The organism is Stutzerimonas stutzeri (assembly GCF_018138085.1).
In the GTDB taxonomy this organism is placed as follows: Bacteria; Pseudomonadota; Gammaproteobacteria; order Pseudomonadales; family Pseudomonadaceae; genus Stutzerimonas; species Stutzerimonas stutzeri_AI.
Window position 1 is genome coordinate 2,210,536 of the sequence record NZ_CP073105.1, and the last position, 56,613, is coordinate 2,267,148.

The following is a 56,613-nucleotide window of genomic DNA, read 5'->3' on the forward strand; positions in this document are numbered from 1 at the left end:
GTGGCCTGGTCGTTCTGGATCAGCAAGGTGCGAATGGCGATAGAGCTGTCCATCTCGCCACGAACGTCCAGATAGAGCAGCGAGCCACAGTAGATGGAGCGCTGAGAAGGTTCCAGCTCATCGATCACTTGCATGGCGCGGATCTTCGGTGCACCGGTGATCGAGCCGCCAGGGAAGCTACCGGCCAACAGGTCCAGTGCATCCTTGCCAGTCGCCAAGGTGCCGCAGACGCTGCTGACCAAGTGATGCACGTTCGGATAGCTTTCCAGAGAAAAGAGCTCGGGCACCCTTACGCTGCCGATTTCGCAACTGCGGCCGAGATCATTACGCAGCAGGTCGACGATCATCAGATTTTCCGCGCGATCCTTCTCGCTGGTAAGCAGCGCCTGGCCCTCGGCCTGGTCAGCCTGTGGATCGCTCCGACGCGGACGCGTGCCCTTGATTGGCCGGGTGTTCACGACGCCATTGGCGAGTTGCAGAAAGCGTTCCGGAGAGAGGCTGACGATGGCACCGCCCTGGACGGCGATGAACCCCGAGTAAGGCGTCGGGCAGGCCGCGCGCAACGCCTGATAGGCCTGCCAGGGATCACCCGTACAAGGTGCGCGGAAACGCTGCGCGAAATTTACCTGATAGCAATCGCCGGCCTGGATGTATTGCTGGATGCGCTCTATGGCGTGCTGATACTCGGAGCGCTCGAGATCGGCGGTAAACGGTGAGTCGAGCTTGAAGGAGGTGCTCTCGGGTTGCCCCTCCGATTCGAAGAGCTGGATCAGTCGCAAGCGATCGGAGTCGGCCAGCGCCGGATGGAAAACCAGCTGTGTCGTTCGTTGCTGATGGTCGCTGATCAGGGCCCAGGCGTAGAGGCCGAGACGAGCAGGGGGCAGTGCCAGATCCTTGATCGCGACGGCGGGGAGGCGTTCGAGGCGCGAGCCGAAATCGTAGCCAAGGAAGCCCAGGATGCCACCGGCGAAAGGCAGTTCGAAACCCGCTGGCAGCGCTGCCTCGCCGAGTCTGTGCAAGGCTGCCCGAACGCGCCCGAAGAAGGCCCTGCCGGTTTCCGCCGCGCCTGGCTCCAGGGTTTCCAGTGGCCAGGCACTGAGCAGATCGTAGCGGCCACGCTCAGCGGTTGGACGCCCGGAGTCGAGCAGCACCGCGCCCGGCGAACGACAAATACGTTCGAACCGGAGGCGAGGATCGGGCTGGTACGCAAGCGGGTGAACCGTGCAGAAAGGCATTGGAGGTCTAGGTCCGGGGCGCCCCGGCCATCTTCTGGCCGGGTGTTGGCTCATGCGTGGCTCGGTATGTGGCCGAACAGTTCCTGGGCGAATCGCACCCGTTCCTCCGGCGTCTCCTGAATGCCCTGTGCCTTGAGCTCTTCGATGCGGTTTTCCACCGCTTGCGTGCGATGGGTCAGGCCGCAATCGTTCGCGATCTGAATGTTCAGCCCAGGGCGCGCGTTGAGCTCCAGAATCAGCGGACCCTTGTCCTGGTCCAGAACCATGTCGACACCGATGTAGCCCAGCCCGCACAGCTCATAGCAGCCGGCGGCAAGCTTCATGAAGCCGTCCCAGTTCGGCAGTTGCACACCGTCCACCGCATTGGTGGTATCGGGGTGTTTGGTGATCTTGTTGTTCAACCAGGTGCCCCGCAGCGTGATGCCGGTGGCCAGGTCGACGCCGACACCGATCGCGCCCTGGTGGAGGTTGGCCTTGCCGCCGGACTGCCGAGTCGGCAGGCGCAACATCGCCATAACCGGGTAGCCCATCAGCACGATGATGCGAATGTCCGGGACACCCTCATAACTGATGCTCTTGAAGATCGGATCCGGCGTGACGCGGTATTCGATCAGTGCGCGGTCGCGGTGGCCGCCGAGCGAGTAGAGGCCGGTGAGAATGTTGGAGATCTGATGCTCGATTTCATCATGAGTCATGATCTTGCCGGACACGGTCCGGTAGCGACCTTCGAAGCGATCGGCAATCACCAGGATGCCGTCACCGCCAGCACCTTGCGCAGGCTTGACGACGAAATCGACATGGTCCTTGACGATGTCCTTGAGCTTATCGATGTCTTTCTCGGTCTCGATGATGCCGTACATCTCCGGTACGTCGATGCCGGCCTCGATCGCCCGTTCCTTGGTAATGATCTTGTCATCCACGATCGGATACAGGTTGCGCTTGTTGTACTTGAGCACGTAATCGGCGTTGCGGCGATTGATGCCCATGATGCCCTTGGCTTCGAGGGCCTTCCACGTTTTGATCAGACCGAACATGGCTCAATCCTTCAGAAAGGCTTTGAAGCGGAACAGCTCGGTCAGGCGGTAGCCGCGGTAGCGACCCATCGCCAGCATGAAGCCCACCATGATCAGCAGTACGGCCGGGAAGGTGAACATGAAGTAGATCAACTCCGGGATGCTCATCAGCAGGTGGGCGAGGGTGGCGGCGATCAACGTGCCAACCGCAACCTTGAACGCATGACCGGCGCCGCGCTCTTCCCAGGTGATGGAGAGGCGCTCGATCGTCATGGTCAGAATGACCATCGGGAACAAGGCGACGGAGAGCCCTCTCTCCAGGCCGAGCTTGTGGCTGAACAGGCTGATGACCGCGATCAGTACCACAACGAAGGTCAGCACCACGGAAAGACGCGGCAGCATCTGCAGTTTCAGGTGCTCGAGATAGGAGCGTAGCGAGAGGCCGAGCGCCGTGATGATGGTGAACAGGACGATGCCGAAGCCGAGCTGGGTCTCGCGAAACGCCAGGGCGATAAGTACGGGGGTGAAAGTACCAAGCGTCTGCAGGCCGCCAAGGTTGCGCAGGATCAGGATCACCAGCACGCCGATCGGAATCATGATCATGATCTGATAGGTCTGCTGGGTCTGCAGCGGCAGGCCGTACAGCGAGTATTCCAGGAAGTCCGCGTCGGTGTTCTCGTCGGTCAGCTTGGCCAGGCGGATGGCGTTCATCTCGCTGCTGTTCAGTGTGAAGGTAACCTGTGCGTTGCGGCCGCCCTCGAGGTTGACCAGCGGTTCGTCGCCCGTCCACCAGACCAGTCGATCCGCCGGCAGTCCTTGGTCGCCATTCTCCGGGTTGAAATACAGCCACTTGTCGCCGTTGAAGCTGCGTAGCCACAGTTCAGGCGTCTGTGCAGTGTCGGCGGCCAGGCGCACTGTGTGTACCCGCTCCATCGGTACATGGGCGATCGACAACAGCAATTCGATGATGCGCGCCTTGTTGGCTGGCGAAGCATCGCCGCCGAGCAAGAGCTTGACGTTGTCGTCATTGTCGTTATTGACGCGTTTGATGGCCTCGCTGATGAAGGTCTCGACGTCCGCCGAGTGTTGGCGAATCGGCGAGAGCAGTGCTTCGGCAGCAATTTTCTCTGCGCCTTCGACCGGAATGCTGTCGCGGAAGATCGGGCCGTTTGCCTTGGTTTGCTCACCGCTATAGCGCCGGGTCAATACCAGGCGGTAGTAGAGCGTCTGATTGCCGCTGACCCGCCGTGCCGACCAGGTGACACGACGGTTGCCGTCGGCGCGGTTGATGCTCACCCCATAGTTGTTGGAGATGAAGCTCTCGTTGAGGCTGACGAACTCCTGGTTCAGCGGCGGTACGAACATCTGCAGCTTTACCGGATCGCGCGGGTTGGCCTGGAATTCGATCTTCGCATCGATGTTCCAAAGATCGTCCGTCTCATCTTCGGTAATCGGAATGCCAAGAATGAAAATCTGGTAGGCGGTGATCGCGATGCCCAGGGTGACGAGCAGAAAAATCAGAACTTTCAGATGCAGGGTAAGGGCGCGCATGGAATTACTCGTCAGCGTCGGAAACGGTAGTGCAGCCGGGCTCGCCAGCAGCGTACTTAAGGCTTGGGTCGACCAGGGCATCGAAGCGCGCGAGCGCATCGGAACCTATTAAAAGTGGGTATTGGAATGCACTTCGGTCCGTGAGGTTCACTTCAATGCTGCGTTTAGCCTTGCCCATGCACATAACAAGCTCTACGACGGGGCGCGGCGTATAGGTTTTTTCTTCTTCTGGATCGAAGTCGCCGGCACGACGCTTGATTTTGCTGATGCGCTGCAGCGGCAGCTCGATCGGGCGGTTGTGAGCTTCGTCGATGGCTAGATAGAAGCGGACCCAGCGCTCTCCGTTACGTTTGAACCGCTCGATATCGCGAGCGCTGAGCGATGCCGTCTGTGCGCCGGTATCGAGTTTGGCGGGCACTTCCAGACCGAAGTCGGGCAATCCCACGTGTTCGTTCAGGCCATAGATGGTTTTGCCGCCGGCTTGGGCTAGACAGGGAAAGACCAAAAGGCACAACAGTAGAAGACGAGGTTTGGCGAGCATAGATCCAGAATTAATCGAGTCGGGGAACGGTGGCCGGAGCGACGACCCATGGAGTGGAGCGTGGCGAGGCTGTCGCCACGCGCGGCATATAGCTCGGCATTCTAGCATGGCGGCCGAATCGCGCGGCTAGGCCTAACAGCCGTCATCGCTGTCGTTACGCGTCGACATTTTCGGGTTGCTTTAGGTAATTGTCGACAATCTACTTTTGTATCATTGACTGGCTGGCGTGGGCTGGCTTACTTTGTCCGTACTTCACGCTCAGGTGTCAACAATATGCTCGATGCTTTGGATGCGCCTCGCTCCGACCTGGTCGATACCGGAACCCTGTCTGAACATGTTTTCCGATTGATCCAGGCCGCCATCGTCAAAGGCGAGATCGCCCCGGGCAGCAAGATCTCGGAGCCTGAGCTTGCGCGTACCTACGGCATCAGCCGTGGACCGTTGCGCGAGGCGATACACCGCCTTGAAGGGCAGAAGCTGCTGGTGAGAGTGCCGCATGTGGGCGCCCGCGTGGTGTCGCTCAGTCATGCAGAGCTGATCGAGCTGTACGAGATCCGCGAATCACTTGAGGGCATGGCTTGCCGGCTCGCTGCCGAGCGCATGAGCGAGACGGAGATCGATGAACTGCGACGTGTGCTGGACACCCATGAGCGGGACGCCGCGTTTCAGGCCGGCGTTGGCTACTACCAGCAAGAGGGCGACTTCGATTTCCACTACCGGATCATCCAGGGCAGCGGCAATCGAACCCTGACCCAGATGCTCTGTGGCGAGCTTTATCAGTTGGTACGCATGTACCGCATCCAGTTTTCCGCGACGCCGAATCGGCCACGCCAGGCATTCGCCGAACATCATCGAATTCTCGACGCTATCGCTGATCGCGATGGTGAGCTCGCCGAGCTGTTGATGCGCCGACACATCGGCGCCTCCAAACGCAATATCGAGCGCCATTACCAAGCTGCAACAGACATACAACCAAGAGGTGAGGCATGACACTTCCTACCCCCGGCCAGCGTTTCCGTGATGCGGTGGCCAGCGAGCATCCCCTGCAGGTGGTCGGTGCGATCAACGCCAACCATGCGCTGCTGGCCAAGCGTGCCGGTTTCAAGGCGATTTATCTGTCTGGCGGCGGCGTGGCGGCCGGCTCGCTGGGTTTGCCTGATCTGGGCATCAGCGGTCTGGACGACGTGCTGACCGATGTTCGACGCATCACCGATGTGTGCGACCTGCCGTTGCTGGTGGATGTCGATACTGGCTTCGGTTCGTCTGCCTTCAATGTGGCGCGTACCGTCAAGTCGATGATCAAGTTCGGCGCGGCGGCCATTCACATCGAAGATCAGGTCGGGGCCAAGCGCTGCGGACATCGGCCAAACAAGGAGATCGTCTCGCAGCAGGAAATGGTCGATCGGATCAAGGCGGCCGTCGACGCCCGTACCGACGACAGTTTCGTGATCATGGCGCGTACCGATGCGCTCGCGGTCGAGGGCCTGGAGTCCGCCCTTGAGCGTGCTGCCGCATGCATCGAGGCGGGCGCCGACATGATCTTTCCCGAAGCGATCACCGAACTGGCGATGTACAAGACCTTCGCCGAGCGGGTAAAGGCGCCGATTTTGGCCAATATCACCGAGTTCGGTTCGACGCCCCTATACACCACCGAAGAGCTGGCCGGCGCCGATGTCTCCCTGGTTCTCTATCCGCTGTCCGCCTTCCGCGCCATGAACAAGGCGGCCGAGAACGTTTACACCGCGATTCGTCGCGATGGCACGCAGAAGGATGTCATCGACACGATGCAAACCCGCATGGAGCTGTACGAGCGCATCAACTATCACGCCTTCGAGCAAAGCCTCGACGCCCTGTTCGCGCAGAAGAAGGGTTGAGCTAACCGGGGCGCTCTGCGGCGCCCCGTCCCCGGGTGAGCAATTTGCGGTATCCAGAACAAATCCAATAAGGAGAGAGCAATGGCTGAAGCAAAAGTATTGAGCGGCGCCGGCCTGCGTGGCCAGGTCGCCGGGCAGACTGCCCTGTGCACGGTTGGCAAGACCGGGGCCGGGTTGACCTATCGTGGCTATGACGTGCGTGAACTGGCTGCACAGGCGGAGTTCGAGGAAGTCGCTTACCTGCTGTTCTATGGTGAATTGCCGACCGCGCAGCAACTCGACGAATACAAGGCGCGCCTCAAGACGATGCGCGATCTGCCTGCTGCCCTGAAGGAAGTGCTGGAGCGAATTCCTGCCGATGCTCATCCGATGGACGTCATGCGCACCGGTGCGTCCATGTTGGGAACGCTGGAACCCGAGCTCTCCTTCGACCAGCAGCGCGACGTGGCCGAGCGCCTGATGGCCGCGTTCCCGGCGATCATGTGTTACTGGTACCGCTTCACGCACGAGCAGCAGCGGATCGAGTGCAGCAGCGATGAAGACACCCTGGGCGGGCATTTCCTCGCGCTGCTGCATGGCAAGAAGCCAAGCGAGCTGCACGTGAAAGTGATGAACGTCTCGCTGATCCTCTATGCCGAGCACGAATTCAACGCCTCGACATTCACCGCGCGAGTCTGCGCTTCGACCTTGTCGGACATGTATTCCTGCATCACCGGCGCCATCGGCTCGCTACGCGGCCCCTTGCACGGCGGCGCCAACGAGGCAGCGATGGACATGATCGAGCGCTGGAAATCGCCCGACGAGGCGGTACAGGGCATCCTCGGCATGCTCGAGCGCAAGGACAAGATCATGGGCTTCGGTCATGCGATCTACAAAGAGTCGGATCCGCGCAATGAAGTAATCAAGGTCTGGGCCAAGAAGCTCGCCGATGAAGTGGGTGACACCGTTCTCTACCCGGTATCTGTCGCGGTCGATGAAACCATGTGGGCGCAGAAGAAGTTGTTCCCCAACGCCGATTTCTACCACGCCTCCGCATACCACTTCATGGGCATCCCGACCAAGTTGTTCACGCCGATCTTCGTCTGCTCGCGCGTAACGGGTTGGGCGTCTCACGTAATCGAACAGCGGGCCAACAACCGAATTATCCGGCCGAGTGCCGATTATGTCGGCCCGGAGCAGCGCAAGGTCGTCCCGATCGCCGAGCGCTGATTCACAGGCGGGGAGGTCGTGACTGTCTCCCCTCTGGTTTTCACCACTTACTGGATCGAGTCCTTCCGGCATGAATACAGAACACCGCAAACCGTTGCCAGGCACTCAGCTGGACTATTTCGACACCCGTGCGGCCGTCGAAGCCATCCAGCCGGGTGCGTATGACAAGCTGCCCTATACCTCTCGCGTGCTGGCCGAGCAGTTGGTCCGTCGGTGCGATCCGGCGATGCTGACCGATGCGCTGACGCAGATCGTCGAGCGTCGGCGTGACCTGGATTTCCCATGGTACCCGGCGCGAGTGGTCTGCCATGACATCCTGGGCCAGACCGCGCTGGTGGACCTGGCCGGTTTGCGCGACGCGATCGCCGAGCAGGGCGGTGACCCCTCGAAGGTCAACCCGGTGGTGCCGACCCAACTGATCGTCGACCATTCGCTGGCAGTGGAATTCGCCGGCTTCGATCCAGAGGCCTTCGAAAAGAACCGGGCGGTCGAAGAGCGCCGCAACGAGGATCGCTTCCACTTCATCGAGTGGACCAAGACCGCGTTCAAGAATGTCGATGTGATCCCGGCCGGCAACGGCATCATGCACCAGATCAACCTGGAGAAGATGTCGCCAGTGATCCAGGCGCGCGGTGGCGTGGCTTTCCCGGATACCTGCGTCGGTACCGATTCGCACACGCCGCATGTCGACGCGCTGGGCGTCATCGCCATCGGTGTCGGCGGCCTGGAAGCGGAAACGGTGATGCTTGGCCTGCCATCGATGATGCGTCTGCCCGATATCGTCGGCGTGCGCCTGACCGGCAAGCGTCAGCCGGGCATCACGGCTACCGATATCGTCCTGGCGCTGACCGAGTTCCTGCGCAAGGAGCGCGTGGTCGGAGCCTGGGTCGAGTTCTTCGGCGAAGGCGCCGACAGCCTGACCATCGGCGACCGCGCGACCATCTCCAACATGTGCCCGGAGTACGGCGCTACCGCTTCGATGTTCTACATCGACCAGCAGACCATCGATTACCTCAAGCTGACCGGTCGCGAGCCGGAGCAGGTTGCGCTGGTCGAGCAGTACGCCAAGGAAACGGGCCTGTGGGCGACGGCTCTGGAAGGCGCCGAATACGAGCGCGTGCTCGAATTCGATCTGTCCAGCGTGGTGCGCAACATGGCGGGCCCGTCCAACCCGCACAAGCGTCTGCCGACCTCGGCGCTGCACGAGCGTGGCATCGCCGACGAAGACAAGCTGGCTGCAGCGCGCGCCGAAGAGGCCGAAGGTCTGTTGCCCGATGGTGCGGTGATCATTGCCGCTATCACCAGCTGCACCAACACCTCCAACCCGCGCAACGTGGTGGCCGCCGGCCTACTGGCGAAAAAGGCCAACGAGTTGGGCCTGGTGCGCAAGCCTTGGGTGAAGACGTCCTTCGCGCCGGGTTCCAAGGTCGCCAAGCTGTACCTGGAAGAAGCTGGGCTGCTCAGCGAGCTGGAAAAACTCGGTTTCGGCATCGTCGCCTACGCCTGCACCACCTGTAACGGCATGTCCGGTGCACTGGACCCGGTGATCCAGCAGGAAATCATCGAGCGCGACCTGTACGCCACTGCAGTTCTCTCCGGTAACCGCAACTTCGATGGCCGTATTCACCCGTATGCCAAGCAGGCCTTCCTTGCCTCGCCGCCGCTGGTGGTCGCGTACGCCATCGCCGGTACCGTGCGTTTCGACATCGAGCAGGACGTGCTGGGCACCGACAAGAACGGCAATCCGATCACCCTGAAGGACCTCTGGCCGTCCGACGAGGAGATCGACGCCATCGTCGCGTCCTCGGTGAAGCCTGAGCAGTTCAAGCAGATCTACATCCCGATGTTCGATCTGGGCACCATCGAGGAAGCCAAGAGCCCGCTATACGACTGGCGTCCGATGTCCACCTACATCCGTCGTCCGCCGTACTGGGAAGGCGCGTTGGCTGGCGAGCGCACACTGAAAGGCATGCGTCCGTTGGCGATCCTGCCGGACAACATCACCACCGATCACTTGTCGCCATCCAACGCCATCCTGCTGGATTCGGCCGCCGGTGAGTACCTGGCCAAGATGGGCCTGCCGGAAGAGGACTTCAATTCCTACGCAACCCACCGCGGCGACCATCTGACCGCGCAGCGGGCGACGTTCGCCAACCCGCAGCTGGTCAACGAGATGGCGGTGGTCGACGGCAAGGTGCAAAAGGGTTCGCTGGCGCGCGTCGAGCCGGAAGGCAAGGTGATGCGCATGTGGGAAGCCATCGAAACCTACATGACTCGCAAGCAGAACCTGATCATCGTGGCCGGTGCCGACTACGGCCAGGGCAGCTCGCGTGACTGGGCGGCCAAGGGCGTGCGCCTGGCGGGTGTCGAGGTGATCGTCGCCGAAGGCTTCGAGCGTATCCACCGTACCAACCTGGTGGGCATGGGCGTGCTGCCGGTCGAGTTCAAACCGGGCACTACGCGCCTGACCCTTGGCCTCGATGGCACCGAAACCTTCGATATCGAAGGCGAGCTGTCGCCGCGCTGCGATCTGACGCTGGTCATTCATCACAAGAGCGGTGAAGAAACCCGCGCTCCGGTCACCTGCCGCCTCGATACGGCGGCGGAAGTAAGCGTCTACCAGGCCGGCGGCGTGCTGCAGCGTTTCGCCAAGGACTTCCTCGGGCAGGCGTGACCGGCCGTCTTCGTAGGGTGGATGGCGCTTTTCCATCCACCGCACCAGCCCGCGCGGTGGATCGGTCAAGCGTGATCCACCCTACAACCCATTCATCTTCCAGCCAGGACTCACTCATGGCTCATCAAACCCAGATCAGAATTCCCGCGACCTACATGCGTGGCGGCACCAGCAAGGGCGTGTTCTTCCGGTTGCAAGACCTGCCGGAAAGCTGCCAGGTGCCGGGCGCTGCGCGCGACAAGCTGTTCTTGCGCGTGATCGGTAGTCCCGACCCTTATTCGGCGCACATCGACGGCATGGGCGGCGCCACGTCCAGCACCAGCAAATGCGTCATCCTGTCCAAGAGCACTCGACCTAATCATGACGTCGAGTATCTCTATGGTCAGGTGTCGATCGACAAGCCCTTCGTCGACTGGAGCGGCAACTGCGGCAACCTTTCAACCGGCGCCGGCGCGTTCGCGCTGCATGCCGGCCTGGTGGATGCCGAGCGTATTCCGCAGAACGGCACCTGTGTGGTGCGGATCTGGCAGGCCAACATCGGCAAGACCATCATCGCCCACGTGCCGGTGGCCAACGGCCAGGTGCAGGAGACCGGCGATTTCGAGCTGGACGGCGTGACCTTTCCGGCTGCCGAGATCGTGCTGGAATTCCTCGATCCGTCCGACGACGGCGAGGAGGGCGGTTCGATGTTTCCCACCGGCAATCTGATCGATGAGCTGGAGGTCCCGGGCATCGGTACGCTCAAGGCGACCATGATCAGCGCCGGCATTCCCACTGTGTTCGTCAATGCTGAGGACATCGGCTATCAGGGCACAGAACTGCGTGAGGACATCAATGGCGATCCGGAGGCTCTGGCTCGTCTGGAGTCGATTCGTGTAGCCGGTGCTCTGCGAATGGGCTTGATCAAGACCGCGGAGGAGGCGCTGACCCGTCAGCACACGCCGAAGGTTGCGTTCGTTTCCCAGCCGAAAAGCTATCGGGCGTCTTCCGGCAAGAACATCGACGCAGGTGAGGTAGATCTGCTCGTGCGGGCGTTGTCCATGGGCAAGCTGCACCACGCCATGATGGGCACCTGTGCGGTGGCCATCGGTACGGCGGCGGCGGTGCCTGGCACGCTGGTGAATCTCGCGGCAGGTGGTGGCGAGCGTCAGGCCTTGCGCTTCGGGCATCCGTCCGGCACGCTGCGGGTCGGTGCCGAGGCGAAGCAGATCGACGGTCAGTGGACGGTTACCAAAGCGATCATGAGCCGCAGCGCGCGCGTGCTGATGGAAGGCTGGGTACGTGTGCCAGGTGACACTTTCTGATGCGCTTCAACTGCCGGAAATCGAATTCTTCCGGCTGAAAAACGCAAAAAGTCCGCACCAAGCGGACTTTTTGTTGTCTAGCGAAGCGGCACTTATTTGAGCCGACGCTCGACGCCTTTCTCCACGAGGATCTTTGCAGAGATTTCCTCGACGGAGAAATGGGTCGAGTTGATGTAGTTGATGTTCTCGCGGCGGAACAGGCTTTCCACCTCGCGGACTTCGAATTCGCACTGAGCGAAGCTGGCATAACGACTGTTGGGTTTGCGTTCGTGGCGAATGGCGGCCAGGCGATCCGGGTCGATGGTCAAGCCGAACAGTTTGTCCTTGTACTCCTTGAGGGCGCTCGGCAACTGCAGACGCTCCATGTCGTCCTCGGTCAAGGGGTAGTTGGCAGCGCGGATGCCGTACTGCATCGCCATATACAGGCAGGTCGGTGTTTTGCCGCAGCGGGAAACGCCGACGAGGATGAGGTCCGCCTTGTCGTAGTAGCGAGTGCGGGCGCCGTCATCGTTATCGAGGGCGAAGTTAACCGCCTCGATACGCTCCATGTAATTGGCGTTGTGGCTGATGGAGTGGGATTTACCAACGGAGTAGGAGGAACGTGACATCAGTTCATGTTCCAACGGCGCAAGAAAGGAAGAGAAGATGTCGATCATGAAGCCATTGGATTCGGCCAGAATGTCACGGATTTCCTGGTTCACCAGGGTGTCGAAGATGATCGGCCGGCCACCGTCCTTTTCCGCGGCATTATTGATTTGCTGTACCATGGCCCGCGCTTTTTCGGCGGTGTCTATGTATGGGCGGGTCAGCTTCGTGAAGGTAATGTTCTCGAACTGTGCCAGAAGACTCTGGCCCAGGGTTTCCGCGGTGATGCCTGTGCCGTCAGAAATGAAGAAAGCAGTTCGTTTCATGTGCCTTGGGCCTTAAGTCGAGAACGGTTCCCAGCTATAGTAGGCCCTTCGCCGAGCCCGGTTGGCGGGCATTGTTACTTATTTTGCAGGGTCGGGCCACAGTCGTGCGGCCAGGCTCCGGTTGAGTTTCCAACACTAATGTGGAGAGATCACCTTGGTAGAGTACGTAGTTTCCCTCGATAAGCTCGGCAATCATGACGTTGAGCGTGTAGGGGGCAAGAACGCCTCCCTCGGCGAGATGATCAGCAACCTCGCAGGCGCGGGTGTTTCGGTGCCTGGCGGTTTCGCCACTACGGCCCAGGCCTATCGTGATTTCATGGAGCTCAGCGGTCTCAACGAGCAGATCCATGCGCTTCTCGATGCGCTGGACGTGGATGATGTCAATGCCCTCGCCAAAGCCGGCGCGCAGATTCGCGGCTGGGTGATGGAAGCTGAATTCCCGCCTCAACTGGATGCCGACATCCGCACCGCATTTGCGGAAATGTCCGGCGGCAATGACAACATGGCGGTCGCGGTACGCTCCTCGGCCACCGCCGAAGACCTGCCGGATGCGTCTTTCGCCGGCCAGCAGGAAACCTTCCTCAACATCCGCGGCGTGGACAACGTGATCCGCGCAACCAAGGAAGTGTTCGCTTCCCTGTTCAACGACCGTGCGATTGCCTATCGCGTGCACCAGGGCTTTGACCACAAGCTGGTTGCCCTGTCCGCCGGCGTGCAGCGCATGGTGCGTTCGGAAACCGGCACTGCAGGTGTCATGTTCACTTTGGACACCGAATCCGGCTTCCGCGGTGTGGTGTTCATCACCGGCGCCTACGGCCTGGGTGAGACTGTCGTTCAGGGCGCGGTCAATCCGGATGAATTCTATGTCCACAAGCACACGCTGGAAGCCGGTCGCCCGGCAATCCTGCGCCGCAACCTGGGCAGCAAGGCAATCAAGATGGTGTACGGCGCCGAAGCCAGTGCCGGCAAGTCGGTCAAGACGGTCGACGTCGACCAGGCTGATCGCATGCGTTTCTGTTTGACCGACGAAGAAGTGACCAACCTCGCCAAGCAGGCCATGACCATCGAGAAGCACTACGGGCGTCCGATGGACATCGAGTGGGCCAAAGATGGCGACGACAACCAGTTGTATATCGTCCAGGCACGTCCGGAAACCGTTAAGAGCCGCAGCAGCGCCAATGTAATGGAGCGCTACCTGCTGAAGGAAAAAGGCACCGTGCTGGTCGAAGGTCGTGCCATCGGTCAGCGAATCGGCGCCGGCCCGGTCAAGGTCATCCACGACGTCAGCGAAATGGACAAGGTTCAGCCGGGCGACGTGCTGGTTTCCGACATGACTGACCCGGATTGGGAACCGGTGATGAAGCGCGCCAGCGCCATCGTCACCAACCGTGGTGGACGCACCTGCCACGCGGCGATCATCGCCCGCGAGCTGGGGATTCCGGCGGTCGTGGGTTGCGGTAATGCCACCGAGTTGCTGAAGGACGGTCTGCGCGTGACCGTTTCCTGCGCCGAAGGCGACACTGGTCTGATCTTCGATGGCGAGCTGGGCTTCGACATTCGTCAGAACTCCATCGACGCCATGCCGGAACTGCCGTTCAAGATCATGATGAACGTCGGCAACCCTGACCGTGCCTTCGACTTCGCGCATCTGCCGAACGAGGGCGTCGGCCTGGCCCGCCTCGAGTTCATCATCAACCGCATGATCGGCGTGCACCCCAAGGCGCTGCTGAACTTCGACGGTCTGCCTGCAGATGTGAAGAGCAGCGTGGAGAAGCGCATCGCCGGCTACGACGATCCCGTCAACTTCTACGTCGAGAAGCTGGTCGAGGGCGTAAGCACCCTGGCCGCCGCGTTCTGGCCGAAGAAGGTCATCGTGCGCCTGTCGGACTTCAAGTCGAACGAGTACGCCAATCTCATCGGCGGCAAGCTGTACGAGCCGGAAGAAGAGAACCCGATGCTCGGCTTCCGCGGTGCGTCCCGCTATATCAGCGATTCGTTCCGTGACTGCTTCGAGCTCGAGTGCCGCGCGATGCGCAAGGTGCGCGAGGAGATGGGGCTGACCAACGTCGAGCTGATGGTGCCTTTCGTTCGTACTTTGGGCGAGGCGTCGCAGGTTATCGACATCCTTGGGCAGTTCGGCCTGAAGCGTGGCGAGAACGGCCTGCGCGTCATCATGATGTGCGAGTTGCCATCCAACGCGTTGCTGGCCGATGAGTTCCTCGAATTCTTCGACGGCTTCTCAATCGGCTCCAACGATATGACTCAGCTGACGCTGGGCCTGGATCGTGACTCGGGTATCATCGCGCACCTGTTCGATGAGCGAAATCCGGCGGTCAAGAAGCTGCTGGCGAACGCAATCGAAGCGTGCAACAAGGCTGGCAAGTACATCGGTATTTGTGGCCAGGGGCCGTCCGACCATCCCGATCTGGCCAAATGGCTGATGGAGCAGGGCATCGAGAGCGTTTCGTTGAACCCTGACTCGGTTCTGGATACGTGGTTCTTCTTGGCTGACGCCGAGATCCAGTGAGCTAGTGGCGAGGCGGAGGGGACGGTTCCCGGCCCCTTCCGCTTTCCAGACGGAAAGCGCTATTCCATACTCGAGGCCCAGCCCGACGGGCCAGTGGCATCGGTATTTCAGCAAGGAGTTCCCATGCAATACGTCACCCCGGACCTGTGCGATGCGTACCCTGATCTGATTCAGGTCGTCGAGCCCATTTTCAGCAACTTCGGTGGTCGGGATTCATTCGGTGGCGAGATCGTTACCATCAAGTGCTTCGAAGACAACTCCCTGGTCAAGGAGCAGGTCGACGTTGACGGCACCGGCAAAGTGCTGGTGGTGGATGGTGGGGGATCGCTGCGCCGCGCGTTGCTGGGCGATATGCTGGCGGAAAAAGCCGCGCGCAATGGCTGGGAAGGTTTGGTTATCTACGGTTGCGTGCGTGATGTCGATGTGATCGCGCAAACCGAACTAGGCGTCCAGGCGCTAGCCAGCCATCCGATGAAAACCGACAAGCGCGGGATTGGCGATCTGAACGTACCGGTAACCTTCTGCGGGGTGACCTTCCGCCCGGGTGAGTACGTTTATGCCGATAACAATGGCATCGTGGTCTCGCCAGAGCCGTTGAAAATGCCTGCGTGATTCGCGAGCGTTGCCTACCTAAGCCCGGCCATGCCGGGCTTTTTGCAATTTGCACGAGATTACTATTTTGCTCGACCAGACCTCTCAAACGGGGCTGCTGCATGCCTTGGTACTCGACGGACAGGGCGGCGCACGGCCGATCGCGTACGCTGATGTCGCCACCCTGCAGTTAAATGAAACCGAAAGTCTGTGGCTGCATTGGGATCGGGGTCAGCCGGCCGCACGAGACTGGCTGCGAAGGCACAGCGGGCTCAGCGCTTTCGCCTGCGACGTATTGCTGGAGGAAAACACGCGGCCTCGTCTACTGACACTGCCGAACGATGAGCTGCTGCTCTTTCTACGAGGCGTCAACCTCAATCCGGACGCCGAGCCGGAAGACATGGTATCGCTGCGTGTCTTCGCCGATGCTCGCCGGGTCATTTCCCTGCGCTTGCGGCCGTTGCGTTCCACCGAGACGGTCATGCAACAACTCGAGGCCGGCGTCGGGCCGAAGACCTCGTCGGAAGTTCTCCTTGCGCTCGCTGACGCGCTCACCAACCGCGTCGATGACCTCGTCGAGGTGGTGACCGAGAAGCTCGATGCCGAGGAGGATCGTGTCGAGACCGATGAACGCTATTCGCCGCCGCAGGACGAAATGCTTTCGTTACGCCGGCAGGCCGCCAGTCTGCGTCGGTTTCTCCTGCCCCAGCGCGAGATCTATGGGCAACTGACGCGCAATCGTCTGCCCTGGTTCGTCGATGACGATACCGATTACTGGAACGAACTGAGTAATCGGCTGATTCGCTACCTTGAGGAGCTGGACCTGGTTCGCGAGCGCGTCAATCTGATTCTGGAAGCCGAAGAAAGGCGAATGCGTGAACGCATGAACAGGACCATGTACCTGCTCGGGATCATCACCGGATTCTTCCTGCCGATGAGCTTCCTGACCGGGCTGCTGGGTATCAATGTCGGCGGCATCCCCGGATCGGAGCATCCTTATGGCTTCTATGTGGCATGTGGAGTCATCGCTGTGGTCGCCGCCTTCCAGTGGTGTATCTTTCGCCGCCTCAAGTGGGTGTGAATGTGACTTTGCGGTGCCTATGTGCCGTCTAGATCACACAATTTAGCGAGGTAACCATGCGCGATCCCTTCGAAGAGTCGTTGCGGGACATGCTCAATGCTCAGTCTTCGCGTGATGACAATGCGTGCCTGAACCGGGTATTGAAAACTGCCAACCGCCAGGTCGGGGCAGGGGACCTGTTCGGTTTGATGGGGAATTGGCTGCAGGCTGTTCTGATCGCTGCGAGCGGCAGCGCCGGCCGAGCGCCCACGGTCGCGCGCCGCACGTCTTCCCGATCCACTTTTTCTTCTGATAAGGCTGATTGATCATGGAATTCGATCCTTGGAGCCAGAGCCTGTTAGGTGCAATGAACGCGCTCTGGGCACCTATTGCCGCATTCATTCCACGCTTGTTCGGGGCGCTGCTGGTCGTCGCGATAGGCTTCATCGTCGCCAAGCTGCTCGATGCGCTGCTTTCCAAGGTCCTGGCGAAGATCGGACTCGATCGGCTGGTGGCCGGGACGGGAGTTAACAAGCTGCTGGGCCGCGCTGGCATACGTGCGCCGGCTTCTGCGCTGATTGGAAAGATCGTCTATTGGTTCGTGCTGCTGGTTTTCCTCGTGTCTGCCGCCGAGTCCCTCGGTCTCGCGCGCGTATCGGCGGTACTGGATATGCTGGCGCTCTACGTGCCGAAAGTATTCGGCGCGGCGTTGATTCTGCTTGCCGGTGTGTTACTGGCTCAACTGGTCAACGGCTTGGTGCGCGGCGCTGCCGAGGGTGTGGGGCTGGATTATGCGGGAGGTCTTGGACGGATCGCGCAAGGGCTTGTGATCATCATCAGCATCTCTGTTGCCATCGGCCAACTAGAGGTGAAGACCGAGCTGCTCAACTATGTGATCGCCATCGCGCTGATCTCGGTCGGGCTTGCCGTTGCGCTCGCCCTCGGATTGGGCAGCCGCGAGTTGGTCAGCCAGATTCTGGCCGGCATCTACGTGCGCGAGCTTTATGAAGTCGGCCAGCGGATACAGCTCGACGGTTCGCAACTGGACGGTGTCATCGAAGAAATCGGCACTGCCAAGACCTTGTTGCTGACCGACGATGGCGAGCTGGTTTCGGTTGCAAATAGTGTGCTTCTGGAGCAGCGAGTGGGCAGCCGTTAGGCCCGGTAATCTGTTAAAGTGCGCCGCCTCTTTTCGCGAGTTGGCGGAAATCGCGGCCACGACTTTTGCCGGTTCGAAGCGTCTTGACTACAGCCCATCCACCCAACATGAGCTATGACCCCCGCCTGCTTTCCGATGAAGAGCTGGTGCAGCGTGCGCATGTCGAGCTGTTTCATATAACACGTGCGTACGAAGAGCTGATGCGCCGCTATCAGCGCACCTTATTCAATGTATGCGCGCGTTATTTAGGCAACGATCGGGACGCTGATGATGTCTGCCAAGAGGTGATGCTGAAGGTTTTGTACGGCTTGAAGAACTTCGAGGGTAAGTCGAAGTTCAAGACATGGCTATACAGCATTACTTACAACGAATGCATAACGCAGTATCGAAAAGAGCGGCGTAAGCGTCGGTTACTCGATGCGCTGAGCCTCGATCCGGTTGAAGAAGCCTCCGAGGATAAGGCACCGAACGTCGAGGAGAAAGCCGGGCTAGACAAGTGGCTGGTCCATGTGAACCAGATCGATCGGGAAATACTGGTGCTACGTTTTGTCGCAGAACTCGAGTTCCAGGAAATTGCCGACATTATGCATATGGGGTTAAGCGCAACGAAGATGCGCTACAAGCGAGCGTTGGATAAACTACGCGAAAAATTTTCCGGAATTGCTGAAACTTAACGGCAACAAGCTGTCTTAGTGAATAGCGAACAGCTTGGACCTAGAGACAGCCGGTTTCCTTAGATTGTTCTGATACTCACCACCAGATGGGGATTTACGGATGAAACTTAAAAACACCTTGGGCGTTGTAATTGGTTCCATGGTTGCTACTACTTCTCTTGGCGCTCTGGCCCAGGGTCAAGGTGCTGTAGAAATGGAAGCATTCGGTAAGCACTACTTTACCGACAGCTCCCGCGACGTTCAGCGTGATGGCGAGCTCTACGGAGCCGGTGCTAGCTATTTTCTGACGGACGACGTTTCTCTCGGCCTCTCCTACGGCGAGTACCACGACCTGACCTCCCGCGATCCGGTCGGTGCTGGCGGCCACAAGGACATCAAGGGTAGCTTGACCTCCCTCGACGCTACCTATCACTTCGGTCAGCCAGGCGTAGGTCTGCGTCCGTACGTGTCGGCAGGCGCTGCTCACCAGAGCATTGGCCAGGCTAACCGTGGCGGTCGTGACCATAGCACTTTCGCCAACGTCGGCACCGGTGTGAAGTACTACTTCACCGAGAACTTCTTCGCCAAAGCTGGCGTAGACGGCATGTATAACATCGATGCCAACGAAGGCGAGTGGATGGCTGGTGTAGGCGTCGGCTTGAACTTCGGCGGTGGCGCGCAGCAGCAAGTCGCTCAGGTCGAGCCGACTCCTGAGCCTGCCCCGGCACCGATCGTCGACAACGAGCCCGAGCCGGAGCCGGAATTGGTCCGCGTTGAGCTCGACGTCAAGTTCGATTTCGACAAGGCGAAGGTTCGCGAAGAAAGCTACAGCGACATCAAGAACCTGGCGGATTTCATGCAGCAGTATCCGCAGACCAGCACCACTGTCGAAGGCCACACTGACTCCGTTGGTACCGATCAGTACAACCAGCGCCTGTCCGAGCGCCGCGCTCAGGCAGTACGCGACGTTCTGGTCAATCAGTACGGCGTGTCGGGCCAGCGTGTTGACTCGGTTGGCTATGGCGAAACCCGCCCGGTTGCCGACAACAGCACCGAGGAAGGTCGTCAAATCAACCGTCGTGTAGAAGCTGAGGTCGAAGCGCAGGTTCGTTAATTCGTACCTCGCCTCGTCACTTGGTCGCGCCGGTGTAGGCTGGAGCGATCAATAGCTTTACCAAAAAAATCCGATGCCAGCTTCTGGCGTCGGATTTTTTGCATTTCCTGGTCCTCGTTTTCGGAGCGGGGACTGAAAGCCATGGGAGCGGCAGCCTGTTGGCGTTCCGTTCGCATGCTCCGAGCGGCTGCAGCGAGCCTCCTCGAGTAGTCTTGGACATGAACTGGGTAATACGTCTTGCGGGCCGCGCCAACTCGCTCGATTCGTTCGTGGTGTAGATAACTACCCGCATCTGATGCTTTGAGAGTGGAATGACGCTGCTGGCGGCGTGGTCATCGACCTGAATAGCCGGCGCCGATCTGTTCTAAAGACGCTGACTACGACGGTTCCAGTGGCCGATACGACTTTCGCCGCGAACTCCAATGCATTGGTCGAGCGTAAGCGCGGGGCGATGCTCCCTTCCACAGCACCTCGCTTTTGGCGCGTATGACTGCCTTCATCTGCAATCGAGCTCAGCTGGATTTGGGGTTGAGGCAGTAGATACAGAAGTGCTACCGAAATCAGCCGGTCTGGATGTTGCCACATGAAGCGCTGCAGTTTCGTTGGGCCATCGAGGGCGCAACGCGCGCGAGGGTGCGTCCTATGCCGTCAGGCGGGAAATGTGATCGGGTATCAGGGCAAGCCAGACGGCATGTAGGTATCGCAGCCGCCCGCTAAAACGAAAAAAAAGCTGCTCCCGGTGAGGGAGCAGCTTTCTTCGGTAGATGCCAGAAGCATCTGGTCACCACTGACCCGAGCGATGCTCGGGTCGTGCCAGCTCTTAGTGGAATTGGTTCATGGTGTTGTCTTTACCGCTTGCCTTCAGAGCTGCTTCGCCAGCGAAGTACTCCTTGTGGTTGTCGCCGATGTCAGAGCCAGCCATGTTCTGGTGCTTGACGCAGGCGATGCCCTGGCGCAGTTCTTCACGCTGAACACCTTTGACGTAGGCCAGCATGCCCTGGTCAGCGAAGTACCCTTTGGCCAGGTTGTCGGTCGACAGCGCGGCGGTGTGGTAGGTCGGCAGAGTGATCAGGTGGTGGAAGATACCGGCGTGGGCCGAACCGTCGCGCTGGAAGGTGCGGATCTTCTCGTCGGCAACTTTGGCCAGTTCGGTCTCGTCGTACTCGACGCTCATCAGCTTGGCGCGATCGTAGGCGGAAACGTCCTTGCCTTCGGCGACGAACGCATCGAATACCTGCTGGCGGAAGTTCAGGGTCCAGTTGAACGACGGGCTGTTGTTGTAGACCAGCTTGGCGTTCGGGATGACTTTGCGGATCTCGTCAACCATGGCAGCGATCTGACCAACGTGCGGCTTCTCGGTCTCGATCCACAGCAGGTCGGCACCGTTCTGCAGCGAAGTGATGCAGTCCAGGACGCAGCGCGCTTCACCAGTGCCAGCACGGAACTGGAACAGGTTGGACGGCAGGCGCTTGGGACGCAGCAGCTTGCCTTCGCGCTTGATCACGACATCGCCGTTGCCCAGTGCGGCCTCGGAAACTTCTTCGCAATCGAGGAAGGAGTTGTACAGGTCACCCAGGTCGCCCGGCTCTTTGGTTACGGCGATCTGCTTGGTCAGGCCGGCACCCAGGGAGTCGGTACGCGCAACGATCACACCGTTGTCGATGCCCAGCTCGAGGAAGGCGTAGCGTACGGCAGCGATCTTGGCGAGGAAGTCGGCATGCGGAACGGTCACTTTGCCGTCCTGGTGGCCGCACTGCTTCTCGTCGGAAACCTGGTTCTCGATCTGGATGCAGCAAGCGCCTGCTTCGATCATGCGCTTGGCCAGCAGGTAGGTGGCTTCCGGGTTACCGAAGCCAGCGTCGATGTCGGCGATGATCGGTACGATATGGGTTTCGTAGTTATCGATCTGGTTCTGGATTTCGTTCGCCTTGGCGGTGTCGCCAGCTTCACGAGCGGCATCCAGCGCGGTGAACAACAGGTCCAGTTCGCGGCTGTCTGCCTGGCGCAGGAAGGTGTACAGCTCTTCGATCAGGTCGGAAACAGCTGTCTTCTCGTGCATCGACTGGTCCGGCAGCGGTCCGAACTCGGAGCGCAGCGCGGCAACCATCCAGCCCGACAGGTAGAGGTAACGCTTGTTGGTAGTCTTCAGGTGCTTCTTGATGGAAATCAGCTTCTGCTGACCGATGAAGCCATGCCAGCAGCCCAGCGATTGGGTATAGACGGACGAGTCAGCGTCATACTCGGCCATGTCTTTGCGCATGATGTCGGCGGTGTACTGAGCGATTTCCAGACCGGTCTTGAAACGGTTCTGAGCGCGCATGCGAGCGACGGATTCAGGGTTGATAGCGCTCCAGCTGCTTCCAGCTGCTTCTTTCAGAGCGGCAACGGCCTTGATGTCGTTTTGATAAGCGGACATGGTCAATCCTTCAAAAAATACGTGGTTGGTTAAGCACGACTTTCCCACTTGAACCTGCATGCTTCCGCTGATGATGCGGGCAACACGCGGCAGAGCGTCGAAATACCGACCGAGACGAGGATTGAACCGAGGAGAGGAGGGTGTGCAGTTACGACCGACAAGAAGGCCTAGGCGAGCTGCGGAATGTGCGTGGCATTCCTGTATCTTCGGCGTGGTGCCGTCGATGACTCAGCGTACTGACATCTTCAAGCTGGTACGTCAATCGCTTCCCCGTCCCTCAGGACGACTCGTTCCAGTCGCAACCTCGTCAGTCCGCCTTGTGGGCAGTAAAGTCACGGAACGCCTCGCTGGTTGGCTGAGTGCGATCCGGAGGCCCTTCTCAGAGCCTCTGGTTAGCGGGAGCGGGGCCATAATGCGCCGAGCGATATGGTTCGTCAAATGTTTTGTAGTGCTTTTTTGTTGTCACTACATTTGTCCGAATCGGGCGTATGTTGCCCACCAACCTAATCCAGGGTCTCTACCTTGAGTCGTAGGGAAACGTCCTGACTGCCTTGAGTGGAGTATCGACGGAAGGTCCCGCTTTGATCGCTGCTAGCGCTCTCGTCGATACCACCCAGCGAAATCCACTCGCCAAGCCGCCCGCTGACGCGTGTGTCGGTTTCCTGAATGTCGATGGCATTCGGACGGACGCTGTTCAGGCGATCCTGATGACTGCTGATACTCACCTGCACGCGGTCGCCATGTACCGTAGCGGTGGCATAGAACCCACGGGTGACGTCGCGGTATTGCGTCTGTTGGTAGACCTGGCCATAACCATCCGTACCGCTGGTGGTAATGGGCACGCTCTGGCCTACCTGGATCAGGGCCGGATATCCCTCGGTGGCCTGGACCTGCTGAATGCCGCTGCCCTGGCTGCTGGTGCTGCGGCGAATGATGCGAACCTGATCGCGACCATTCTTCTCGCCGCGTCCCGCCTGTATTTCCACGTTGCCGCTGCCAATGGATCCGTCGATGCGATAGCCGTTTTCACGGCCTGTCGCCGTATTTTGCGTATCGATGCTGATGAGCAGCCTTCGCGGCTCGCTATCCAGCTGGGACAGCACGTTGCGCAGCTCACTGATAACCGCATCCGGTGCATTGACGATAAGCTGATTGCCATAGGCGTTGACCTTGCCTTGATCGCCGACGACGGATTGCGCGATGGGTAGAACATCTTCGGCCATGCGGTAATTCAGTGGGATCACTTCGGTTGCGGCCTGCAGCGAAAGGCTGGTGAATAGCGCGAGGGCAGCGAGCAGATGGCGAGTCATATCAAAAAGCTCCGCAGGTCGGGGTCGGACAGGCTATGGTCCCAGGCGGTATCGAATTGTCGTTGCAGCTGGCGGGCACGCCCTGGATCACTGTAAAGCGCATAGCCGCCGTTCTGGTCGGGCTCGGGACGAACCAGCGCGCCACAGTCGTCTGCCACGAGGAAAGCGCCCGATTGCACAGGATATTCGGGGTGACGCTTGCGAATCTGCATATTGCTGCTCAATCGGCGTGCCAGGCCGAGCAGGCGGTGTCCCTGTTTGACGGCACGCGAAGCGTCATCGAGCAGTACCCGCAGACGATTGCGCGGATGCGCCAGAAGAAATCGCACACAGGCCTGTTGAATGCTGCTGTGGTTGTATAGCAGCGGCTCGAAGTCAGGGCTGTACAGGCTCAAGCTGCGGTGCGCCTGGCCGAGCAGGGCGAGGGCATGCTGGCGCGCACTGTCGGAGGACTCGAACCGTTGTATTCCCAACGTCTGCCCCAGAACGAAAGGCGCGGCTTGCCACGGCTCGGGCGGGGTCTGCACGGCGGGCGGATTGTCGATCGCGAAGCGACCCGGCGACAGGAACTCGATGGCGGCCAGTTCAAGTACCGCGTCCGAGTGGTCCGGGCCGTCAATGCTCATGGCGCTCAGCTGCTTTTTCGAAGCATGTCGACATGAGGCAGGCCTGCCTCGAGAAACTCATCGCTGACCACCTCGAAACCGAGCCGTTCGTAGAAGGCGGTGGCGTGCACCTGTGCAGTGAGCCGTTGTTCGCTGAGGCCGCGGCGTTCGGCCTCCTGAATCACCGCTTTCATCAGCGCGCCTCCGACATGCATGCCGCGCCAATCGCGTAGAACTGAGACACGGCCAATGTGCCCGTCGCTGAGCAGTCGGGCCGTGCCGATGGGATAGCCGCTTTCCAGTGCGAGAAAATGCACGGCCTCCGCATCGTCCGCATCCCATTCCAGCTCGGGTGGAACGGATTGTTCGGCGATGAACACGGTTTCGCGAATTCGACGCAGGTCGGCGTTGTCCCGTTGCCAGTCGGCGATGCGAACTTCTATTTCACTCATCAGCGAACTCCAGACTTCCCTGTTTGACCAATTGCCACACCAGATTACGCCCATCCTCGTCACCCAGCCAGGCGGCAAGGTTCTCGGCGTGCAGTGCATCAGCGGAGCAGATCAGCTTCAGCAGATCGCGCAAGTGTGCCGGAAGCAGTCGGCTTTGGCCGCTGGCGAAGAGCAGCAAGCCTATATCGACTTCGCTCCAGGCCAGGCGGGCGCTGAGATTGCGCACCAGGACTGCGCCGTCATCGAGCGCCGAAAGCAGACCCTGTTCGTCGATATCGGGACCTTGCACACGCTCGGGGTAGCGCGGTTCGGTCATGAATTGGCCAAACCAGGTGAGCAACAACCGCTCATCACCCATATGCTCGGCGAGCATGGCGCGAAGGCGCTGCAACGCGTCGCTCTGGATCTGGTGCGGATCCTCGGCCGGAACCAGGTCGGCATCGCTGTAGCGTTCTTCATCAGGCAGGAACTGGGCGAGGAAGTCCGTGAAATGGGTGAGGACCTCCGCTGCGCTGGGCGCGCGAAAGCCCAGCGAATAGGTCATGCAGGCATCTTCTGCGGTCCCGAAGTGTGCCAGCCGGGGTGGCAGATAGAGCATGTCGCCAGGCTCGAGCACCCATTCGTCAGTACCTTGGAAGTCCGCCAGAATGCGCAGGTCGGCGTGGGGCAACAATGGGCTGTCGCTGTCGCACATCTGTCCGACTCGCCAGCGGCGCTGGCCTTGGGCTTGAAGCAGGAACACGTCGTAATTGTCGTAATGCGGCCCAACGCCGCCGCCCGGTGCGGCAAAGCTGATCATGACGTCATCGATTCGCCAGTTCGGCAGGAAGCGGAAGTGCTCGATGAGATCGGCGACCTCGGGAACCAGCTGGTCGACCGCCTGGACCAACAGCGTCCAGTTGCGCTCCGGCAAGTCCTGGTAGGTGTCTTCGCCGAAGGGTCCGCGGCGCAGTTCCCAGGGGCTGTTGCCGTGTTCGATGACCAGGCGCGACTCGACTTCCTCTTCCAGCGAGAGGCCTGCCAGTTCGTCAGGAGAAACCGGGCTCTCGAACGAGGGGATCGCCTGGCGAATCAGCAAAGGCTTCTTCTGCCAGTAATCGCGCAGGAACTCGCGTGCGCTGATGCCGCCGAGAATTTGCAAAGGAAAATCGGAAGTCATGCTTGTTACCTTGCTCTGCTACAGAGCTGCAAATAAAAACGCCCGGCACAGCCGGGCGTGCAAAAGAGGTGATGGCTCAGATCCGCTTGGCCTGGGCTGCGGCATTACCGATATAGCCGGCAGGGGTCATCTGGCGTAGCGCTGCCTTCGCCTCGGCGGGAATTTCGAGGCCGTCGATGAAAGCCTGCAGCGCCTCCGGGCTGATGCCCTTGCCGCGCGTCAGTTCCTTGAGCTTCTCGTACGGGTTTTCTACGGCGTAGCGCCGCATGACGGTCTGGATCGGCTCGGCCAGCACTTCCCAGCAGGCGTCGAGGTCCTCGGCTATGCGCGCTTCGTTGAGTTCCAGTTTGCCGATGCCCTTGAGGCTCGCCTCGTAGGCGATGACGCTGTGAGCGATGCCGACGCCCAGGTTGCGCAGTACGGTGGAGTCGGTCAGGTCACGCTGCCAGCGGGAGATGGGCAGCTTGCTCGCCAGATGCTGCAGTAGCGCATTGGCAATGCCCAGGTTGCCTTCGGAGTTTTCGAAGTCGATCGGGTTGACCTTGTGCGGCATGGTCGACGAGCCGATCTCACCCGCAACGGTGCGCTGCTTGAAATAACCCAGCGAGATGTAGCCCCAGATGTCGCGATCGAAATCGATAAGAATGGTGTTGAAACGCGCAACCGCGTCGAACAGTTCGGCGATGTAGTCGTGGGGTTCGATCTGGGTGGTGTAGGGGTTCCACGAAAGGCCCAGATCTTTCTCGATGAACTCGCGCGCATTGGCTTCCCAGTCGACGTTCGGGTAGGCCGAAAGATGGGCGTTGTAGTTGCCCACGGCGCCGTTGATCTTGCCCAGTAGCGGCACGGCTGCAACCTGCGCGATCTGGCGTTCGAGTCGGTAGACGACGTTGGCCAGCTCTTTGCCGAGGGTGGTCGGCGAGGCGGGCTGGCCATGAGTACGCGACAGCATCGGTACGTCGGCGTGCGCCACGGCCAGCGTGCGGATGGCGTCGGCGAGTTGACGCATCAATGGCAGCAGCACTTCGTCACGGCCCTCGCGAAGCATCAGCGCGTGGGAGAGGTTATTGATGTCCTCGCTCGTGCAGGCGAAGTGGATGAATTCGTTCACCTTGGCCAGTTCGGGCAGCTGCTTGGCCTGTTCCTTGAGCAGGTACTCCACCGCTTTCACGTCGTGGTTGGTGGTGCGTTCGAATTCCTTGACCCGTTCGGCGTGCTCGAGCTGGAAATTTTCAGCCAACTGGTCCAGCAGGGCGTTGGCTTCGTCCGAGAAGGGGGCAACTTCCGGAATTCCGGCGTGTGCGGCCAGGCGTTGCAACCAGCGAACTTCAACCTGAACGCGGCAGCGAATCAGACCGAACTCACTGAAAATGGGGCGCAGAGCGCTGGTTTTGCCGGCGTAGCGGCCATCGACAGGGGAAACCGCGGTGAGCGAGGAAAGCTGCATAGAGGGCATTCTCGGACAGTCGAGCAACGAAAAGAGGGCGCAGATTATACATGAAAGCGGACAGGTGACGGTCGCTGTGACCGGGTCGGTTGCGTTGTAGCCTGGTTCATTCCGCGCGAAGCATGGCGTAAAGCGCGTCGAGCAACCTGCGCCGGCTAAAGACCATTTGCCAACGATGGCCTCCCAGCTGGCGCCACAGCCGCGCCGCGCGAATGCCGGCTAGCAGGAGCGCGCGGATTTTGGCGGCATTGTCGGTTTGCTGCAGATGACGCATGTCGCCTTGCACCTGGATGCGCTGGCGAAAGGTGCTGAGCGTGTCCTGATAGAGGCCGCCGAACGAGGCGATCACATTCTCGTGGGTCAATCCGAAATGGTCGACCTGTTGTTGAATCTGGTCCAGACGACTGCCGATGACTTGCAGCATGTCGCCGCGTTTATCCAGTTGCCGCTCCAGGCCGATCATCGCCAGCGCATAGCGCAGGGGCTCGCGCTGAAGGCTGCTGGTGTCACGCTCCAGCGCGCCGACCAGGGCGCGGTAGCCATCGCGCAGGTTCAGGTCGTCTCCACCATATATCTCCAGCGCCGGCTTGTTCTCGCGTACGAGCAGGCTGCCCAACATGCTACCGAGTGCGGCATTCGGCACTTGACCAGTTCGGGCGATGCGGTCGACCAGTACCGCGGCTTCGAATACCGCCCCCAGGGCGATCAACTGTTCCTGCTGCGGTGTCATGCGTGAGCTCCGGCAAGCCAGCGCTCGGCCGTTTCGATCACGCCGCCGCCGAGGCAGACGTCGCCGTCGTAGAAAACCACGGACTGCCCAGGTGTCACCGCGCGCTGAGGCTCGTCGAAGACGACCCGATAGCCATCGCCGATCCGCTCCAACGTGCAAGCCTGATCGGACTGGCGGTAGCGTACCTTGGCCGTGAGACGCAGCGGTGCGGGCAATTCGATCGGGTTGACCCAGTAGATCTCGGACGCGAGCAGGGCGCGAGAAAACAGCCAGGGATGGTCATTACCCTGTCCGACAACCAGGACATTGCGGTCGAGGTCTTTGCTCAACACGTACCAGGGCTCGTCGCCGGCATCCTTGAGACCGCCGATGCCCAGTCCCTGGCGCTGACCGATGGTGTGATACATGAGGCCATGATGGCGGCCGATGACTTCCCCCTCCACGGTCTCGATGTCGCCCGGCTGAGCCGGCAGGTACTGCTTGAGGAAGTCGCTGAAGCGGCGTTCGCCAATGAAGCAGATGCCGGTGGAGTCCTTCTTCTTGGCCGTGGCAAGCCCGTGTTTCTCGGCAAGCGCACGGACCGCAGGTTTCTCCAGCTCTCCGACAGGGAACAGGGTCTTGCTCAGCTGTTCGCCGCCCACAGCGTGGAGGAAGTAACTCTGGTCCTTGTTGGGATCGAGCCCCTTGAGCAGCTCGCTGCGCCCGTCGCGGTCATGGCGGCGCACATAGTGCCCGGTAGCGATCAGGTCCGCGCCAAGTGACAGCGCATAGTCGAGGAACGCCTTGAACTTGATTTCGCGGTTGCAGAGGATGTCCGGGTTCGGGGTCCGCCCGGCCTTGTATTCGGCAAGGAAATGCTCGAACACGTTGTCCCAGTACTCTGCAGCGAAATTCGCGGTATGCAGCGGGATGCCGATTCGATCGCAAACTGCTTGCGCGTCGGCCAGATCCTCGCGTGCGGTGCAGTACTCGGTGCCGTCATCCTCTTCCCAGTTCTTCATGAACAGGCCTTCGACCTGATAGCCCTGTTCGAGCAGAAGCAGGGCGGAGACCGACGAGTCGACTCCACCGGACATGCCGACAATGACACGAAGTTTTTCAGGAGCAGCGGATGTTGAAGCGGGCATAGAAACTCGAAGTCAACTGCAAAAAAACGTGATTCTAACAGGCCGGTCAAGTGAGCGGTTAAGGCGGATCAGTCCCGAACGACCGCAAGGTCAAATGGCTGCCCTGCCAGGTAGTCATCGATGCAACGCAGTATCAACTCGCTTCGCCAGCGTTCCGGCTGGGCGACCAACTCGTCTCGAGTCATCCAGAGCGCACCTGTGATGCCTTCGTCGAGTGTCCGCTGCGGATCATGCGTGAGCGGTGTGGCCGCAAAGCAGACACGCTGATAGGTCACGCCGTTGCTCGGCGCGGTGTAGAGATAGATGCCTACCACGCCGCTTAGCTCGACCGTCCATCCCGTCTCCTCGAGCGTCTCGCGTAAAGCCGCCTGACGCAGTGTCTCGTTGGGCTCCAGGTGGCCGGCAGGTTGGTTCAGTACCAGCCGGCCGCCCTTGGATTCTTCGACCATGAGGAAGCGGCCATCTGCTTCGACGATCGTCGCCACCGTGATGTGGGGGTGCCAGGTCATGTCGGGTCTTCCTGTGTAAAGGAGCGATAGTATCGTTCGCACGTAGCGAAAACAGAAAACCCCGGCCTGGGCCGGGGTTTCGTTTACAGCGAACGCCGATTTACGCTAGCGGATCATGTCAGTGCGGCGAGCGCGGCGTTGAAGGTTGCGCTCGGACGCATGACCTGGCTGGTCAACTCCGAGTTGGAACGGTAGTAGCCGCCAATATCCACTGGCTTGCCCTGGACCGCGGCCATTTCGGCGATGATGGCTTCTTCGTTGTCGCTCAGCTGTTTGGCCAGCGGTGCGAAGCGAGCTTGCAACTCGAGATCTTCGGTCTGTGCCGCCAGTTCCTGGGCCCAGTACAGCGCCAGGTAGAAGTGGCTGCCACGGTTGTCCAGCTCGCCGGTGCGACGCGAAGGCGACTTGTTGTTGTCGAGCAGCTTGCCGGTGGCCGCGTCCAGCGTCTTGCCAAGCAGCTTGGCCTTGGCGTTGCCGGTCTTGATCCCGGTTTCTTCCAGCGATACCGCCAACGCGAGGAACTCGCCGAGCGAATCCCAGCGCAGGTGGTTCTCTTCGATGAGCTGTTGGACATGCTTGGGCGCGGAACCGCCAGCGCCGGTTTCGTACATGCCGCCGCCGGCCATCAGTGGAACGATGGAAAGCATCTTGGCCGACGTGCCCAGCTCCATGATCGGGAACAGATCCGTCAGATAGTCGCGCAGTACGTTGCCGGTCACCGAAATGGTGTCCTGGCCGCGGATCAGGCGCTCCATGCTGACGCGAATGGCCTCGTTGTAGCCCATCAGACGGATGTCCAGACCGGTCAGGTCGTGCTCCTGCAGGTAGGTTTCGACTTTCTTCTGCAGCTCACAATCGTGGGCGCGCTCGGGATCAAGCCAGAAGATTGCCGGCGTGTTCGATTGACGGGCACGAGTGACTGCCAGCTTGACCCAGTCGCGAATCGGCGCGTCTTTGGTCTGGCAGGCGCGCCAGATGTCGCCTTTTTCCACGTCGTGCTGTATCAGAACGGTGCCATCGGCGAGTACGACGCGCATGGTGCCGTCCACAACCATCTCGAAGGTCTTGTCGTGCGAGCCGTATTCTTCGGCTTTCTGCGCCATCAGGCCAACGTTCGAGACGCTGCCCATGGTGGTCGGGTCGAACGCGCCGTTGGTTTTGCAGAAGTTGATCATCTCCTGATAGATCCGCGCGTAGGTGCTTTCCGGCATTACGGCTTTGGTGTCCTTGAGCTTGCCGTCCTTGCCCCACATCTGCCCGGAGCTGCGGATCATCGCTGGCATGGACGCATCGACGATCACGTCGCTCGGGATGTGCAGGTTGGTGATGCCCTTGACGGAATCGACCATCGCCATTTCCGGGCGGCCGGCATAGCAGGCGTGGATGTCGTGGAGGATCTCTTCCTGCTTCGAATCGGGTAGCGCCTTGATCTTGTCATAGACGCTGCTCAAGCCGTTGTTCGGATTGACGCCCAGTTCCTTGAACAGCTCGCCGTACTTATCGAAGACGTCCTTGTAATAGACGCTGACGGCATGGCCGAACACGATCGGATGGGAAATCTTCATCATCGTGGCCTTCACATGCAGCGACCACATGACGCCCGTTTCCTTGCAGTCCTGCAGGGTCTCTTCGAAGAAGGCACGCAGTTTCTTGCAGCTCATGAACATGCCGTCGAGCACTTCGCCTTCCTGCAAGGAAAGCGTCTTCTTCACTTCGACCTGGCCGTCTTTGCCGACGAACTCGATACGCACGTCGCCAGCTTTGTCCATGGTGATGGACTGCTCACTGGAGAAGAAATCGCCACCGCGCATGTAGTCTGCGTGGGACTGGGAGGCCTTGCTCCACTTGCCCATGGAGTGCGGATGCTTGCGGGCAAAGGCTTTAACGGCCGCAGGTGCGCGGCGATCGGAGTTGCCTTCGCGCAGTACCGGGTTCACGGCGCTGCCGAGCACCTTGCTGTAGCGCGCACGGGCGTCCTTTTCGGCGTCGGTCTGCGGATCTTCCGGATAGTTGGGGATGTTGTAGCCAAGCGCCTGCAGTTCTGCGATGGCCGCCTTGAGCTGCGGTACGGATGCGCTGATGTTAGGCAGCTTGATGATGTTCGCGTCCGGCTGGTTGGTCAGCTCGGCGAGCTTGGCCAGGTCGTCATCGACTGCTTTGTCGGCGTCCAGCTGGTCGGCAAAACTTGCAAGAATGCGCCCTGCAAGAGAGATGTCACGTGTTTCGACGGCTATGTCAGCAGAGGCGGCAAAGGCTTCTACAATGGGCAGAAGCGAATAGGTGGCCAGTGCCGGTGCTTCGTCGGTGAAGGTGTAAATGATCTTCGAGCGGGTGGACATGTAGTGTTGACTCTCTCTTGCTGAGCGTGCACAGAGCCTCGAGGTGCGCAGGTAGGCGCGCTGGCTGTTTTGCGCCAGTTACGAAGCTCGCCGCGATGATGTTGGTTGCAGCACCACTAGAGTGTTGAGCGTTTGAACCGTCCGGCCACGGTTGGCAGCCTGGCGATTTCCGGAGCAAGGATCCCGTTGGAGACCGATTGACCCTTCATGACTCGTTAGTCACCTAAGCAGTATATCACCGCAGCCTGTTGTCGAAGAATGCCGGAGCCATACGACGAACGAACATATGGTTTCGGTCGATTCAACTGGGGTACTCTTTGAAGATGACCACTGTTTAATGTTTAACCACAAAACGGAGTCCAGCATGGGATACCAAAAGATCCAGGTGCCTGCCAGCGGTGACAAAATCACCGTCAATGCCGATAACACCCTGAATGTCCCCAACAACCCGATCATCCCTTATATAGAAGGTGACGGCATCGGTGTGGACATCAGTCCGGTGATGATCAAGGTGGTCGATGCCGCCGTCGAGAAAGCGTACGGTGGCCAGCGCAAGATCTCCTGGATGGAAATCTACGCTGGAGAGAAAGCGACCCAGGTCTACGATCAGGACACCTGGCTGCCGAAGGAAACCCTGGAGGCCGTTCGTGACTATGTGGTTTCCATCAAGGGGCCGTTGACCACGCCTGTCGGTGGCGGCATCCGCTCGCTGAACGTTGCGCTGCGCCAAGAGCTCGACCTCTATGTATGTCAGCGTCCTGTTCGTTGGTTCACCGGCGTGCCCAGCCCGGTGAAGAAGCCGGCCGATGTCGACATGGTGATCTTCCGCGAGAACTCCGAAGACATCTATGCCGGCGTCGAATGGAAGGCCGGCTCCCCAGAGGCGGAGAAGGTCATCAAGTTCCTTACCGAGGAAATGGGCGTCAAGAAGATCCGCTTCACGGAAAACTGCGGCATCGGCATCAAGCCGGTCTCGCTCGAGGGCACCAAGCGCCTGGTTCGCAAGGCCCTCCAGTATGCAGTGGATAACGATCGTAGCTCGGTTACCCTGGTGCACAAGGGCAACATCATGAAGTTCACCGAAGGGGCCTTCAAAGAGTGGGGCTACGAGGTGGCGCGTGAAGAGTTCGGCGCAGAACTGCTCGATGGCGGCCCTTGGATGCAGTTCAAGAACCCGACGACCGGCAAGAACATCGTTGTCAAAGACGCCATCGCCGACGCCATGCTGCAGCAGATCCTGCTGCGTCCCGCCGAGTACGACGTTATCGCTACGCTCAATCTCAACGGTGACTACCTGTCCGATGCGCTCGCGGCAGAAGTGGGCGGCATCGGTATCGCTCCGGGTGCCAACCTGTCCGACACGGTCGCCATGTTCGAGGCGACACACGGTACGGCGCCTAAGTATGCCGGCCAGGACAAGGTGAACCCTGGTTCGCTGATTCTTTCGGCGGAAATGATGCTGCGCCACATGGGCTGGGTGGAAGCGGCGGACCTGATCATCAAATCGACCGAGAGCGCCATCGCCGCGAAGACGGTGACCTATGACTTCGAGCGCCTGATGGAAGGTGCGAAGCTGATGTCCTGTTCCGAATTCGGCGACGCCATGATCTCCCACATGTAATACATGCGGGCAACACGAAAAGGCCGATCAATGATCGGCCTTTTCGTTACCTGGAGTCAGGCGTCTACGGTCGAGCCCTGTGAAACAGGCGCCACTGTTTCAGTCGTGCTCTGCAGCGATTGAATGTTGGTTGCGTGCAGGCCCTTGGGACCTTGCAGGATGTCGAACATGACCGCCTGCCCAGCTTTGAGCGTTCTATACCCTTCCATTTGTATGGCCGAGTAATGGGCGAACAGGTCCTCATCGCCGCCGTCTGCTACGATGAATCCGTAGCCTTTGGCGTTGTTGAACCACTTGACCTTACCGCTTAGCATGCTGTTATCCCTCTGCAAAGGAGTCCATCACTGGAGTAACATCCATTTCATTCCGCGCTGATGCAGCACATAGCCCATACGCGCAGCCCGTTGCCGTTGTGGCACATACTGTTTGTATCACCGTTTTGCCGATAGTCAAGGCGACTCGTCAGGTGGCTGTGAAGCCATTCCAATTACCCGGCCTCGGCGCCCCGATCTAGAACCGTTATACGCATGCGTGCATCTCCAGAGATTCGACTAATATTCAATCATGATCGTCCCAAACCGCTGGACGACGACTCCACCGGCCTAGCTGTCGAGGAGGCCAAACCGCTGCTGAAGGCACCACCGATGTTCAAAGTTGTCATGTTCAATGATGACTACACGCCGATGGATTTCGTCGTGGAGGTGCTTGAGGGAATTTTCAATCACAATCGGGAGCTCGCCACCAAGATCATGCTGGCGGTTCATACCGAAGGGCGGGCCGTTTGTGGCGTCTACACAAGAGACGTTGCTGAAACCAAAGCGATGCAGGTCAATCAATATGCAAGGGAGTGCCAGCATCCGTTGCTTTGTGAGATCGAGAAGGACGGTTAAACCCCGAGTGCTGGGTAAGAGGTGAAAGCTATGTTGAACCGTGAGCTCGAAGTCACTTTGAATCTGGCTTTCAAGGAGGCTCGTACCAAGCGTCATGAATTCATGACGGTTGAACATCTCCTGTTAGCCTTGCTGGATAACGAAGCAGCCGCAACGGTTTTGCGGGCCTGTGGGGCCAGTCTCGATAAATTGCGCCATGATTTGCAGGAGTTCATCGACTCCACGACGCCGTTGATTCCTCAACACGATGAGGAACGCGAAACCCAGCCAACCCTGGGCTTCCAGCGCGTGCTCCAGCGTGCTGTTTTTCACGTTCAGAGCTCCGGAAAGCGCGAGGTCACTGGCGCGAACGTTCTGGTGGCCATTTTCAGCGAGCAGGAAAGCCAGGCGGTGTTCCTGCTCAAGCAACAAAATGTAGCGCGTATCGATGTGGTCAATTACATCGCTCACGGGATTTCCAAAGTGCCGGGTCATAACGGCAACCCGGAAAGCGATTCGGACATGCAGGACGAGGAGGGCGGCGAGTCGGCCGCCTCCGGCAATCCGCTCGACGCATATGCCAGCAACCTCAACGATTTGGCCCGTCAAGGACGGATCGATCCCTTGGTTGGCCGCGAGCATGAAGTCGAACGGGTCGCGCAGATTCTTGCTCGGCGCCGCAAGAACAACCCGTTGCTGGTCGGTGAGGCCGGAGTCGGTAAAACGGCGATCGCCGAGGGTCTCGCCAAGCGTATCGTAGATCGCCAGGTTCCAGAGTTGCTGGCGGATAGCGTGGTTTACTCGCTCGACCTGGGTGCGTTGCTTGCCGGGACCAAATATCGCGGCGATTTCGAGAAGCGCTTCAAGGCGCTGCTGAACGAGCTGCGCAAGCGTCCCCAGGCGGTGCTGTTCATCGACGAAATCCATACGATCATCGGGGCCGGCGCGGCCTCGGGTGGAGTGATGGACGCGTCCAATCTGCTCAAGCCGCTGCTGTCGTCGGGGGAGATTCGCTGCATCGGCTCGACCACCTTCCAGGAGTTTCGCGGCATCTTCGAAAAAGACCGAGCGCTGGCTCGACGTTTTCAGAAGGTCGACGTTTCCGAGCCCTCCGTGGAGGACACGATTGGTATCCTGCGCGGCTTGAAAGGCCGTTTCGAGCAGCATCATGGCATCGAGTACAGCGACGAGTCTCTTCGCGCCGCCGCCGAGCTGTCTTCGCGTTACATCAATGATCGGCACATGCCCGACAAGGCGATAGACGTCATTGACGAGGCGGGCGCTTACCAGCGCCTGTTGCCGGAGGATAAGCGTGCGCCGCGAATCGATGTCGAGCAGGTTGAGAACATCATCGCGAAAATCGCACGCATACCACCCAAGCATGTCAGCACGTCGGATAAGGAATTGCTGCGCAATTTGCAGCGTGATCTGAAGCTGACGGTCTTCGGTCAGGATGACGCCATCGACTCGCTCGCGACCGCTATCAAGCTGTCCCGGGCTGGGTTGAAAGCTCCTGACAAGCCTGTCGGTTCATTCCTGTTCGCCGGCCCCACCGGGGTCGGTAAGACGGAGGCTGCCCGGCAACTGGCGCGCGCACTGGGTATCGAGCTGGTTCGCTTCGATATGTCCGAGTACATGGAGCGCCATACCGTGTCTCGGTTGATCGGTGCGCCGCCCGGCTATGTCGGTTTCGATCAGGGCGGGTTGCTGACCGAGGCCATTACCAAGCAGCCTCATTGCGTGCTGCTGCTCGATGAGATCGAGAAGGCGCACCCCGAGGTATTCAATCTGCTGCTGCAGGTCATGGATCACGGCACTCTGACGGACAACAACGGCCGCAAGGCTGATTTCCGCAACGTGATTCTGATCATGACCACGAACGCTGGCGCGGAGACCGCTGCCCGGGCTTCGATTGGCTTCACTCATCAGGATCACGCCTCGGATGCCATGGAGGTGATCAAGAAGAGCTTCACGCCTGAGTTCCGCAATCGCCTGGATACGATCATCCAGTTCGGTCGTCTGAGCCATGAAGTCATCAAGAGCATCGTCGACAAGTTTCTCATCGAGCTGCAGACGCAGCTTGAGGACAAGCATGTCACGCTCGAAGTGTCGGATGCGGCCCGTGGCTGGTTGGCCGAGCGTGGCTATGACCCTCAGATGGGCGCGCGACCAATGGCTCGTTTGATTCAGGATAAGATCAAGCGACCGCTGGCCGAGGAGATTCTGTTTGGGGAGTTGGCCGAGCATGGCGGCGTGGTGCACATCGATATTCGCGACGGTGAACCCTTCTTCGAGTTCGAGACGTCAGCCGAACTGGCATAGCCTAGGCTAGCTTGTTGCGCCTAGATGAAACGCCCGGCATTTGCCGGGCGTTTTCATTTGACTGCACTTGTCGCCTGCGAGTGCTTCCAATACATGCTGCGCGGTGGCTGAGCAATAAATAGTTCAGCGCAACAAAAAGCCCGGCGGTTGCCGGGCGTTCGTCCTCGCGGTCCGTTAACGGGCGCGGTAAGTGATACGACCTTTGCTCAAGTCGTAAGGCGTCAGTTCGACGCGAACCTTGTCACCGGTCAGGATCCGGATGTAGTTCTTGCGCATCTTCCCAGAGATGTGCGCAGTAACGACGTGCCCATTTTCCAACTCCACACGAAACATGGTGTTGGGCAGGGTGTCGACGACAGTACCTTCCATTTCGAAGCTGTCTTCTTTCGACATTCAGTAAAGCCCTCGGTGTCCAATGAGTAACCCGGCGCGAAAAATGCCCGGGTAAAAGCGGCAAGTATTGTGCCTGAAAGGGCCCTGAGAGCCAAGGGCTCAGCTCAGAGTAATCCAGCGCTGGTTGACCAGCAGTTCGATGGGGCGATACTCGGTTTTGTAATTCATCTTGCGGCAATTCTTGATCCAGTAACCCAGATAGATTGCCTTCAGCCCGAGCCGCGCCGCCTCGCCGACCTGCCACAGGATGGCGAAGCGGCCGAGGCTTCGGCGCTCTTCGTTCGGGTCATAGAAGGTGTACACCGCGGACAACCCGTTGGGCAGCACATCGGTAACCGCCAAGGCGAGCAACCGTCCTTCCAGGCGGAACTCGTAGAAACGGGAAAAGGGAAGGTCGCGTACCAAAAAGGTATGGAACTGGTCTCGGCTCGGCGGGTACATGTCGCCGTCCGCGTGGCGTTGCTCAATATACGTGGCGTAGAGCGAATAGTACTCTTCGGTGAACGAGGGGCGAACGTTGGTGACGGTCAGATCGGCGTTGCGCTTGAGGATGCGTCTCTGCTGGCGATTGAGCTGTAGCCCTTCAGCGGGTATGCGAGCGGGGATGCAGGCGGTGCAGCGTTGGCAGTGCGGACGATAAAGGTGGTCGCCGCTACGGCGAAATCCCATTTCAGACAGCTCGGCGTACACCTGCACGTCCATCGGCTGGCTGGGGTCGAGGAAGAGCGTCGTGGCCTGTTCGTCGGGCAGATAACTGCACGCATGAGGCTGGGTCGCGTAGAACTTGAGACGAGCCAATGAAGTCATGGTCAGTTCTCGGAAATCTTGTAATCAGTGTAGGTCAGCTCGGCTTCGTCGACTAGGGCTCCCATCGGGCTGGACCGGGTTCATCCAGGTGCTTTGCGAGCGCTTCGGCGAAGATCCGGCGGGGGATTGTTCGCGCGCCGAAACTGGCCAGGTGTTGCGTCGGCATCTGGCAGTCAATCAATTTGAAATCCCAGTCTCGGAGACGTTCCACTAATGTCACGAAACCCACCTTGGACGCATCGGTCGTGCGACTGAACATCGATTCACCGAAGAATAGCCGACCCATGGCGAGGCCATAGAGGCCCCCGACCAGCTGTCCGTCTTGCCAGACTTCAACCGAGTGCGCGACGCCAAGCTGATGCAGTTTGATGTAGGCGTTCTGCATCGGTGTCGTGATCCAGGTTCCGTCGGCATAGTCGCGTGGTGCGGCGCAGCCTTCTATGACGTCTCGGAATGCACGATCGAACGTAACGTCGAATACGCCCTGGCGCAGTTTTTTGGCTAGGCTGCGCGAAACATGCAGTTCCTCAGGGTAGAGCACTGTGCGTGGGTCGGGGGACCACCACAGCAGCGGCTGCCCCTCCTGATACCAGGGAAAGCAGCCATGACGGTAGGCAGCCAGCAAGCGCTCGGGCGACAAGTCGCCGCCGGCCGCGAGTAGCCCGTTGGGTTCACGCATCGCCGTCTCCAAAGGGGGAAACGACAGCTCGTCGCGCTGCAGCCAGGTCAGCATATCGGTCGTCACGAAGGGGCGGCGAACCCGCCCCGGAGTGGGTTACTGGTCCAGGTACTTTTCCGCATCGAGTGCGGCCATGCAGCCGGCACCAGCGGATGTAATGGCTTGACGATAGACGTGATCGGCCACGTCGCCTGCCGCGAATACGCCCGGTATAGTCGTGCAGGTGGCGTCGCCCTCGCTGCCGCCCTTGACCTTGAGGTAGCCATCTCGCATGTCGAGTTGGCCCTGGAACAGGTCGGTGTTGGGCTTGTGGCCGATGGCGATGAAGACGCCCGCCAGCTCGAGCTTCTGCTCTTCACCCGACAGGGTGCTTTTCAGGCGAACACCGGTGACGCCACTGGCATCGCCCAGCACTTCTTCCAGGGTATGGTTCCAATGCAGGCGAATGTTGCCGTTGGTCGCCTTTTCCATGAGCTTGTCCTGGAGAATCTTCTCCGAGCGCAGCTTGTCGCGACGATGGATCAGGTGCACTTCCTTGGCGATGTTCGACAGGTACAGCGCTTCCTCGACAGCCGTATTGCCGCCGCCGATCACGGCTACCACCTGGTTGCGATAGAAGAAGCCGTCGCAGGTGGCGCAGGCCGATACGCCGCGCCCGGCGAACGCCTCTTCCGATGGCAGGCCGAGATACTGGGCCGAGGCGCCGGTGGCGATGATTAGGGCGTCGCAGCTGTAGGTGGCGCTGTCGCCCTTCAGGACGAACGGGCGCTGCTGCAGCTCGGCGGTATGAATATGGTCGAACACCACTTCGGTATCGAAGCGTTCCGCGTGTTTCTGCATCCGTTCCATCAGTGCCGGGCCGGTGAGACCCTCGACATCGCCCGGCCAGTTATCCACTTCGGTAGTGGTGGTGAGCTGGCCGCCAGGCTGGATACCGGTGATCATCAGCGGTTTCAGATTGGCGCGGGCGGCGTACACCGCGGCGGTATAACCGGCCGGGCCTGAGCCGAGGATGATCAGACGTGAATGCTTGACTTCATTCATAAAAAGCCCTCATAAGCCTTTGTTGCGAATAGAGAAGCGTGCTCCAGTCGAGCCGCGCTGAAAAAACTGGCGTTTATGCTACACCGAAGCATCGCGAAAAGCCCAAGCCGGCGCGGAACCGGCATGCCATCGAATCGACAAACCCGTACAATGTCCAATTATCTGGCTGAATACGGTTCATAGAGAGCGCCCTGGGCGCAGGAAATAAAGCGTTTTGAAGAATACCTCCTCTACCGCGCCGGCTTCCGTCTGGCGACAGCAATTGCATTACCGTCTCAAAGAGGGTGCCTTGATCGCGCTCGGAGCGCTGTGCGCGTACCTCTGGATGGCATTGCTGACCTACGACCCGGCCGATCCGGGCTGGACGCACACCAGCAACGTCCAGCAAGTCCAGAACGCCGCCGGCCGCGCCGGGGCCTGGTTCGCCGATGTGCTGTTCATGGCCCTCGGTTATTTTGCCTTCCTGTTTCCGTTGTTACTGGGCATCAAGACCTGGCAGGTGTTCCGTGCGCGGCACCAACCCTGGACCTGGAACGGCTGGCTGTTTTCCTGGCGGTTGATCGGGCTCGTATTCCTGATTCTTTCAGGCTCTGCGCTGGCTTATATTCACTTCCAGTTCGCCAATAATCTGCCTGCGTCGGCGGGTGGGGCATTGGGCGAAAGTCTTGGGCAGCTCGCCGAGGCGGCGCTCAATGTTCAGGGCAGCACCTTGTTGTTGCTGGCTTTCTTCCTGTTTGGTCTCACGGTATTTACCGATCTTTCCTGGTTCAAGGTAATGGACCTGACCGGCAAGATCACCCTCGATCTCATCGAGCTGATCCAGAGCCTGTTCAGCCGCTGGTGGTCCGCTCGTAACGAACGTAAGCAGCTCGTTGCGCAGCTGCGTGAAGCCGATGACGTGGTCAACGAAGTAGCCGGCTCACTCCCCGATCGTCGTGAACGCGCCAAGGTGAAGGAGCGCCTGCTCGAGCGGGAAGAGTCGCTGAGCAAGCACATGAGCGAGCGCGAAAAGCGTCCGGCGCCGGTGATCCCGCCAGTTGCACCGCCGAAGCCGGTCGAGCAGAGCAAGCGCGTCCTGAAGGAAAAACAGGCCAATCTCTTCGTCGACCCGCTGATCGAGGGCAGCGTGCCACCGCTGTCGCTGCTGGATGTCGCTGAAAAACAGCAGAAGCAGTACTCGCCCGAATCGCTGGAAGCCATGTCGCGGCTGCTGGAGATCAAACTGAAGGAGTTCGGCGTCGAGGTCATCGTCGAGTCGGTTCATCCGGGCCCGGTCATCACCCGTTTCGAGATTCAGCCAGCGGCCGGGGTCAAGGTCAGCCGGATCTCCAACCTGGCCAAGGACCTCGCACGTTCACTGGCGGTGATCAGTGTGCGCGTGGTCGAGGTGATTCCCGGCAAAACCACCGTGGGCATCGAGATTCCCAACGAGGACCGCCAGATCGTACGGTTCTCCGAAGTACTGTCCTCCGCTCCCTATGACGACGCCAAGTCGCCGGTCACCATCGCGCTCGGCCACGATATCGGCGGCAAACCGGTGATTGCCGACCTGGCGAAGATGCCCCACCTGCTGGTCGCCGGTACCACCGGTTCGGGTAAGTCGGTCGGCGTGAACGCGATGATCCTGTCGATATTGTTCAAGTCCACGCCGGAAGACGCACGGCTGATCATGATCGACCCGAAGATGCTCGAACTGTCTATCTACGAAGGCATCCCGCATCTGCTGTGCCCGGTCGTAACCGATATGAAGGAGGCGGCCAACGCGCTGCGCTGGAGCGTCGCCGAGATGGAGCGTCGCTACAAGTTGATGGCGGCCATGGGCGTGCGCAACCTGGCCGGCTTCAACCGCAAGGTGAAAGAGGCGGAGGAGGCCGGTACGCCGCTCACCGATCCGCTGTATCGCCGCGAGAGCATGGAAGATGAGGCGCCACTGCTGAAGAAGCTGCCGACGATCGTCGTGGTGGTAGACGAGTTCGCCGACATGATGATGATCGTCGGCAAGAAGGTCGAAGAACTTATCGCGCGTATCGCACAGAAGGCGCGGGCAGCGGGCATCCATTTGATCCTCGCGACCCAGCGCCCCTCGGTGGACGTGATCACCGGCCTGATCAAGGCGAACATCCCGACTCGCATGGCATTCCAGGTCTCGAGCAAGATCGACTCACGCACCATCCTCGACCAGGGCGGCGCCGAACAGCTGCTCGGCCACGGCGACATGCTCTATCTCCCGCCGGGCACCGGATTGCCGATTCGCGTACACGGCGCCTTCGTATCCGACGATGAGGTCCATCGCGTAGTGGAAGCCTGGAAAGCCCGCGGTGCACCTGACTACATCGAGGAAATCCTCGCAGGGGCCGAAGAGTCCGGCAGTGGTTTCGACGGCGGCAGCGGTGAAGGTGGTGGCAGCGAAGGCAGCGAGGAAGATCCGCTATACGATGAGGCCGTGCGCTTCGTTACCGAAAGCCGTCGCGCCTCCATATCCGCGGTGCAGCGTAAGCTCAAGATCGGCTACAACCGCGCGGCTCGAATGATCGAGGCCATGGAAATGGCAGGTGTCGTCACCTCAATGAATACCAATGGCTCGCGCGAAGTGCTCGCGCCGCCTCCCATCCGCGATTAGTCGCACTGAGGGCTTCATGCAATTGATTCGCACGCTGTTTGCATCTGCGCTGCTGTTTACCTTTGTTCCCGCTCACGCCGACCAGGCCGCTTCGGTACAGCGCCTTACCGGTCTGTTACAGAAAGCCGAGACCCTGACCGGCCGTTTTTCCCAGCTGTCACTCGACGGCACCGGGACTCAACTCCAGGAAACATCCGGCGAGATGGCCCTGAAGCGCCCGGGGCAGTTTCGCTGGCACACCGACGCACCGATGGAGCAACTGCTGGTTTCCAATGGCAAGAAAGTCTGGCTGTACGACCCGGACCTGGAGCAGGTGACCATCCAGACCCTCGATCAACGACTGACACATACGCCGGCTCTCTTGCTCTCAGGGGACGTGTCGGCGATCAACGAGAACTTCGAGGTGTCGCACCAGGAAGCGGGCGAGGTGGTCGATTTCACGCTCAAACCCAAAGCCAAAGACACGTTGTTCGATAGCCTGCGCTTGTCCTTTCGCGGTGGCGTGATCAATGACATGCAGATGGTCGACGGCGTGGGCCAGCGCACCAACATCTTGTTTCAGGGCGTCAAATTGAACCAGCCGCTCAAGGCCGACCTGTTCACTTTCGAGATTCCCAAGGGCGCCGACGTCATCTCCGAATGATCCTCTTCGCTGCCTTCACCCACGCATGCGGCCTGCTTGATTGCAGGCCGTTCGCATAAGAGGTTCCGCCCGCGATGGACCTTTTCAGTCGCGAACCTGCCGCTCAGCCGTTAGCTGCGCGTTTGCGTGCCACCAGTCTCGACGAGTATGTCGGGCAGGAGCACCTGCTGGCGCGCGGCAAGCCACTGCGCGAAGCGTTGGAGCAGGGTGCGCTGCATTCGATGGTGTTCTGGGGTCCCCCCGGGGTTGGCAAGACGACCTTGGCGCGCTTGTTGGCCAAGGTTTCGGATGCACACTTCGAGACCGTCTCGGCGGTGCTGGCAGGCGTCAAGGAAATCCGCCAGGCAGTGGAGATCGCCAAGCAACAGGCGGCGCAGTATGGCCGGCGCACCATTCTCTTCGTCGATGAGGTGCACCGCTTCAACAAGTCGCAGCAGGATGCCTTTCTTCCGTACGTGGAGGACGGCACGCTGATTTTCATCGGTGCCACGACCGAAAACCCTTCGTTCGAACTGAACAACGCCTTGTTGTCCAGGGCGCGCGTGTACGTGCTCAAGAGCCTCGACGAGGCTGCGTTGCGAAGGTTGGTCACGCGCGCATTGACCGAGCCGAAAGGCCTGGGCGATATGCACCTCAGCCTGCCCGAGGAGAGTTTCCAGGTGCTCATGGCTGCGGCTGATGGCGACGGCCGACGGATGTTGAACCTGTTGGAAAACGCTTCGGACCTGGCTGAAGAGGGCGGCGAGATCAGCGTCGAGCTGCTGCAGGATCTGTTGGGCGATAGCCGCCGGCGCTTCGATAAGGGCGGCGAAGCGTTCTACGACCAGATTTCAGCCCTCCACAAGTCCGTTCGTGGCTCCAATCCTGACGCGGCGCTGTACTGGTTCGCACGGATGATCGATGGCGGCTGCGACCCGCTCTACATCGCACGCCGGGTGGTCCGGATGGCCAGCGAGGAGGTCGGTAACGCCGATCCGCGTGCTATGGGGCTGTGTCTGTCGGCCTGGGATGTGCAGGAGCGCCTGGGCAGCCCGGAAGGCGAACTGGCAGTCGCGCAGGCCATTGTCTACCTGGCCTGCGCGCCGAAGAGCAACGCCGTCTACATGGCCTACAAAGCCGCGATGCGCGATGTCGCTGAAAACGGTTCGCAGGAAGTGCCTCTGCATCTGCGCAACGCACCGACACGGCTGATGAAGGAGTTGGGCTACGGCAACGAATACCGCTACGCCCATGACGAGCCGGATGCCTACGCCGCCGGCGAGGACTATTTTCCAGACGCAATGGCGCCGCGTCAGTATTACCAGCCGGTGCCGCGCGGGCTGGAAAGCAAGATTCGCGACAAGCTCGAGCATCTGGCTCGTCTCGATCGGCAAAGCCCACGGCAACGGAGAAAAACATGATTCGGATGGCGCTTGCGGTGGCGGCTGGCGGCGTGGTCGGTACGCTGATCCGCTTCGGTATCGCGACCTGGGTATCGACCCACTGGCCCCGCCATTTCCATCTCGCGACGCTGGCGGTCAATCTGCTCGGCTGTCTGCTGATCGGTTACCTGTATGCGTCTTTTCTGGCGCGCCCGGACATTTCGCCGGAGCTGCGCGGCGGCCTCATCATCGGTTTTCTTGGCGCCCTGACGACGTTCTCCAGTTTTTCGCTCGATGGGCTGCGCCTGCTCGAGAGTGGCCAGCTTGCAACGGCCTTCGGTTATATCGGCGTCAGCGTCCTCGGGGGGCTGATGGCCGCCTGGGCAGGGCTGACGCTCGCCAGGTTATGAACCTGATCGCGATGACAGTAAACTCCGTTTTCGCTCTGCCTTTCCTCAAAGCTTTCATAGACGAGACCCACCATGCTTGATTCGAAACTGGTACGCACACAGCTGCAAGATGTCGCCGATCGCCTGGCTACTCGCGGCTACCAGCTGGACGTGGCGCGTATCGAGGCGCTGGAAGCACAGCGCAAGACCGTGCAGACCCGCACCGAGCAACTGCAAGCCGAGCGCAACGCGCGTTCCAAGTCGATTGGTCAGGCCAAGCAGCGCGGTGAAGATATCGCCCCCTTGCTCGCCGATGTAGATCGCATGGCTTCCGAGCTCAATGCCGGCAAGGTCGAGCTCGACGGCATCCAGTCCGAACTGGACCAGTTGATGCTGAGCCTGCCGAATCTCCCGCACGAGTCCGTCCCTGTGGGCAAGGACGAAGACGACAACGTCGAGGTGCGCCGTTGGGGCACGCCGAAGGCGTTCGAGTTCGAGGTCAAGGATCATGTGGCGCTTGGCGAAACGCATGGCTGGCTCGACTTTGAAACCGCCGCCAAACTGTCGGGCGCTCGCTTCGCCCTGATGCGCGGGCCGATTGCTCGTCTGCATCGCGCCCTGGCGCAATTCATGATCGACCTTCACACCCGCGAACACGGGTATGAGGAGGCGTATACGCCGTATTTGGTTCAGGCTCCCGCGTTGCAGGGTACCGGCCAGTTGCCGAAATTCGAGGAGGATCTGTTCAAGATCAGCCGTGAGAACGAGGCTGACCTCTATCTGATTCCGACTGCCGAGGTGTCGCTGACCAACATCGTGGCCGGTGAGATTCTCGATGCCAAGCAGCTGCCGCTGAAGTTCGTCGCACACACGCCGTGCTTCCGCAGCGAAGCCGGTGCGTCTGGCCGTGATACTCGGGGCATGATTCGCCAGCATCAGTTCGACAAGGTCGAGATGGTGCAGATCGTCGAGCCGAGCCAGTCGTTCGAGGCGCTTGAAAGCCTTACCGGCAACGCCGAAAAGGTGCTGCAGCTGTTGGGACTGCCGTATCGCGTGCTGGCGCTGTGTACCGGCGACATGGGCTTCGGCGCCACCAAGACCTACGATCTGGAAGTCTGGGTGCCGAGCCAGGACAAGTATCGCGAAATCTCTTCCTGCTCCAACTGTGGCGATTTCCAGGCACGTCGCATGCAGGCGCGTTTCCGTAATCCGGAAACCGGCAAGCCCGAGCTGGTGCATACGCTCAACGGCTCCGGTCTGGCGGTAGGTCGCACGCTGGTCGCAGTGCTGGAAAACTACCAGCAGGCGGACGGCAGCATAGAGGTGCCCGAAGTCCTGAAGGCCTACATGGGCGGTATCGAAGTCATCGGCTGATAGCGCGGCCAGCAGGTGTGTTGGGGCCGGTAGTCGGCGCGGTGAATTGCCGCTCCGCAGGCCGGCACCCGGCACTATCCTGACTTCTTGATACCCGACAAGGGCCATCTTCCGCGCAATGGTTGAGATGGACCTACTTTTCCTGCCCCAGGACTCGCTGATGGATTTTCTGCCGCTGTTTCACAATCTCAAAGGTCGCGCGGTGCTGGTCGTCGGTGGCGGCGAGATCGCCTTGCGCAAGGCGCGCTTGTTGTCCGAAGCCGGTGCAGTGCTGCGTGTCGTGGCGCCTGAGATTGAACCGCAGTTGACCGACCTGGTAGAGCGAGGCGGCGGGCAGTCCTGTCTGCGCGGCTATGCCAGCGGCGACCTTGCCGGCTGCGTGCTGGCGATCGCTGCAACCGATGACGAGCCGCTGAATGCACAGGTGTCGCAAGATGCCAAGGCGCTCGGCATACCGGTCAATGTGGTGGATTCGCCCGATCTGTGCACTGTCATCTTCCCTGCGATAGTCGATCGCTCACCGCTGATGATCGCCGTGTCCAGCGGTGGCGACGCCCCGGTTCTGGCGCGGTTGATGCGGGCGCAGATCGAAACCTGGGTACCTGCGGTGTACGGTCAGCTGGCTGGTCTGGCCAAGAAATTTCGCAGTCAGGTCAAGGCTAAGCTGCCGAACGTCCAGCAACGGCGAGTGTTCTGGGAAGAAGTCTTCCAGGGCAACATCGCCGAGCGGGCGATGGCGGGGCAGGCACACGAAGCGGAGCGTCTGCTGGAAGAAAAACTTTCCGGCGCGTCGCCCAAGCGCCTCGGTGAGGTGTACCTGGTCGGTGCGGGTCCTGGCGACCCGGATTTGCTGACCTTCCGTGCGTTGCGGTTGATGCAGCAAGCTGACGTCGTGCTCTATGACCGCCTGGTTGCGCCGGCCATTCTCGACTTGTGTCGTCGTGATGCCGATCGGATCTACGTCGGTAAACAGCGCGCCGAGCACGCCGTCCCCCAGGAGCAGATCAACCAATTGCTGGTGACGCTGGCCCGACAGGGGAAGCGGGTGTTGCGCCTGAAGGGCGGCGACCCCTTCATTTTCGGACGTGGCGGCGAGGAGATCGAAGAGCTGGCGGCTCACGATATCCCGTTCCAGGTTGTTCCCGGCATAACCGCCGCCAGTGGCTGCGCCGCCTACGCCGGTATCCCGCTGACCCACCGTGATCATGCGCAGTCGGTGCGTTTCGTCACCGGGCACCTGAAGGATGGCAGCTGCGATCTGCCATGGTCTGAGTTGGTGGCGCCCAGCCAGACGCTGGTCTTCTACATGGGCTTGGTTGGTTTGCCGGTGATCTGCGAGCAATTGATTGCCCACGGCCGCGCAGCCGATACGCCCGTCGCGTTGATTCAGCAAGGCACTACCAGCCATCAGCGTGTTTTTACCGGCACGCTGGCCAATCTGGCTGCGCGGGTCGCAAGCGAGCAGGTTCAAGCCCCGACGCTGATTATCGTAGGCGAGGTGGTGCAGCTCCGAGAGAAACTCGCCTGGTTCGAAGGGGCTGGTGCCGCGTCCGAATAAACGCGGCGCTCGCATGCATGCACATCAGATGTTGCGCCTGCTCAGCGCGACCAGATTCCCTTGCCTGGCAGCCGGTCGCGATCATGCGGGCGGCCCAACGCCAACTGCGGGCCCTTGGGGATGATGCCGTTGGCGTTGATATGGCGGTGGCTGGCGTAGTAATGGCTCTTGATGTGGACCAAGTCGACGGTTTCGGCGATTCCGGGCCATTGGTACAGTTCGCGCAGCCAGTTGGACAGGTTCGGATAGTCCTCGATCCGCCGCAAATTGCATTTGAAGTGCCCGTAATAGACGGCGTCGAAGCGAACGATTGTGGTGAACAGGCGCCAGTCCGCCTCGGTCAGGTATTCGCCGGTGAGGTAGCGCCGCTGGCTGAGGCGCTGCTCCAACCAGTCGAGTTCGCTGAATAGCTCATCGAACGCAGCCTCATAGGCCGTCTGCGTGGAAGCGAATCCGGCGCGATACACCCCGTTGTTGACCCGCGGATAAATCCGCTCGTTGAGCATGTCGATCTCGGCGCGCAGCGGCTCGGGGCAGAGGTCCAGCGACGATCCGGTCAACTCGTCGAAGGCGCTGTTGAATATGCGGATCAACTCCGCGGATTCGTTGTTGACGATGCGTTGCTGCTGGCGATCCCAGAGCACCGGCACGGTCACGCGGCCGGTGTAGCTTTCGTCGTCGCGGGTGTAGCGCTGATTCAGGTATTGCAGGCCATCCAGCGCGTCACCTGTCGAGCCGGTGCGTTCGTCGAAGGTCCAGCCGTGCTCGGCCATCAGCCAGCTGACGACCGACACATCGATCAACTGGTCGAGCTGCTTGAGCTTGCGATAAATCAGCGTGCGATGTGCCCAGGGGCAGGCGAGCGAAACGTAGAGGTGATAGCGCCCGGCTTCGGCCTTGACGGCCCGTTGACCGTCCGGACCGGGTGAGCCGTCCGCGGTCAGCCAGTCGCGTCGTTGCGCCTGCTCTCGCTGGAATTCGCCATCACGGCTGTTTTCGTACCAGCGGTCCTGCCACTGACCATCGACCAAGAGCCCCATGTGCTGCCTCCGTAAGCTTTCAGGTTAGGGACCAGTCTAGAGAGGATAGTTCGATGGATGGATCACAATCCCCGGCCAAACGCATCGTTCAGACCGATAGGTTGCGTCGCTCCCAGTACTGCCGCGCCTGATTGAATGCGTTCTCGCGCGAATGACCGAGCCCGCGCAGGGCCAGGGCCATCGTCGCCACCACCGCCAGTTCGCCATAGGCATCTTCGGCCTCGCCTCGCCAGACGGCGAGTAGATGCTGCGGATCGAGTTGCGCCGGCTTGACGTGACGTTGTGGCGAAAGCGCCGGCCAGTCCTCGTCCCAGGACTCGCCAGCTTGCGTGCCATACAGGTGCGCAACGCCGTCCGGATTGACCTCGATCTCGCCGCCTTCACCCTTGATGACGATGGCCGTGTCGCCCAGCAAACGGCTGGCTTCGCGATGGTTGGCCTGATAACCGGGGTGGAAAATGCTCTGCAGGCCGCAACGGGCGCCGAGCGGATTGAGAATCCGCGCCAGCGAGTGGATCGGTGAACGCAGGCCGAGAATGTTGCGTTGATCGATCATGCGCTGCAGGCCAGGCATCCAGGCACCGAGCGGTGCGAACGCGAGGTTGTCTCGATCCAGAGCAGCCGCAACGCTTTGCCAGTCTTCGCAACGGGCGATTCCGAGCAGATCGAGCTGCTGCTCGCTATACATTCTTCCTGCGGTATGAGCGCCACCACCGTGCATCAGGATGCGAATGCTATTTTGCGCCAGGCACATGGCCGCGAGCAGGTACCAGGGCAGATGACGTTTCTTGCCGGCGTAGGTTGGCCAGTCGATGTCCACGGCGATTGCTGGTGCGTGCAGCCGTTCGCGCACGGCTTCGGTGAAGCCGGCAAGCTCTTCAGCGCTTTCTTCCTTGTGCCGCAGCAGCATCAGGAAAGCACCGAGCTGGGTGTCCTCGACCTTGCCATCGAGCAGCATGCCCATGGCTTCACGGGCCTCTTCTCGGGTGAGATCGCGGGCGCCGCGCTTGCCTTTGCCCAGGATCCGGACGAAAACGGCGAAGGGGTGTTCGGGGGGCGTGACGAGGCTCATATGCAGTTGCTCGGTTTCGGCAATCCCGCCAGCTTTGCGGCAAGCTTGGCGGGTGTGCCTTTGAATAGACGGTTCAGGTGCATGCTGTTGCCTTTGTCAGGACCGAGTTTCAGCGCGGTGTACTTGATCAATGGCCGCGTTGCTGGAGACAGTTGAAATTCGCGGTAGAACTCGCGCAGCAGATGCAGGATTTCCCAGTGCTCGGATTCAAGGCTAAGGCCTTCAGCCTCGGCCAACGCTTGGGCGACAGGTTCGCTCCAATCCTCGAGATCGACCAGGAAACCCTCCTGGTCCATAGCAATGGCCGTGCCGTTGACGTTCAACGCGCTCATAGCCAGGCGTTCGTCCGTGAGTACCGACAGCACAGCTCGACGAAGCCGGGGTAGTCGACCATTTGCAAACGCTCGGGAAGGTCCGCCAGGCCGCGAGCGGTGACGTCTTCCTCCAGCGCGAACAGACCTATACCGTCTGGCATCAACTCCAGCGCCTGGCGTTGTGCGGTCGATGTTTGTAATGCATAGACTGCATCGCCGCTCAGCAACAGGGCGTCACCGGCCCCGAGAAGGTGCAGGCAGCTGGCCAGGCGGCTATCGGCAAAGGGCGAATGGGAAAGCAGATGCAAAGTGCTCATCAAAGGGTGATCACATGGTCGTAACGGTTGATAAGGGCATTGAGGCCGGCATCGTCGAGCACTTCCATTGACAGCGGCAACGCGCTCTCATCCAGTCCGCGCTCGTCCAGGCTGCGTTTGGCTACGAATAGCGAGTCGACGCCAAACATCGGAAGTGCCTGCAAATTGGCCGTCAGGTCCTTTTGCTGTACATGGGCTGCCTGCTGCGCCGGGGCTAGCTGGAATACGCCGTCGTCGAGGAACAGGAGTCCGAGCGGGAGTTCGAAAGCGCCACCGGCCAGCACGATGTCCAACGCCTCGCGAGCCGTTGGGCCGGACCAAGGCGATTGGCGGGTAATGATCAGCATCGAACGAGCCATCAGTGACCTCCGAAGCAGACGAGGCGATCGGCTTGCTGACCGGCTTCATGAAGCTGCCCCAGGCCGGACAGCTCCCAACCGGGCGCAAGATTCGCGGCAGGGCGCTGATGCCGCTTGGCTTCCTGTTCATCCAGCACGCCACGGCGCAGACCGGCAGCGATGCAGACCACGCCATCGAGTTCATGTGCGTTGACGAAGCGGGCCCATTGAGCCGCTATGTCTTTCTCGTCCTGTGCCGTCACCGGATTGGCTGACGCGCTGTGGACGCCGTCCTGGTAAAGAAACAGCCGGACAATCTCGTGTCCACCCGCCAGTACGGCCTCCGCAAAGCGCAACGCGCGTCGCGAAGCGGGGGAGTGAGCAGGGGAGAACAGGGCGATAACGAATTTCATGGGGCACCGTTGAATTGCTGGGGCACATGATACGCCAGCCACAGAAACGAAAAAGCCCGCCGAAGCGGGCTCGATCGATTGGCTGGCTATCAGTCGTCGCCACCCATGATGCCCATCAGTTGCAGCAGGCTGATGAACAGGTTGTACAGCGAAACGTACAGGCCGATGGTGGCCATGATGTAGTTGCGCTCGCCGCCGTGGATGATCGCGCTGGTCTGGAAGAGAATGCAGACCGAGGAGAACAGCACGAAGCCGGCGCTGATTGCCAGTTGCAGGCCGCTGATCTGGAAGAAGAAGCTGGCGACCATCGCACCCAGCAGGACGAAGAAGCCCGCGGTGATGAAGCCACTGAGGAAGCTCATGTCCTTGCGGGTGATCAGCACGAACGCCGACAGGCCGAAGAACACCAGGGCGGTCATCGACAACGCGGATGCGATCAATTCACCACCGTTGGCTGTGCCCAGGTACATGTTGAGGATCGGCCCCAACGTGTAACCCATGAAGCCGGTGAGGGCGAAGGTGGAAACCAGGCCCCAGGCCGAGTTGCGCAACTTGACGGTCAGGAAGAACAAGCCGTAGAAGCCAACCAGCACCACGAAGATGTTCGGGTAGGCGGCATTGGCTTGCATCGCCATGTAGGCGACAAAGGCACTGAAGGCCAGCGTGATGGCGAGAAGCCCGTACGTGTTGCGTAGAACGCGACTGACTTCCTTCTGTTCAACCTGCGTGTGCGTGGATGCGTACTGTTGCCTGAGCATGGCGACACTCCTATAGATGGATTCAGCCTGGAACGAACTGCCTCGATCATAGCAGAGCTTTCATTTCGTCCTAATAACAGAGTTTGACAGTGTGTTTCGTTCGGGTACTATGGCGGCCGCTCTCTGCGGAGGAGTGGCAGAGCGGTTGAATGCAACGGTCTTGAAAACCGTCGAAGGGGAAACTCTTCCGTGAGTTCGAATCTCACCTCCTCCGCCATCTTCAGAAAAAGGCCCCGATTTTCGGGGCCTTTTTCGTTTGGGGATGCAGGAAGTGGCGATCTATCTGGCTTGCCTCAGACGCCGGACGTCTCCATGCGAAGAGGCTCCGACCTCCTCGGCGTAGTGGCAGGCCACCAGCCTTTCGTCCAGCGGCCGGAATGCCGGTACTTCGGCGCGACAGCGCTCGGTGGCGTGCGGGCAGCGGGTGTGGAAGGGGCAGCCGCCAGGCGGATCGAGCGGGTTGGGCAGTTCGCCGCTGACCTTGATTTTCGGTCGCGCCGCATCGGGCCGAATGCTTGGGGTCGCCGCCAGCAGCACCTGGGTATATGGATGCAAGGGGCGGGTATAGATCAGCTCCGCCGGCCCCATTTCCATCGGGCTGCCGAAATACATGACCAGCACCTTGTCCGCCACGTGACGAACCACCGCCAGGTCGTGAGATATGAACACGTAGCCGGCGTTGAACTGCTCCTGCAGGTCCATGAACAGATTCAGCACCTGCGCCTGAATCGACACATCGAGCGCCGAGGTGGGTTCGTCGGCAATCAGTACCTTGGGATTGAGCATCATCGCCCGGGCCAGGGCGATGCGTTGACGCTGGCCGCCAGAAAACATGTGCGGATAGCGCTGATAATGCTCGGGTCGCAGGCCGACCTGTTGCATCATCGCCTGCACCCGCTCACGGCGCTCGCTACGTGATAGCCCGGTGTTGATGACCAGGGGTTCGGCCAACTGGTCACCAATCTTCTGCCTGGGATTCAGGGACGCGTAGGGGTTCTGAAACACCATCTGCACGTCGCGGCGCAGCTGTTTGCGTTGGGCCTTGTCGGCGCCTGCGACTTCCTGCCCGGCAATTTGCAGCGAACCGGACGTGGGTTCCTCGATGAGCGTCAGCGCCCGGGCAAGCGTGGACTTGCCGCAGCCGGATTCGCCCACCACCGCCAGCGTTTCTCCGGCGGCCAGTTCGAAAGACACCCCGTTCAGCGCACGCACGGTGGCCTGTGGTTTGAATAGCCCGCGCGAGATCTCGTAGTGACGGGTCAGCTCACGTGCGGACAGCACACTGCCTGTCGACGCCTCAATAGACATGATGTTCTCCGGGTGGCTGGCTCGGACGTTGCGCCTCGGGCAGCACTTCAGGTGCTTCGCCAGGCGTCATGTTGCGCGGGAAAAAGCAGCGCACTTCGCCGCGGTCATAGGGCTCCAGCGCAGGCCGCTCTTGGCAGCGCGGCTGGGCATAGGGGCAGCGTGGCGAGAGCAGGCAGCCGGACGGCCGGTCGTAACGACCCGGTACGATGCCCGGCAACGTCGCCAGGCGGCGACTGTTCGAGTGCTCCGGGATCGAGGCCAGCAGCGCTTCGGTATAAGGATGGGCAGGGGCTTCGAAAAGCTGCGGTACGCGACCGGTTTCCACTGCCTGACCGGCGTACATCACACAGACGCGCTGAGCGGTTTCGGCGACGACCGCGAGGTCATGGGTGATCAGGATCAGCGCCATGTTCTGGTCACGCTGCAGGCTCAGCAGCAGATCCATGATCTGCGCCTGGATGGTCACGTCGAGCGCCGTGGTGGGTTCGTCGGCAATCAGCAGCTGCGGCTCGCCGGCAATGGCCATGGCGATGGCTACGCGCTGGCTCATGCCGCCGGAGAGCTGATGCGGATAGGCATCGAGGCGACTGGCCGCGCCGGGAATTTCCACCCGCTCGAGCAGTTCGAGCGCGCGTTGCCGAGCGGCCTTGCCCTTGAGGCCCAGGTGTTGGCGCAGCACTTCCTCGATCTGGAATCCAACCGTGTAGCTGGGGTTGAGCGCGGTCATCGGATCCTGAAAGACCATCGCCAGGTCTTTGCCGATCAAGCGGCGGCGCTGGCGCCCTTTGAGTGTCAGCAGGTCCTGCTCGGCAAACCGGAGGCGATCAGCCGCCACCTTGCCCGGCGGGTCTATCAACCCCATCAGGGCCATCATGGTCACGGATTTGCCGGAACCGGATTCACCGACGATAGCCAGCACTTCGCCCCGCTCGACACGGAGGTCCAGCCCGTCGACGACCGGCGGTGCGCCGTCGTCGCCGAAACGCACCGACAGGTTCTGGATTTCGAGGAGGCTCATGGACGATTCTCCGCCATACGCATTGTGCTTGAGTCGCGCATCGATGAAATCCTCATGCGGCGTTCTTGAGCTTCGGATCCAGCGCGTCGCGCAGGCCGTCACCGAGCAGATTGATTGCCAGCACGCTGAGCAGGATCGCCAGGCCGGGCAGGGAGACCACCCACCAGGCGCGTTCGATGTAGTCGCGAGCCGAGGCCAGCATCGTTCCCCATTCGGGCGTCGGCGGCTGGACGCCAAGACCGAGAAAGCCCAGCGCCGCCGCATCCAGGATGGCCGAGGAAAAACTCAGCGTGGCCTGCACGATCAGCGGCGCCATGCAGTTGGGCAGCACGCTGACGAACATCAGCCGCAGCGTTCCGGCGCCGGCCAGCCGCGAAGCGGTAACGTAGTCGCGATTGAGTTCGGTCATCACCGCCGCGCGGGTCAGGCGTACATAGGAGGGCAGTGACACGATGGCAATCGCGAAGATGGTGTTGATCAGTCCCGGGCCGAGAATCGCCACGATTGCCACCGCCAGCAGCAGTGAGGGCAGGGCCAGCATGATGTCCATCAGACGCATGATGAACGGGCCGATTCCCGTGGGGGAAAAACCGGCCGATAGCCCGAGCAGGATGCCGGGGATCAGCGAGAAAACGACCGAGGCCAGGCCGATCAACAGGGACAGCCGCGCGCCATGAATCAGGCGCGACAGCATGTCCCGTCCCAGCTCGTCGGTGCCCAATAGAAACTGTGACGTGCTGGCCTCTTGCCAGGCGGGCGGGGTGAGCAGGAAGTCGCGGAACTGTTCGGTGGGGTTGTACGGCGCCAGGGCGGGCGCGAACAAGGCGCAGATCACCAGCAGCGACATGAAGATCAGGCCGCCCAGCGCGCCTCTGTTGCGGCGAAAGGCACTCCAGAACTCCCGGAGCGGTGAAGGGTACTCGGTGGTCGGCTCGGCGGCCGGCAGGGTGTCGATGTGGTTCATGTGCCCGACCTCCTTAACGCTGGTGACGAATGCGGGGATTGGCCAGCCCGTAGAGAATATCCACGGTGAAATTGACCAAGATGACCAGGCAGGCGACCAAAAGGATGCCGTTCTGCACCACCGGGTAGTCGCGTGCGCCGATGGATTCGATCAGCCACTTGCCGATGCCCGGCCAGGAGAAGATGGTCTCGGTAAGCACCGCTCCGGCCAGCAATGTGCCGATCTGCAGCCCGAACACGGTGAGGACAGGTATCAGCGCGTTGCGCAGCCCATGGACGAACACCACTCGGTTCGGCGACAGGCCTTTGGCCCGGGCCGTGCGTACGTAGTCTTCGCGCAGCACTTCGAGCATCGCCGAGCGGGTCATGCGAGCGATCACTGCCAGTGGAATCGTCGCCAGCACGATGGCGGGCAGGATCATGTGGTGCAGCGCATCCAGAAAAGCACCTTCTTCGTCACTGAGCAGGGTATCGATGAGCATGAATCCGGTGACTGGCTGCACGTCGTAGAGCAGATCGATGCGTCCCGACACGGGCGTCCAGCCCAGGCCGACCGAGAAGAACATGATCAGGATCAGCCCCCACCAGAAGATCGGCATCGAATAACCGACCAGCGATATGCCCATCACCCCATGGTCGAAAAGCGAGCCGCGCTTGAGAGCTGCTATCACGCCGGCAAGGACGCCGAGCGTACCGGCGATGACCAGCGCGGCGATGGCCAGTTCGAGCGTCGCCGGAAACAGCGTGGTGAATTCCTTCCAGACGCTGGTGCGGGTGCGCAACGACTCGCCGAGGTCACCCTGGGCGAGTCGTCCGATGTAGTCGATATATTGCAGGTAGAGTGGTTTGTTCAGGCCAAGGCGCTCCATGGCCTGGGCATGTAACTCCGGGTCGACCCGGCGCTCGCCCATCATCACTTCCACCGGGTCGCCCGGGATCATGCGAATCAGGGCGAAGGTGAGCAGCGTGATCCCGAAAAAGGTCGGGATCAGCAGGCTCAACCGGCGGGCAACGAAACTGAACATCGTGACAGAACTCCTGATCGGGCGTTGCCGACGACATGTGTGTCGGCGAGGCGATTGCGCGCTGGCTGATCAACCACGACCGATTCGGCTATCGTCGAACGCGGGTCGGGGCTGGTAGGCAAAGCGCGAGCGACAACCGGGCCAGCCCGCAGGCCAGCCCGGTTGCTCATCTCACTAGCGCTTGTTTTCCACGCCGTAGAAGGAGTTGAGTGCGAACGGGCTGATCTTGAAGCCCTCAACGCTGTTGCGCATCGGCTGGTAGACAGTCGAGTGCGCGATGGGGGTGATCGGCACCTGCTCCTGAATGATGTGCTGCGCCTGCTGATAAAGCTTGGTGCGCTCAGCCTGATCTGTCATCCGCTTGGCCTGTTTGACGACCTTGTCGTATTCAGGATCGCACCACATGGAAAAGTTGTTGCCGCCCACCGCATCGCAGCCATACAGGGTGTTGAGCCAGTTGTCAGGATCACCATTGTCGCCGGTCCAGCCGATCAACATGGCGTCGTGCTCGCCAGCATGGGCGCGCTTGATGTACTCGCCCCATTCATAACTGACGATGCGCGCCTTGATGCCGATCTTGGCCCAGTCAGCCTGGATCATCTGAGCCATCAGCTTGGCGTTGGGGTTGTAGGGACGTTGTACCGGCATCGCCCAGAGGGTGATCTCGGTGCCTTCCTTGACGCCGGCCTGCTTGAGCAATTCGCGGGCCTTTTCCGGATTGTATTCGGTGCCCTTGATGCTCTCGTCGTAGGACCACTGCGTAGGCGGGAGGGCGTTCACGGCCAGCTGCCCTGCGCCCTGATAAACCGCCTCGATGATCGACTTCTTGTCGATCGCCATGTCGAGCGCCTTGCGTA

Annotated in this window: 53 protein-coding genes and 1 tRNA gene (2 of these 54 cut by a window edge); 22 read left to right on the forward strand and 32 right to left on the reverse strand. The window is 60.4% G+C overall.

The window, feature by feature from the left end:
* The 4 genes in view from pabB to KCX70_RS10300 are tightly spaced (at most 50 nt apart) and all read right to left on the reverse strand, a layout consistent with a single transcriptional unit that may run on beyond the window.
* Positions 1-1,235: the 5' portion of an aminodeoxychorismate synthase component I gene (pabB, locus tag KCX70_RS10285; protein WP_212620103.1), read on the reverse strand. The gene continues 106 nt to the left of window position 1, outside the view; only the first 1,235 of its 1,341 coding nucleotides appear in the window; it begins with the start codon at positions 1,233-1,235; its stop codon lies off the left edge, out of view.
* Between the two features lie 50 nt (positions 1,236-1,285).
* Positions 1,286-2,269 carry an alpha-L-glutamate ligase-like protein gene (locus KCX70_RS10290; protein WP_021207821.1) on the reverse strand — a complete coding sequence of 328 codons (984 nt, stop codon included), beginning with the start codon at positions 2,267-2,269 and terminating at the stop codon, positions 1,286-1,288.
* 3 nt (positions 2,270-2,272) lie between these two features.
* On the reverse strand, positions 2,273-3,799 hold the full coding sequence (locus KCX70_RS10295) for an inactive transglutaminase family protein (protein ID WP_021207820.1): 1,527 nt from the start codon (positions 3,797-3,799) through the stop codon (positions 2,273-2,275).
* Between the two features lie 4 nt (positions 3,800-3,803).
* Entirely contained in the window at positions 3,804-4,340 is a 537-nt protein-coding gene (locus KCX70_RS10300) for an ATP-dependent zinc protease (protein ID WP_212620104.1), read from the reverse strand.
* 273 nt (positions 4,341-4,613) lie between these two features.
* On the opposite strand from KCX70_RS10300, the gene KCX70_RS10305 reads away from it, so the two are divergent.
* From KCX70_RS10305 to prpF, 5 genes are all read left to right on the forward strand, one after another.
* Positions 4,614-5,330 (forward strand): GntR family transcriptional regulator, encoded by a 717-nt coding sequence (locus KCX70_RS10305; protein WP_212620105.1) that lies wholly within the window; start codon positions 4,614-4,616, stop codon positions 5,328-5,330.
* A complete protein-coding gene (gene prpB / locus KCX70_RS10310; RefSeq protein ID WP_212620106.1) occupies positions 5,327-6,214 on the forward strand; it encodes a methylisocitrate lyase in 888 nt (295 codons plus the stop codon). Before KCX70_RS10305 ends, prpB begins: the two co-directional genes overlap by 4 nt.
* Positions 6,215-6,295: 81 nt before the next feature.
* Entirely contained in the window at positions 6,296-7,423 is a 1,128-nt protein-coding gene (gene prpC, locus KCX70_RS10315) for a bifunctional 2-methylcitrate synthase/citrate synthase (RefSeq protein WP_102850761.1), read from the forward strand.
* 70 nt (positions 7,424-7,493) lie between these two features.
* Positions 7,494-10,097, forward strand: a complete 2,604-nt coding sequence (acnD, locus tag KCX70_RS10320) for a Fe/S-dependent 2-methylisocitrate dehydratase AcnD (protein ID WP_212620107.1) — start codon at positions 7,494-7,496, stop codon at positions 10,095-10,097.
* A gap of 116 nt (positions 10,098-10,213) precedes the next feature.
* Entirely contained in the window at positions 10,214-11,401 is a 1,188-nt protein-coding gene (prpF, locus tag KCX70_RS10325) for a 2-methylaconitate cis-trans isomerase PrpF (protein WP_125897493.1), read from the forward strand.
* Between the two features lie 92 nt (positions 11,402-11,493).
* Here the strand turns inward: prpF and ppsR are convergent, their stop codons facing one another.
* Positions 11,494-12,312 carry a posphoenolpyruvate synthetase regulatory kinase/phosphorylase PpsR gene (ppsR, locus tag KCX70_RS10330; RefSeq protein WP_014820314.1) on the reverse strand — a complete coding sequence of 273 codons (819 nt, stop codon included), beginning with the start codon at positions 12,310-12,312 and terminating at the stop codon, positions 11,494-11,496.
* Between the two features lie 154 nt (positions 12,313-12,466).
* Here ppsR and ppsA point away from each other — a divergent pair, with 154 nt between their 5' ends.
* The 7 genes from ppsA (at position 12,467) to KCX70_RS10365 (ending at position 19,416) form a co-directional block, all read left to right on the forward strand.
* A complete protein-coding gene (gene ppsA / locus KCX70_RS10335; protein WP_212620108.1) occupies positions 12,467-14,839 on the forward strand; it encodes a phosphoenolpyruvate synthase in 2,373 nt (790 codons plus the stop codon).
* A gap of 123 nt (positions 14,840-14,962) precedes the next feature.
* Positions 14,963-15,451: a ribonuclease E activity regulator RraA gene (gene rraA, locus KCX70_RS10340; RefSeq protein WP_212620109.1), complete on the forward strand. Its 489-nt coding sequence runs from the start codon at positions 14,963-14,965 to the stop codon at positions 15,449-15,451.
* Between the two features lie 64 nt (positions 15,452-15,515).
* Entirely contained in the window at positions 15,516-16,511 is a 996-nt protein-coding gene (locus KCX70_RS10345; RefSeq protein WP_102846243.1) for a zinc transporter ZntB, read from the forward strand.
* Between the two features lie 56 nt (positions 16,512-16,567).
* Complete coding sequence (locus KCX70_RS10350) at positions 16,568-16,816, forward strand: CrfX protein (protein WP_212620110.1); 249 nt, start codon at positions 16,568-16,570, stop codon at positions 16,814-16,816.
* Between the two features lie 2 nt (positions 16,817-16,818).
* Positions 16,819-17,649, forward strand: coding sequence for a mechanosensitive ion channel family protein (locus KCX70_RS10355; protein ID WP_021207808.1), 831 nt, complete (start codon positions 16,819-16,821; stop codon positions 17,647-17,649).
* A 107-nt stretch (positions 17,650-17,756) separates the two neighbouring features.
* Positions 17,757-18,323, forward strand: a complete 567-nt coding sequence (sigX, locus tag KCX70_RS10360) for an RNA polymerase sigma factor SigX (protein WP_031310945.1) — start codon at positions 17,757-17,759, stop codon at positions 18,321-18,323.
* A gap of 100 nt (positions 18,324-18,423) precedes the next feature.
* Entirely contained in the window at positions 18,424-19,416 is a 993-nt protein-coding gene (locus KCX70_RS10365; protein WP_212620111.1) for an OmpA family protein, read from the forward strand.
* Between the two features lie 820 nt (positions 19,417-20,236).
* On the opposite strand, the gene KCX70_RS10370 is transcribed toward KCX70_RS10365, so the two are convergent.
* The 10 genes from KCX70_RS10370 to KCX70_RS10415 form a co-directional block, all read right to left on the reverse strand.
* Positions 20,237-21,832, reverse strand: a complete 1,596-nt coding sequence (locus tag KCX70_RS10370) for an isocitrate lyase (protein WP_102850753.1) — start codon at positions 21,830-21,832, stop codon at positions 20,237-20,239.
* A 503-nt stretch (positions 21,833-22,335) separates the two neighbouring features.
* Positions 22,336-23,142: a secretin N-terminal domain-containing protein gene (locus KCX70_RS10375; RefSeq protein WP_102850751.1), complete on the reverse strand. Its 807-nt coding sequence runs from the start codon at positions 23,140-23,142 to the stop codon at positions 22,336-22,338.
* Positions 23,139-23,768 carry a histone acetyltransferase HPA2 gene (locus KCX70_RS10380; RefSeq protein WP_212620112.1) on the reverse strand — a complete coding sequence of 210 codons (630 nt, stop codon included), beginning with the start codon at positions 23,766-23,768 and terminating at the stop codon, positions 23,139-23,141. The genes KCX70_RS10375 and KCX70_RS10380 overlap by 4 nt, the downstream gene beginning before the upstream one ends.
* Before the next feature lie 5 nt (positions 23,769-23,773).
* Entirely contained in the window at positions 23,774-24,199 is a 426-nt protein-coding gene (locus tag KCX70_RS10385; RefSeq protein ID WP_102850749.1) for a GNAT family N-acetyltransferase, read from the reverse strand.
* Positions 24,192-25,358 (reverse strand): cupin domain-containing protein, encoded by a 1,167-nt coding sequence (locus tag KCX70_RS10390; RefSeq protein WP_212620113.1) that lies wholly within the window; start codon positions 25,356-25,358, stop codon positions 24,192-24,194. The genes KCX70_RS10385 and KCX70_RS10390 overlap by 8 nt, the downstream gene beginning before the upstream one ends.
* A 76-nt stretch (positions 25,359-25,434) precedes the next feature.
* Positions 25,435-26,805 carry an adenylosuccinate lyase gene (gene purB, locus KCX70_RS10395; RefSeq protein WP_102850747.1) on the reverse strand — a complete coding sequence of 457 codons (1,371 nt, stop codon included), beginning with the start codon at positions 26,803-26,805 and terminating at the stop codon, positions 25,435-25,437.
* A 106-nt stretch (positions 26,806-26,911) separates the two neighbouring features.
* Positions 26,912-27,535 carry a high frequency lysogenization protein HflD gene (gene hflD / locus KCX70_RS10400; RefSeq protein WP_102850746.1) on the reverse strand — a complete coding sequence of 208 codons (624 nt, stop codon included), beginning with the start codon at positions 27,533-27,535 and terminating at the stop codon, positions 26,912-26,914.
* Complete coding sequence (gene mnmA, locus KCX70_RS10405) at positions 27,532-28,662, reverse strand: tRNA 2-thiouridine(34) synthase MnmA (protein ID WP_165788457.1); 1,131 nt, start codon at positions 28,660-28,662, stop codon at positions 27,532-27,534. The genes hflD and mnmA overlap by 4 nt, the downstream gene beginning before the upstream one ends.
* 68 nt (positions 28,663-28,730) lie before the next feature.
* Positions 28,731-29,171 carry an NUDIX hydrolase gene (locus KCX70_RS10410; RefSeq protein ID WP_212620114.1) on the reverse strand — a complete coding sequence of 147 codons (441 nt, stop codon included), beginning with the start codon at positions 29,169-29,171 and terminating at the stop codon, positions 28,731-28,733.
* A gap of 113 nt (positions 29,172-29,284) precedes the next feature.
* Complete coding sequence (locus KCX70_RS10415) at positions 29,285-31,510, reverse strand: NADP-dependent isocitrate dehydrogenase (protein ID WP_212620115.1); 2,226 nt, start codon at positions 31,508-31,510, stop codon at positions 29,285-29,287.
* A gap of 364 nt (positions 31,511-31,874) precedes the next feature.
* On the opposite strand from KCX70_RS10415, the gene icd reads away from it, so the two are divergent.
* Positions 31,875-33,131 (forward strand): NADP-dependent isocitrate dehydrogenase, encoded by a 1,257-nt coding sequence (icd, locus tag KCX70_RS10420; RefSeq protein ID WP_102850742.1) that lies wholly within the window; start codon positions 31,875-31,877, stop codon positions 33,129-33,131.
* 56 nt (positions 33,132-33,187) lie between these two features.
* On the opposite strand, the gene cspD is transcribed toward icd, so the two are convergent.
* Positions 33,188-33,445 (reverse strand): cold shock domain-containing protein CspD, encoded by a 258-nt coding sequence (cspD, locus tag KCX70_RS10425; RefSeq protein WP_021207794.1) that lies wholly within the window; start codon positions 33,443-33,445, stop codon positions 33,188-33,190.
* A gap of 213 nt (positions 33,446-33,658) precedes the next feature.
* On the opposite strand from cspD, the gene clpS reads away from it, so the two are divergent.
* A complete protein-coding gene (gene clpS, locus KCX70_RS10430; RefSeq protein WP_021207793.1) occupies positions 33,659-34,021 on the forward strand; it encodes an ATP-dependent Clp protease adapter ClpS in 363 nt (120 codons plus the stop codon).
* 30 nt (positions 34,022-34,051) lie between these two features.
* The gene (gene clpA / locus KCX70_RS10435; RefSeq protein ID WP_021207792.1) at positions 34,052-36,322 is read left to right on the forward strand and encodes an ATP-dependent Clp protease ATP-binding subunit ClpA; all 2,271 of its coding nucleotides are present in this window, start codon (positions 34,052-34,054) and stop codon (positions 36,320-36,322) included.
* A gap of 174 nt (positions 36,323-36,496) precedes the next feature.
* Here the strand turns inward: clpA and infA are convergent, their stop codons facing one another.
* The 4 genes from infA to trxB form a co-directional block, all read right to left on the reverse strand.
* On the reverse strand, positions 36,497-36,715 hold the full coding sequence (gene infA, locus KCX70_RS10440; RefSeq protein ID WP_002553999.1) for a translation initiation factor IF-1: 219 nt from the start codon (positions 36,713-36,715) through the stop codon (positions 36,497-36,499).
* A gap of 99 nt (positions 36,716-36,814) precedes the next feature.
* Complete coding sequence (locus KCX70_RS10445; RefSeq protein ID WP_102850741.1) at positions 36,815-37,522, reverse strand: arginyltransferase; 708 nt, start codon at positions 37,520-37,522, stop codon at positions 36,815-36,817.
* A 52-nt stretch (positions 37,523-37,574) separates the two neighbouring features.
* Entirely contained in the window at positions 37,575-38,255 is a 681-nt protein-coding gene (gene aat, locus KCX70_RS10450; RefSeq protein WP_212620116.1) for a leucyl/phenylalanyl-tRNA--protein transferase, read from the reverse strand.
* A 42-nt stretch (positions 38,256-38,297) separates the two neighbouring features.
* Positions 38,298-39,245 (reverse strand): thioredoxin-disulfide reductase, encoded by a 948-nt coding sequence (gene trxB, locus KCX70_RS10455; protein ID WP_021207789.1) that lies wholly within the window; start codon positions 39,243-39,245, stop codon positions 38,298-38,300.
* Between the two features lie 214 nt (positions 39,246-39,459).
* Between trxB and ftsK the strand changes: the two genes are divergently transcribed.
* The 6 genes from ftsK (at position 39,460) to cysG (ending at position 47,190) form a co-directional block, all read left to right on the forward strand.
* Complete coding sequence (ftsK, locus tag KCX70_RS10460; protein WP_212620117.1) at positions 39,460-41,865, forward strand: DNA translocase FtsK; 2,406 nt, start codon at positions 39,460-39,462, stop codon at positions 41,863-41,865.
* Positions 41,866-41,881: 16 nt separating this feature from the next.
* A complete protein-coding gene (lolA, locus tag KCX70_RS10465) occupies positions 41,882-42,508 on the forward strand; it encodes an outer membrane lipoprotein chaperone LolA (RefSeq protein WP_021207787.1) in 627 nt (208 codons plus the stop codon).
* 74 nt (positions 42,509-42,582) lie between these two features.
* The gene (locus tag KCX70_RS10470) at positions 42,583-43,908 is read left to right on the forward strand and encodes a replication-associated recombination protein A (RefSeq protein WP_021207786.1); all 1,326 of its coding nucleotides are present in this window, start codon (positions 42,583-42,585) and stop codon (positions 43,906-43,908) included.
* Complete coding sequence (gene crcB / locus KCX70_RS10475) at positions 43,905-44,279, forward strand: fluoride efflux transporter CrcB (RefSeq protein WP_212620118.1); 375 nt, start codon at positions 43,905-43,907, stop codon at positions 44,277-44,279. Before KCX70_RS10470 ends, crcB begins: the two co-directional genes overlap by 4 nt.
* A 72-nt stretch (positions 44,280-44,351) precedes the next feature.
* Positions 44,352-45,632, forward strand: coding sequence for a serine--tRNA ligase (gene serS, locus KCX70_RS10480; protein WP_212620119.1), 1,281 nt, complete (start codon positions 44,352-44,354; stop codon positions 45,630-45,632).
* A 160-nt stretch (positions 45,633-45,792) separates the two neighbouring features.
* Entirely contained in the window at positions 45,793-47,190 is a 1,398-nt protein-coding gene (cysG, locus tag KCX70_RS10485; RefSeq protein WP_212620120.1) for a siroheme synthase CysG, read from the forward strand.
* 41 nt (positions 47,191-47,231) lie between these two features.
* Here cysG and KCX70_RS10490 read toward each other — a convergent pair whose 3' ends face one another.
* The 7 genes from KCX70_RS10490 to KCX70_RS10520 all read right to left on the reverse strand — a co-directional run bounded on the left by KCX70_RS10490 (position 47,232) and on the right by KCX70_RS10520 (position 51,442).
* Complete coding sequence (locus KCX70_RS10490) at positions 47,232-48,230, reverse strand: glutathione S-transferase family protein (RefSeq protein ID WP_212620121.1); 999 nt, start codon at positions 48,228-48,230, stop codon at positions 47,232-47,234.
* Positions 48,231-48,318: 88 nt separating this feature from the next.
* Positions 48,319-49,302: a glycosyl transferase family protein gene (locus KCX70_RS10495; protein ID WP_212620122.1), complete on the reverse strand. Its 984-nt coding sequence runs from the start codon at positions 49,300-49,302 to the stop codon at positions 48,319-48,321.
* A complete protein-coding gene (locus KCX70_RS10500) occupies positions 49,299-49,634 on the reverse strand; it encodes a TusE/DsrC/DsvC family sulfur relay protein (protein WP_212620123.1) in 336 nt (111 codons plus the stop codon). The genes KCX70_RS10495 and KCX70_RS10500 overlap by 4 nt, the downstream gene beginning before the upstream one ends.
* Positions 49,631-49,933 carry a sulfurtransferase complex subunit TusB gene (tusB, locus tag KCX70_RS10505; RefSeq protein WP_212620124.1) on the reverse strand — a complete coding sequence of 101 codons (303 nt, stop codon included), beginning with the start codon at positions 49,931-49,933 and terminating at the stop codon, positions 49,631-49,633. The genes KCX70_RS10500 and tusB overlap by 4 nt, the downstream gene beginning before the upstream one ends.
* Positions 49,933-50,292, reverse strand: a complete 360-nt coding sequence (tusC, locus tag KCX70_RS10510) for a sulfurtransferase complex subunit TusC (RefSeq protein ID WP_212620125.1) — start codon at positions 50,290-50,292, stop codon at positions 49,933-49,935. The genes tusB and tusC overlap by 1 nt, the downstream gene beginning before the upstream one ends.
* Positions 50,292-50,684, reverse strand: coding sequence for a sulfurtransferase complex subunit TusD (gene tusD, locus KCX70_RS10515; RefSeq protein ID WP_212620126.1), 393 nt, complete (start codon positions 50,682-50,684; stop codon positions 50,292-50,294). Before tusD ends, tusC begins: the two co-directional genes overlap by 1 nt.
* 89 nt (positions 50,685-50,773) lie before the next feature.
* Positions 50,774-51,442, reverse strand: coding sequence for a Bax inhibitor-1/YccA family protein (locus KCX70_RS10520; protein WP_021207776.1), 669 nt, complete (start codon positions 51,440-51,442; stop codon positions 50,774-50,776).
* 127 nt (positions 51,443-51,569) lie between these two features.
* Between KCX70_RS10520 and KCX70_RS10525 the strand changes: the two genes are divergently transcribed.
* Positions 51,570-51,659: transfer RNA gene (locus KCX70_RS10525), tRNA-Ser, on the forward strand.
* Positions 51,660-51,721: 62 nt separating this feature from the next.
* Here the strand turns inward: KCX70_RS10525 and KCX70_RS10530 are convergent.
* The 5 genes from KCX70_RS10530 to KCX70_RS10550 form a co-directional block, all read right to left on the reverse strand.
* Complete coding sequence (locus KCX70_RS10530; RefSeq protein ID WP_212620127.1) at positions 51,722-52,750, reverse strand: peptide ABC transporter ATP-binding protein; 1,029 nt, start codon at positions 52,748-52,750, stop codon at positions 51,722-51,724.
* A complete protein-coding gene (locus KCX70_RS10535; protein ID WP_212620128.1) occupies positions 52,740-53,768 on the reverse strand; it encodes an ABC transporter ATP-binding protein in 1,029 nt (342 codons plus the stop codon). Before KCX70_RS10535 ends, KCX70_RS10530 begins: the two co-directional genes overlap by 11 nt.
* A 52-nt stretch (positions 53,769-53,820) precedes the next feature.
* Positions 53,821-54,732: an ABC transporter permease subunit gene (locus KCX70_RS10540; protein WP_212620129.1), complete on the reverse strand. Its 912-nt coding sequence runs from the start codon at positions 54,730-54,732 to the stop codon at positions 53,821-53,823.
* 13 nt (positions 54,733-54,745) lie between these two features.
* Positions 54,746-55,756, reverse strand: a complete 1,011-nt coding sequence (locus KCX70_RS10545; protein ID WP_021209781.1) for an ABC transporter permease subunit — start codon at positions 55,754-55,756, stop codon at positions 54,746-54,748.
* A gap of 174 nt (positions 55,757-55,930) precedes the next feature.
* A protein-coding gene (locus KCX70_RS10550; RefSeq protein ID WP_212620130.1) for an ABC transporter substrate-binding protein crosses the window boundary here: on the reverse strand, positions 55,931-56,613 show its final stretch. The gene runs 919 nt beyond the window's last position; the window shows 683 of its 1,602 coding nt (coding positions 920-1,602); its start codon lies off the right edge, out of view; the stop codon is at positions 55,931-55,933.

What these genes read in the sequence shown, in the direction of transcription:
- KCX70_RS10290 (WP_021207821.1), bottom strand. Translation starts at nt 2,269, where the DNA reads ATGTTCGGTCTGATCAAAACGTGGAAGGCCCTCGAAGCCAAGGGCATC.
- KCX70_RS10295 (WP_021207820.1), bottom strand. Translation starts at nt 3,799, where the DNA reads ATGCGCGCCCTTACCCTGCATCTGAAAGTTCTGATTTTTCTGCTCGTC.
- KCX70_RS10300 (WP_212620104.1), bottom strand. Translation starts at nt 4,340, where the DNA reads ATGCTCGCCAAACCTCGTCTTCTACTGTTGTGCCTTTTGGTCTTTCCC.
- KCX70_RS10305 (WP_212620105.1), top strand. Translation starts at nt 4,614, where the DNA reads ATGCTCGATGCTTTGGATGCGCCTCGCTCCGACCTGGTCGATACCGGA.
- prpB (WP_212620106.1), top strand. Translation starts at nt 5,327, where the DNA reads ATGACACTTCCTACCCCCGGCCAGCGTTTCCGTGATGCGGTGGCCAGC.
- prpC (WP_102850761.1), top strand. Translation starts at nt 6,296, where the DNA reads ATGGCTGAAGCAAAAGTATTGAGCGGCGCCGGCCTGCGTGGCCAGGTC.
- acnD (WP_212620107.1), top strand. Translation starts at nt 7,494, where the DNA reads ATGAATACAGAACACCGCAAACCGTTGCCAGGCACTCAGCTGGACTAT.
- prpF (WP_125897493.1), top strand. Translation starts at nt 10,214, where the DNA reads ATGGCTCATCAAACCCAGATCAGAATTCCCGCGACCTACATGCGTGGC.
- ppsR (WP_014820314.1), bottom strand. Translation starts at nt 12,312, where the DNA reads ATGAAACGAACTGCTTTCTTCATTTCTGACGGCACAGGCATCACCGCG.
- rraA (WP_212620109.1), top strand. Translation starts at nt 14,963, where the DNA reads ATGCAATACGTCACCCCGGACCTGTGCGATGCGTACCCTGATCTGATT.
- KCX70_RS10350 (WP_212620110.1), top strand. Translation starts at nt 16,568, where the DNA reads ATGCGCGATCCCTTCGAAGAGTCGTTGCGGGACATGCTCAATGCTCAG.
- KCX70_RS10355 (WP_021207808.1), top strand. Translation starts at nt 16,819, where the DNA reads ATGGAATTCGATCCTTGGAGCCAGAGCCTGTTAGGTGCAATGAACGCG.
- sigX (WP_031310945.1), top strand. Translation starts at nt 17,757, where the DNA reads ATGAGCTATGACCCCCGCCTGCTTTCCGATGAAGAGCTGGTGCAGCGT.
- KCX70_RS10365 (WP_212620111.1), top strand. Translation starts at nt 18,424, where the DNA reads ATGAAACTTAAAAACACCTTGGGCGTTGTAATTGGTTCCATGGTTGCT.
- KCX70_RS10370 (WP_102850753.1), bottom strand. Translation starts at nt 21,832, where the DNA reads ATGTCCGCTTATCAAAACGACATCAAGGCCGTTGCCGCTCTGAAAGAA.
- KCX70_RS10375 (WP_102850751.1), bottom strand. Translation starts at nt 23,142, where the DNA reads ATGACTCGCCATCTGCTCGCTGCCCTCGCGCTATTCACCAGCCTTTCG.
- KCX70_RS10380 (WP_212620112.1), bottom strand. Translation starts at nt 23,768, where the DNA reads ATGAGCATTGACGGCCCGGACCACTCGGACGCGGTACTTGAACTGGCC.
- KCX70_RS10385 (WP_102850749.1), bottom strand. Translation starts at nt 24,199, where the DNA reads ATGAGTGAAATAGAAGTTCGCATCGCCGACTGGCAACGGGACAACGCC.
- KCX70_RS10390 (WP_212620113.1), bottom strand. Translation starts at nt 25,358, where the DNA reads ATGACTTCCGATTTTCCTTTGCAAATTCTCGGCGGCATCAGCGCACGC.
- purB (WP_102850747.1), bottom strand. Translation starts at nt 26,805, where the DNA reads ATGCAGCTTTCCTCGCTCACCGCGGTTTCCCCTGTCGATGGCCGCTAC.
- hflD (WP_102850746.1), bottom strand. Translation starts at nt 27,535, where the DNA reads ATGACACCGCAGCAGGAACAGTTGATCGCCCTGGGGGCGGTATTCGAA.
- mnmA (WP_165788457.1), bottom strand. Translation starts at nt 28,662, where the DNA reads ATGCCCGCTTCAACATCCGCTGCTCCTGAAAAACTTCGTGTCATTGTC.
- KCX70_RS10410 (WP_212620114.1), bottom strand. Translation starts at nt 29,171, where the DNA reads ATGACCTGGCACCCCCACATCACGGTGGCGACGATCGTCGAAGCAGAT.
- KCX70_RS10415 (WP_212620115.1), bottom strand. Translation starts at nt 31,510, where the DNA reads ATGTCCACCCGCTCGAAGATCATTTACACCTTCACCGACGAAGCACCG.
- icd (WP_102850742.1), top strand. Translation starts at nt 31,875, where the DNA reads ATGGGATACCAAAAGATCCAGGTGCCTGCCAGCGGTGACAAAATCACC.
- cspD (WP_021207794.1), bottom strand. Translation starts at nt 33,445, where the DNA reads ATGCTAAGCGGTAAGGTCAAGTGGTTCAACAACGCCAAAGGCTACGGA.
- clpS (WP_021207793.1), top strand. Translation starts at nt 33,659, where the DNA reads ATGCGTGCATCTCCAGAGATTCGACTAATATTCAATCATGATCGTCCC.
- clpA (WP_021207792.1), top strand. Translation starts at nt 34,052, where the DNA reads ATGTTGAACCGTGAGCTCGAAGTCACTTTGAATCTGGCTTTCAAGGAG.
- infA (WP_002553999.1), bottom strand. Translation starts at nt 36,715, where the DNA reads ATGTCGAAAGAAGACAGCTTCGAAATGGAAGGTACTGTCGTCGACACC.
- KCX70_RS10445 (WP_102850741.1), bottom strand. Translation starts at nt 37,522, where the DNA reads ATGACTTCATTGGCTCGTCTCAAGTTCTACGCGACCCAGCCTCATGCG.
- aat (WP_212620116.1), bottom strand. Translation starts at nt 38,255, where the DNA reads ATGCTGACCTGGCTGCAGCGCGACGAGCTGTCGTTTCCCCCTTTGGAG.
- trxB (WP_021207789.1), bottom strand. Translation starts at nt 39,245, where the DNA reads ATGAATGAAGTCAAGCATTCACGTCTGATCATCCTCGGCTCAGGCCCG.
- lolA (WP_021207787.1), top strand. Translation starts at nt 41,882, where the DNA reads ATGCAATTGATTCGCACGCTGTTTGCATCTGCGCTGCTGTTTACCTTT.
- KCX70_RS10470 (WP_021207786.1), top strand. Translation starts at nt 42,583, where the DNA reads ATGGACCTTTTCAGTCGCGAACCTGCCGCTCAGCCGTTAGCTGCGCGT.
- crcB (WP_212620118.1), top strand. Translation starts at nt 43,905, where the DNA reads ATGATTCGGATGGCGCTTGCGGTGGCGGCTGGCGGCGTGGTCGGTACG.
- serS (WP_212620119.1), top strand. Translation starts at nt 44,352, where the DNA reads ATGCTTGATTCGAAACTGGTACGCACACAGCTGCAAGATGTCGCCGAT.
- cysG (WP_212620120.1), top strand. Translation starts at nt 45,793, where the DNA reads ATGGATTTTCTGCCGCTGTTTCACAATCTCAAAGGTCGCGCGGTGCTG.
- KCX70_RS10490 (WP_212620121.1), bottom strand. Translation starts at nt 48,230, where the DNA reads ATGGGGCTCTTGGTCGATGGTCAGTGGCAGGACCGCTGGTACGAAAAC.
- KCX70_RS10495 (WP_212620122.1), bottom strand. Translation starts at nt 49,302, where the DNA reads ATGAGCCTCGTCACGCCCCCCGAACACCCCTTCGCCGTTTTCGTCCGG.
- KCX70_RS10500 (WP_212620123.1), bottom strand. Translation starts at nt 49,634, where the DNA reads ATGAGCGCGTTGAACGTCAACGGCACGGCCATTGCTATGGACCAGGAG.
- tusB (WP_212620124.1), bottom strand. Translation starts at nt 49,933, where the DNA reads ATGAGCACTTTGCATCTGCTTTCCCATTCGCCCTTTGCCGATAGCCGC.
- tusC (WP_212620125.1), bottom strand. Translation starts at nt 50,292, where the DNA reads ATGGCTCGTTCGATGCTGATCATTACCCGCCAATCGCCTTGGTCCGGC.
- tusD (WP_212620126.1), bottom strand. Translation starts at nt 50,684, where the DNA reads ATGAAATTCGTTATCGCCCTGTTCTCCCCTGCTCACTCCCCCGCTTCG.
- KCX70_RS10520 (WP_021207776.1), bottom strand. Translation starts at nt 51,442, where the DNA reads ATGCTCAGGCAACAGTACGCATCCACGCACACGCAGGTTGAACAGAAG.
- KCX70_RS10530 (WP_212620127.1), bottom strand. Translation starts at nt 52,750, where the DNA reads ATGTCTATTGAGGCGTCGACAGGCAGTGTGCTGTCCGCACGTGAGCTG.
- KCX70_RS10535 (WP_212620128.1), bottom strand. Translation starts at nt 53,768, where the DNA reads ATGAGCCTCCTCGAAATCCAGAACCTGTCGGTGCGTTTCGGCGACGAC.
- KCX70_RS10540 (WP_212620129.1), bottom strand. Translation starts at nt 54,732, where the DNA reads ATGAACCACATCGACACCCTGCCGGCCGCCGAGCCGACCACCGAGTAC.
- KCX70_RS10545 (WP_021209781.1), bottom strand. Translation starts at nt 55,756, where the DNA reads ATGTTCAGTTTCGTTGCCCGCCGGTTGAGCCTGCTGATCCCGACCTTT.